Source organism: Streptomyces sp. TSRI0107, assembly GCF_001905845.1.
In the GTDB taxonomy this organism is placed as follows: Bacteria; Actinomycetota; Actinomycetes; order Streptomycetales; family Streptomycetaceae; genus Streptomyces.
In genome coordinates this window covers 226,891-284,561 of sequence record NZ_LIVZ01000012.1, presented here as the reverse complement: position 1 = coordinate 284,561, position 57,671 = coordinate 226,891, and the positions used below count along the sequence as shown (strand labels likewise).

Sequence of the window (57,671 nt, the reverse complement as noted above, 5' to 3'; positions counted from 1 at the left end):
CTGGCCGAGCGGGGCGTCTTCGCGCAGATGCCGGCGGCGGCCCGGCGCGGGGTGTCACTGCAGATGGCGATCGGTCTGCGCATCCTGCCGGAGGCGGACTTCGCGCAACTGCTGACCGTGCTGCGGCGCGTCGGGCCGATGACGAAGAAGGAGTACGACTTCGTCAACTTCGTTCTGGCGCGCGTCACTTACCGTTCGAGGCACGCGATGTGGCTGTCCATCGCCCGCAAGCGGATCGGCAGGCTGCGGAAGGGCACGTTCTATCCGCAGCTGTCGACGGCGCACGAGCCGCACGAGCTCGCGGCGATGCAGCGGCTGGCCGACGCGAGCGGTGAGACCGTGGTCGCGCTGCCCACGGTGCTGCCCGAGCACTTCGGGCTGCCCAGGCCACCGGAGATCAAGACGGTCACCTACCCCGACGCGGTCTGGGGGGACGAACTGTGCGAACTGATCCGGGTGGAGGGGAAGACCGCGGAGAACGCGCTCAAGAAGCTCGGGGACAAGGGGCTCCAGGCCAACACGGTGGTGGTCACCGTCCGTGAGGGCGTGTCCTTCACGCTGGCCGACGTCGAGAAGGAGATCCCCCGCCTGTGGGGCAAGCCCGAGCGGGCGTACCTGGACCGGGTCGTGCTGCTGAGCGACACCACGTACAAGGTCATCACCCGCCCCGACCGCTATCTGGTGCCCCTGGTCCACTCGCTCACCCGGGGCACCGTGCCGCACGGCGAGCAACTCGCCGACATCGCCGACGCGGTGTTCGCGGAGCCTGACCCGATCACCGCGCCGAGCCGCTGAGCCGGAGCGGCCTGGAACACCCCGGCTAGGACACGCCGTCGGATGGCCTATCCGGGCTGTTCACCGTCTATCGGATTCTATGGTGCGGAATATGACGAAATGCCATATCGCGTACCTGGCGTGCACCGCGGCGCTCATCGGGGCGGGGGTCGGGGCCGCACCGCCGATCGCCGTCCCCGAGACCCATCTGGTGTTTCCGGGGCAATCGATCCAGAAGGCCGTCGACAAGGCGAAGGCGGGCGACACCGTCCTGGTGACCCCCGGCGTCTACCACGAGAGCGTCACGGTGAACACGCCCCGGCTGAAGCTGCTCGGGATGGGCCGCAGCACGGTGATCAAGCCGAGCCGGGAGAAGGCGGAGGAGCGCAGCTGCGCCGGAAACGGCAACGGCATCTGCGTGGTGGGCGCGAAGGACCGCAAGCTCGAGGGCGTCACCGTCGGCCACCTGACCGTCACCGGCTTCACCAGGGCCGGGATCTTCGCCCTCTCGACGGACCGGCTGACCGTGCGCAACGTGACGTCGGTGAAGAACGGGGTGTGGGGCATCGCCCAGGAGCGCTCTGTGCGCGGCGTGTTCCTCAAAAACACGGCCCGGGAGAACGGCGACGCCGGCCTGTTCCTCGCCAACACGATCAAGGCCGAGGAAGGCGCGGCGGACACCCAGGGCGCGGTGGTCGAGCGCAACCGGCTGGAGGACAACCGGATCGGTCTCACCGTGCGGCGGCTGCGCAACCTCACCGTCGCGGACAACCAGGTGACGGGCAACTGCGCGGGCGTGTTCGTCGTCGGGGACGAGAACAAGCCGCGGGCCGGCGCCCTGACCGTGCGCGACAACCGCATCGTGGCGAACAACAAGTCCTGCCCGAAGACCGAGCGGCTGGACGCGCTGCAGGGCTCCGGCATCGTCCTGACCGGCGCCGAGGACACCCTGGTGACCCGGAACGTGATCAGGGACAACGCCGGCAGCTTCTCGATGTCGGGCGGCATCGTCCTGGTCAAGAGCATGGTGGGCGCGCCCAACGAGCGGAACCGGATCACCGGCAACACGCTGGAGAACAACTCCCCGGCGGACCTCGTCGACGCGGACACCGGCCGGAGCAACACCTTCGAGAGCAACTCCTGCGCGGCCTCCAAGCCCGCCGGACTGTGCTGACCGACCGGCCGAAACGATCCCCTAAACCCCTGTGAGGAAGGAAGGCGGCACATGACGACCGCACAGTCCGCCCCACCGCCGTCCATGCGGCTGAGGGAGCTCGCGTTCGGGGCGGCGTGTGCCGCCGCCCTCCGCGCGGCCGCCCGGCTGGGCGTCGCCGACGCGCTCGGTGACTCCCCGATGCCCGTGGAGGACATCGCGAAGGCGGTGAAGACCGAGCCGCGGCCGCTTCGCCGGCTGCTGCGGGCCCTGTCCTGCTACGGCGTCTTCACCGAGCAGCGGGACGGGACGTTCGCGCACACCGACATGTCCCGGCTGCTGCGCGAGGACGACCCGAACAGCCTGCGCTACATCACCCTGTGGTGCACCGAGCCGTGGACCTGGGACGCGTGGCCGCAGCTGGACGAGGCGGTGCGCACCGGCCGCAACGTCGTCGAGGGCCTGTACGGCAAGGAGTTCTTCACCTACCTCAACGAGGACGCCCCGGAGTCGGCGGACGTCTTCAACCGCGCGATGACGACGTCGAGCATGCAGTCCGCGCGGGACGTCGCGCAGTTCCTCGACCTGTCGGGGAGTTCCTCGGTCGCCGACATCGGAGGCGGTCAGGGGCATGTGGTGGCGAGCCTGCTGGAGAAGTACCCCTCGCTGCACGGGACCCTGCTCGACCTGCCGCGGGTGGTGGAGAACGCCGACCCCCGGCTGCGGGCGGGCGGTGCGCTCGCGGACCGGGTGCGGATCGTGCCCGGCGACTGCAGGCAGGAGGTCCCGGTCCAGGCCGATGTGTACATCATCAAGAACATCCTGGAGTGGGACGACGAGAGCACCTCGCGGACCCTGCGCAACGTCATCGAGACCGGCGGTCCCGGAACGCGGGTGGTGGTGATCGAGAACCTGGTCGACGACACACCCTCGATGCGGTTCAGCACGGCGATGGACCTGCTGCTGCTCCTCAACGTCGGCGGTGCCAAGCACACCACCGACAGCATGATCGCCCGGCTCACCGAGGCGGGCCTGGTGATCGACGACGTGCGGCCGGTCAACCCGTATCTGCACGCGTTCGACTGCACCGTCCCGGGCGGCGCCGCCCGGTGAACGGCGTCCACAGGCCGCCGGCCGCCGCGCACGCGCGTCACGCGTGCCCGGCGGCCGGCGGCGAGCCGGACGGTTCAGCCGGTGGCGTCCCGGTCCCAGCGGTAGAAGCAGTGCGCCATCGCGTCCTTCGGCGAACGCCAGGTCGCCGGGTCGTACGCGGAGACGTACGCCGACAGCCGCTCGCTGATGTCCCTGAACTCGGGGTGTCCCGCCACCTTGGCGATGGCGGGTCCGGGGTCCTGCTCCGACTCGATGAGGTGCAGGTACACATCGCCGAACTGGAACAGGCTGCGCCCCGACACCCCGATGAGGTGCGGGAGTTCGCCTCGGTCCGACTCGGTGAAGATCTTCGCGATGTCGGGGGCCGACCCCGGGGACATGCGGGCGACGATCAGGGCCTGGTGCATCGTGCGGTTCTCCGTCCCACTCAGTCGGTCAGGCTCGGCACGGGCTCGCGCTCGCCGGCGGCCTGCTCGATGCGGTCCCGGATCAGGGCCATCTGGACCTTGGAGTTCCGGTTGATGTTGTCGGTCATCCAGACGTCGTCGACCGGGGCATCCGGCTTCATCTCGAAGTCCTGGGTCCACACCATCCGGGTGCCCTCCGGAACCTCCTCGTACTGCCAGCGGATGTTCATGTACGCGAAGGGTCCGGTCTCGACGCGGCGAGCCGTGACGGACAGCGTGTCACGGTCCGTCTCCCGCTCGGAGACCCAGCTCCACACCTTGCCGTTCTCGTCGGGGTGCATGGTGAGCCGGAAGGTGGTCTTGTTCCCCTCCCGGGACAGGATGTCCGCGGACGCGTACTCGCTGAACAGGTTCGGCCAGTTCGCCACGTCGTTGGTCATGTCCCAGACGAGGTCGACGGGTGCGGCGATCGTGATCTCGTTCTGCGTGTGCCCGGCCATGTCAGGCTCCCGCCGGCAGCGCGCTGTTGACGAGGTCGAGGAACTGCCGGGGCGTCTTGGAACGCTCCGCGTCCGGCGGCATCGGCGTGCCGTAACGATTCTCCAGCTCGCCTACGATGCCCAGCAGACCGAGCGAGTCGATGCCGAAGGCGTCGAACCCGGTGTCCTGCTGCTCGCGCAGGTCATCCGGGGCGACCGTGATTCCGGCGGCCTTCTTCATGAGCTCGGCCAGCTCCTCCGCCGTGATTTCGTGACTCATGCGTATCCTCTCCTTTTGCTAAGTGACGCCTCACCGCGAGGCGTCCGTGGTGCTGTGCCGCAGCACCAGCGCCGAGTTCGACCCCATGAGTCCCCGGCTGAGGACCAGTGCCGTGCGCGGCTCGGCGGCACGCGCGCGGCCGGTCACGAGGTCGAGGTCATGGCAGATGTCGAACACGTTGGGGGTGGGTGGGATGACCCCGTGCTCCATCGCGAGCACCGCCGCCGCCGCGTCCAGCACGGGCGCGGCGCAGTAGCCGCGGCCGATACCGGTCTTCGGCGCCGTGACGGGTACGCGCCCGCCGCGCGGGCCGAGGGCGTCCACGATGGCCAGGGCCTCGGCACGGTCCGCCTCGGGCACGCCCAGGGCGTCGGCGAAGACCACGTCGATCTCCTCCGGGACGCAGCCGGCCTCGTCCATCGCGCCCTTGATCGCCTGGGCCAGCCCCTGCCGGGACCGCTCCCAGTCGGAGGCACCGGTGAACGTCGACGCGTGCCCCGCGACGAAGCCCCGCACCTCGGCGCCCCGCTCCCGGGCCGAGGTCTCGTCCTCCACGACGAGCATGGCGCCGCCCTCCGCCGGCACGAAGCCGCAGGCCCCGGTGGTGAACGGGCGGTAGGCGCGCGCGGGGTCCTCCTCCGTGCTCAGTTCGCGGTAGCCGAGCTGGCAGACCACCGAGTACGGGGCCAGCGGCGCCTCGGTCGACCCGGCCACGATCACATCGGTGCCGCGCCGCACGGCCCGCGCCGCGTGCGCGAGGGCGTCCAGGCCGCCGGCCTCGTCGGCGGCGACCACACCACACGGCCCCTTGAAGCCGCGGCGGATGGAGATCTGGCCGGTGCTGGCGGCGTAGAACCAGGCGATGGACTGGTACGGGCCGACGAAGCGGCTGCCCTTTCCCCAGAGCTGCTGGAGCTCCCGCTGCCCGAACTCGCCGCCGCCGGAACCGGCCGCGGTGACCACACCGACGGAGAACGGCGTGCCGTCGGTGTCGGACCGGGGCAGGCGGGCGTCCTCGAGGGCGAAGTCGGCCGCGGCCATGGCGAAGTGCGTGAACCGGTCGGTCTGCACGAGGAAACGCTCCTCGATCGCCGCCGACGGGTCGAACTCACGGATCTCGCCGGCCACCCGCAGCGGCAGGTTCTCGCATCCGTCGCGGGTGACCCGGTCCAGGACGCTGAGGCCCTCCTTGGTCGACTTCCAGAAGGTCTCGGTACTGGTTCCGTTGGGCGCGACCACGCCGATTCCGGTGACGGCCGCGCGCCGTCGATGTGGTTCGCTCATGGTGTCTTCTCCCTCGGCCGGGTCAGGATCACCGCGGACTGGAAGCCACCGAACCCGCTGCCCACGGAGAGCACGCTGTTCAGTCGTGCCTCGCGGGCGACACGCGGGACGTAGTCCAGGTCGCATTCGGGGTCCGGGGTCTCGTAGTTCGCCGTGGGCGGTATGACCTGGTGGGCCAGGGCCAGCACACAGGCGACGACCTCGATCGACCCGATGGCACCGAGGGAGTGACCCACCATGGACTTGATGGAGCTCATGGGGGTGTCGTACGCGTGCTGCCCGAGAGCCCGCTTTACCGCGGCCGTCTCGTGACGGTCGTTCTGCTGGGTGCCCGACCCGTGCGCGTTGACGTAGTCGATGTCCGTGCCGTCGAGCCGTGCGTGGTCGAGTGCCAGCTCGATGGCCCGGGCCATCTCCAGGCCCTCCCGGGTCAGCCCGGTCATGTGGTAGGCGTTGCCGAAGGTGGCGTAGCCGCCGATCTCGCAGTACACGCGCGCGCCGCGGGCCCGGGCGTGTTCGAGGTCCTCCAGGACCAGTACGGCACCGCCCTCCCCCATGACGAACCCGTCGCGGTCCGCGTCGAAGGGACGCGAGGCGTGGGCGGGGTCGTCGTTGTTGGAGGACGTGGCCTTGATCGCGTCGAAGCACGCCATCGTGATCGGCGAGATCGGCGAGTCGGAGGCGCCGACGATGCACACGTCGGCCCGGCCCTCCTCGATCGTGTGGAAGGCGTACCCGATCGAGTCGAGCCCGGAGGTGCAGCCCGTCGAGACGGTCTGCACGGGTCCGCACGCCCCGAACCGCTCCGCCACCGTCGACGCGAGCGTGCTGGGCGAGAAGGCCCGGTGCAGATGCGGCTCGGCCTCCCGGTGGTCCACGTCCCAGCGCCGGCCGCCATGGCTGACCAGGACGTAGTCGTGCTCCAGCCGGGTGGTGCCGCCGACCGCGGTGCCCAGGGAGACCCCGACCCGCCAGGGGTTCTCCCGGGCGAGGTCGATGCCGGCGTCCCGTACCGCCTCCTCCGCGGCCACCAGGGCGAACTGGATGTACCGGTCGCACCGGTCGACCTGGTCGGCGTCCAGCCCGTGGGCCGCCGGGTCGAAGTCGCACTCGGCGGCGATCCGCGAGCGCAGTCCGGACGGGTCGAAGAAGGTGATGCCCCGCGTCGCGGTACGCCCGTGGGACAGCAGGTCCCAGAACGCCGGTACGCCGATACCGCCCGGGGCGACGATGCCTATGCCGGTGACCGCGACACGCCTGTTCATGACCGCACCTGTCGTTCCGAGACCGGCGCCTCGCCCACGGGAACCGGCTCCGCGGCGACCGCGACCGTCTCGGTTCCCTCGGTGTCGACATGGCCGAGCGGCGGGCTCGGGGCCAGCGGGCCGAGGTGGAAGACGATGCGGGCCTCCACGTTGCCGACGTTGCGGAAGCGGTGCCGTACATAGGCGGGGATCATGAGCCCCTGCTCGGGCTGGAGCGGATGGGGATCTCCGTCGAGGTCCACCTCCAGCTGCCCGCACACCACGTAGACGAACTCCTCCGAGTAGGGGTGGTAGTGCTCGGCGATGCGGTCGCCTGGCTGCACGATGGCCACGCCCATGAAGCCACTCGTGGAGCCGACCGTGGCGGGAGTGAGCATGGCGCGCAGATCGCCGCCGCGCCGGGTGTTGGGCTCGACCTCGCTCAGGTGCACGATGCCGGGATTGGCTTTGGTCACGACTTTCCTCCGATCGGGTGCCGTATCGACACGGCGGCGTGGCCGCTACGGTCCGTGGGCTGACGATTCAGGCTTCCGGCGCGCAGCGGTCGGTGACGAGTTCCATGCGGGCGAGTGTGAGCAGGCGGGCCGCGTCGCCGTCCGCGAGCGCGGCGGCGTCGGTGCCGAGGGCCTCGACGTCGAGGAGCGATGTCAGCTCCGCCATCCGGTCACGGTCGCCGTGGCCGAGCACCGTGGTGGACTCGCCGTCGAGCCCGCCCTGGACGTCGATCAGCCGCATCACGACGTCGTCGCGCTGGAAGATGGTGCTGCACAGCACGGGGCCGCGCGGATCGTCCACCGCTGCCTCGTCCTGCTGGGCGAGCAGTTCGGCCAACCGCATGCCGCAGCCCTCGCGAGCCGGGTAGTACAACGCCTGCCGCACCGCGTCGGACATCTTCCGCGCCGCCGTCACGTGGTGTACGGCCGGCAGGGCGGCCCGGGTGAAGAACGCCCGCGCGGACGCGGGGTCGTCGAGGTCGCGCTGCTGCTCTAGATAGGGGTTGATGGCCTCCTCGACGGCCCGCACCTCGGGCTGCCGGGCGACGTGGCGCAGTGCGGCCAGCAGGTCGCCCCGCACCTCGATGGCCCGCACCACCCGGTTGCCGTGCATGAACAGGGAGGTGCGGCACAGCCGGGTGTCGTCGTCGACGCGCGGCTCCGGCGAGGTGTAGCCGGAGAGGATCCGGGCGACGGTCTCCTCGCTGCCCGGCTTCACCGTGAAGGTGAGCGCGTGCCTGATGACGCCGTCGCCGATCCTCGGTGCCGCCTGGAGCCGGCGCTGTCCGGAGTCGACGCCCGCCGCCGGGCCGCCGGTCTCCCGGACGATGTGGAAACGCAGCGACCTGGTGTCCCGGACGCAGTTGTGCAGCGGTGCCACCATGTCCACGTGCTCTTCGCTGTTCACCCAGGTGAGGAACGGCGGGGCGCTCTCCCATTCGCTGGTGATGAGCCACTGGGAGGGGTTCTCGATGGACTGGCACAGCTGGTCGCTGACATGTCCGGGAACGGACGCGACCTGGTGGCACAGGTGCTCGTAGGCCTCCAGGAACTCCTGCTGTGCTCCGTCGTAGACGTCGACCAGCAGGACGACACGAAGTCTGGAACCGTCGAACACGGACTGGGAGACACGCTGTGACACCTGTTGTGTCAGCGGTCCCGAAACTCGGTCGGACGTGGTGGTCATCCTGCGCACAGCTCCTTCGTCGGGGGGGCGGGGTGAACGTCGGTCACGGTGATCGACGTCGGCGTTCCTCGATCCTGTGCCGGTCCTGTGAAGAGCGCGACTCGTATGAACTACGTGGGTGACCGGAGGCACCTCAGATGAGGTGGGCGAAGACCACGAGGTTCTCGGTGTAGTCCCGCGCCGTACGGTCGTACTCACCCGCACAGGTGATGAGGCGGACCTCGGCCCGGTCGGCGTCTCCGTAGACGCGATCGTCCGGGAAGTGGTCCTTTTCGAACGTCTCCACGTCGTCGACCACGAAGGACGCCTTGCGCCCGTCGGCTCGCAGGACGTGGAACTTGTCGCCCTTCTCCAGTTCCCCGAGGCCCACGAACACGGCGGGGGACGTCTTGGTGTCGACGTGCCCGGCGATGATCGACGTACCGATCTCGCCCGGCGAGGGTCCCTTCGCGTGCCAGCCGACCAGGTTGATGTCGTCCGGCGGCGGGGCCTCCAACTGCCCCTTGGGGCCGATGGCGAGGTCCGTGAACGGGGCGTCGACCGAGATCTCCGGGATGCGCAGCCGCACGGGCTTCGATCGCGGCAGATGGCGGGTGCTCTTCTCCGCCGGCCGTTCGACCGGCGGCGCCGACACTCCGACCGGCGCGGCGCGCGGCGGGGCCGGGACGTCGGACGGCGGGCTCTCGGTGCCGAACAGACTCACGACGAAAAGCAGGACGGCTACAGCGCTCGTCATCAGGGCGCCCGCGCGGGAACTGTCCTCGGTGGAGGCCGGCTCGTCGGCGGCGGGCGGGGAGGGCGGAGCGGCTGCCACGGAAAGCACCTCACTGGGGAACGGCAGGAGATCGGACGGGTGGGCGGACGGGGTACCGGGAGGGACCGCCGGGGCCGCCACGCGGCGCGCGCGTGGCGGCCGCAGCGGCTATCGCATCCGGCATGGGTCAGACCGCGCTTCCGGCCGACTTCCTACGCCGGGCCGTGTACAGACCGGCGCCGGCGAGAGCCAGCACCGCCAGACCACCGGCGGTCGCGGTCGGAGCGGCGAGGGCGCCGCCACCGGTGTGCACGCCACCACTCGGCTTGTCGTAGTCGCTGCCCCACGAGTCCTTGTTCTCGTCGTCCTTGCTGTAGCCCGAGTCCTCGTGCTTGTCCTTGTAGCCGTGCGAGTCCTCGTCCTTGCTGTAGCCCGAGTCCTCGTGCTTGCTGCCCTTCTCGGAGCCCCAGCTGTCCTCGTTCAGCAGGGTCAGCGCACCGCCGCCCGTGTGAACGCCGCCGCTCGGCTTGTCCTTGTCCTCGTCCTTGTCTTCCTTCTTGTCGTAGTCGTCCTTCTTGTCGTAGTCGTCCTTGTCCTCGTGCTTGTACGAGTCCTTGTCGTGCTTGTCGTAGTCCTTGTCGTGCTTGTCGTAGTCCTTGTCGCCCTTGTCGTAGTCCTTGTCCTCGTCCTTGTACGAGTCCTTGTCCTCGTCCTTGTACGAGTCCTTGTCCTCGTCCTTGTACGAGTCCTCGTCCTTGCTGTCCTCGTTCAGCAGGGTCAGCGCGCCGCCGCCCGTGTGAACGCCGCCGTTCGGCTTGTCCTTGTCCTCGTCCTTGTCCTCGTCCTTGTCCTCCTTCTTGTCGTAGTCGTCCTTCTTGTCGTAGTCCTTGTCGTAGTCGTCCTTCTTGTCGTAGTCCTTGTCGTAGTCGTCCTTCTTGTCGTAGTCCTTGTCGTGCTTGTCGTAGTCCTTGTCGCCCTTGTCGTAGTCCTTGTCCTCGTCCTTGTACGAGTCCTTGTCCTTGTCCTCCTTGCCGTTCTCGTCCTTGCTGTACTCCTCCTTGCTGTAGGAGGAGTCCTCGTGGTCCGAGCCGACGGCCGCGTAGGCGCCGGGGACGCCGATCGCGAGGGCGGCCGAAGCCGCCGAAGCGGCCAGAAGCATACGAGCAGAGCGCATCTGACTTTCCTTTCGTCGACGCCGAGCAGCTGGCACCTAGTCAGCTGATGTACTCGGCCCCGACGTGATCCACCGTCAGTCAGCTTCGGGCGCGCCGCTACTCGGGACGGGCAGTCGGGTGAGGGGGCCGCCCCCCGCTCCCGCCCAAACGAAAGCCGCGCAGGGCGAGATGTCGCCCTGCGCGGCTGTGCGCCATACCCGGTCAGGCCACTGCCAGCACCTCGGCCAGGACCTTCCCCAGGACCGCCACGGGGTCCTGGACGGAGCCCGGCGACCGCCACGCGACGAACCCGTCCGGGCGCACCAGAACGGCGCCTCCCGGCGTCGTGCCGTGCAGGGCGGACCAGTCCGCGTCCGCGTCGGGCGCCACCTCGGCATCCGGTCCGGTACCGACCCGGTACGACGTCAGCGGCACGGACATCTCCTCGGCGAGGCGGACGGCCGCCTCGTGCCACCCGCTCGCCTCACCGGCGTCGCTGAGCAGGACGAGCGAGCGCTCGTACAGGTCGAGTGTGGAGATCCGCTCGCCCTTGCGCCGGAGCCACATGTGGGGCGCTCTGCTGCCGGGCTCACCGGTCAGCTCCAGGCGCTCCGGAACCACCGGGACCGTCGGGTCGGCGCCGACCACGGCGCCGCGCGGGTAGCGGTATCCGAGGGCCACGTTGAGGATGCCGCGCTGAGGGGCGCCCGCGGACCCCGGGGGCGGGGCGAAGCCGGGGTGGCTGTGCTCGACCGACCGGACGGCGGCCCGGGCGCTGGTCGCCTCCGCGACGGGGCGGCGCTCGGCGTCGTACGTGTCCAGCAGGCCGTCACCCGCCCAGCCGCCGAGCACCGCGGCCAGCTTCCACGCGAGGTTGTGGGCGTCCTGGATGCCGGTGTTGGAGCCGAAGGCCCCGGTGGGTGACATCTCGTGGGCCGAGTCGCCGGCGAGGAAGACCCGTCCGACCCGGTAGCTGCGGGCGACACGCTGGGCGGCGTGCCAGGGTGCCCGGCCGGTGATCTCGATGTCCAGGTCCATGTCCCCGACGGCTCGCCGGATGTGCTCGGCGCACCGCTCGTCGGTGAACTCCTCCGTGGTCTCGCCGTTCTCGGGGTGCCACGGGGCGTGGAAGACCCAGTTCTCGCGGTTGTCCACGGGCAGCAGCGCGCCGTCGGCCTCCGGGTTGGTCAGGTAGCAGACGATGAAGCGGCGGTCGCCCATGACGTCGGCGAGGCGACGGGAGCGGAAGGTGATGCTGATGTTGTGGAACAGGTCGCCGGGACCGCTCTGGCCGATGCCGAGCTGTTCGCGGACGGGGCTGCGGGGGCCGTCGGCGGCGACGAGGTAGTCCGCGCGGATGGTGGTGTGCTCGCCGGTGTCCCGGCTCTTGACCACCGCGGTGACGCCGTCGGGGTCGGGGTCGAACGACATCAGTTCGGTGGAGTAGCGCAGATCGCCGCCGATGCGGCCGGCGTGTTCGAGGAGGACCGGCTCGAGGTCGTTCTGGCTGCACAGGCACCATGAGCTGGGGCTGAACCGGGTGAGTCCGCCGCCCGGGTCGATCTCCCGGAACAGCCACTCCCCCGCGTCGCCGACGAGGGTCGGCGTCTGCAGGATGCCGTGGTTCTCGGCGAGCGTGGCGGCGGCCTGCCGGATGCCCTGCTCGACGCCGGCCACCCGGAAGACCTCCATGGTGCGTACGTTGTTGCCCCGGCCGCGGGGGTGGATGGAGGTGCCCGCGTGGCGTTCCACCAGCGTGTGCCGTACCCCCAGTCGGCCCAGGAACACCGAGGTCGACAGGCCGACCAGGGAGCCGCCGACGATGAGCACCGGGACCTTGTGGGTGGTCTGGTCGGCCTGTTCGGCCCTTGGGTTCATGACTCGCCTCCAGCGCGTAGCGTGCACAGTTCCCGGCCTGTTCCGGCCGTGACCTTCATGCATGCCCGGCCTGGCCTGCCGCGACAGGACCACGGCGCACGCTTCACCCGCTTAACCCGCCCGTTTCGCCGTGTCGGCGGGCAGGGCCCCGCGCCCGACCGGCCTCGCCCGCACGGGCGACGGCCGGACGGCGGTGCGGGCGACGGCCGTACGGCGGTGTCGGCGGCCGGGGCGGCCCGGGGTCCCGGGGTGTGCCGGTGACCGGGCCGCCTCGGCCGGACGGGGGACCGCGTCGTCAGCCGACCTGGGCCGCGCGGTCGGTGTCGCTCGGGGTGGCGCCGCCCGTCCGCGCGGACTCCTCGGCGAGGCGCTCCATGCCGCTGGTGGTCTTGAGCGGCTTCTCCTTGACGAAGAGCACGGCGACGAGGGCGAGCAGCGCGAACGGCGTGGCGACGAGGAAGAGGTCGGCGGTGGCGACCCCGTAGGCGTTCTCCACGATGGCCCGCATGGGCGCCGGCAGGGTGGCCATGTCGGGGACGCCGTGCCCGGCGGACTGTCCGCCGGCGGCGCCCGCCTCCGCGACGCTCTTGGTGATCTCCTCCGTGACACGGTTGGCGAGGATCGCGCCGAGCACGCTCGTGCCGATGGTGCCGCCCATGCTGCGGAAGAAGGACAGCACGGAGGTGGCGGCACCCAGTTCGGCGGCGGGGACGTCGTTCTGGGCGGCCAGGACCAGGTTCTGCATCAGCATGCCGACGCCGACGCCCAGGACGGCCATGTAGAGGCTGAGCAGGGCGAAGTGGGTGTCGCGGCCGATGGTGGAGAGCAGGGCGAGGCCCGCGGTCATGACGGCGGCGCCCGCGACCAGGTACACCTTCCACTTGCCGGTGGCGCTGATGATCTGCCCGGCGACCGTGGAGGACACCAGCAGACCCAGGACCATGGGCAGGCTCATCAGGCCGGCGACGGTCGCCGACTTGCCGAGGGAGACCTGGAAGTACTGCGAGAGGAAGACGGTGCCGCCGAACATCGCCACACCGACGAGCAGGCTGGCGACGGTGGTCAGCGTCACGGTGCGGTTGCGGAAGATGTCCAGCGGGATGACCGGTTCGGCGGCGCGCGACTCGACGTAGACCGCGACGGCCAGCAGGACGGCGCCGGTGCCGGTCAGCGCGGCGGTCTGCCAGGAGGCCCAGTCGAACTGGTTGCCGGCGAGCGAGACCCAGATGAGCAGTGCGCAGATCCCCGCGACGATCAGGAAGGCACCCAGGAAGTCGATCTTCACTTCCCGGCGGCGGACTGCGGGCAGCTTCAGGGTGCGCTGGAGCAGCACGATGGCCAGCAGCGCGAACGGCACGCCGATGAAGAAGCACCAGCGCCAGCCGAGCCACGAGGTGTCCACCAGGACGCCGCCGATGAGCGGGCCCGCCACGGTGCCGACGGCGAAGACGGCGCCGAAGATGCCGGAGTACTTGCCGAGCTGCCGGGGCGGGATGATGGCCGCCATCACGACCTGCGCGAGCGCGGTGAGACCGCCCGCGCCGATGCCCTGCGCCACCCGGCTGAAGATGAGCAGGCCCACCTCGTGGGAGAACCCGGCCAGCAGCGAGCCGACCACGAACATGCCCAGGGAGAGCTGGAGCAGCAGCTTCTGGTTGTAGAGGTCGGACAGCTTGCCCCACAGCGGGACCGTCGCCGTCATGGCCAGCAGTTCGGCGGTGACGACCCAGGTGTAGGAGGACTGGCTCGCGCCGAGGTCGGCGATGATCCGGGGCAGGGCGTTGGACACCACGGTGCCCGCCAGGATGGCGACGAACATGCCGGCCATCAGTCCGGACATCGCCTGCAGTATCTGCCGGTTGGACATGGCCGCGGGCGGCGCCTGTTCGGGCGCTGGTGTTGCGTTCACGAGGTCTCTCTCAGATCGGTGGCGGATCGCATACGTCGACGTCCCGGCTCGGGCCGTACCGAAGGGCACCGGGGACATACGGGAGTGGGGCCGTCACGGCGGGGCGGCGGTGGCGGCGGGCCGTGCGGGCGGTGTCAGGGGCGGGCGGCCTGCCTGGGCGGCTCGGAAAGGCCGGCGGCGAGGTGGTCGAACGTCTCGTGGAAGACGTCCAGGAAGGCCCGTTCCTCCTGCCGTACGCACCAGTGCTCGACGGCGACCCGGACCGCCGTGATCCCGACGGCGGCGAGCAGCTGCGGGTAGAGGCCGAGGGCCAGCCGCCGGCCCTCCTCGTCGGCGGGGGGTGCGGCGCGGTCGCCCGCCGGGGGCGGTGTGCCCGCGCCCAGGCGTTCGGCGAGCGCTTCCGCCAGGCCCAGTTCGTCGGCGGTGTGGACGTGGTGGCTGCGCACGAGCAGGCGCGGCGACCGGCGCAGCACCTCCGCGTGCAGCCGCCACAGCTCGTGGTGCTGCTCGACCTCCGCCAGCTCGGCGGCCATGGCCTCGCGCAGGGCTTCCAGCGGGGAGCGGCCGGACGGGGCGTCCAGCACCGCCTGCCGGATGCGGGCGCCCGCCTCGGCGCCGATCATCAGGAAGACGTCGTCACGCGAGTCGAAGTAGTTGAAGAAGGTGCGGGGGGAGACCCCCGCCGCCTCGCTGATCGCTTCGACCGTGACGTTCTCCGCCCCGTGCCGGGCCGCCAGCCGCACCGCCGCTTCCACGAGCGCGGCACGTGTGGCCCTCTTCTTGCGTTCCCGCAGCCCGCCCCGCTCGGGGGCGCTCCCCTCTCCCACGATGTGCATGTTACGCAAACATGCAGAGCCTGCAAAATATGACCACGACTCGGTGATGCGGTGATCCGGTGAGCCGTGATCCGGTGACGCAAGGTCGGGCGAGGTCAGGCGAGGGCGACCAGGTCCCGGTAGTCCTCGTTCCACAGGTCCTCGTCCGCGTCCGGCAGGAGCAGCACGCGGTCGGGCCGCAGGGCGTCGATGGCACCTTCGTCGTGGGTGACCATGACGATGGCGCCGCCGTAGGAGCCGACTGCGGCCAGGACCTCTTCACGCGAGGCGGGGTCGAGGTTGTTCGTCGGCTCGTCCAGCAGCAGCACGTTGGCGCCGGAGTGCACCAGCCCGGCCAGCGCCAGCCGGGTCTTCTCCCCACCGGAGAGCACACCCGCCGGCTTGTCGGCGTCGTCCCCGGCGAACAGGAACGCGCCGAGCACCCGCCGTACCTCGCCGTCGGTCAGATGCGGGGCCGCCGCGGCCACGTTCTCCCGGACCGTGCGCCGCACGTCGAGCGTGTCGTGCTCCTGCGCGAAGTAGCCCAGCCGGAGCCCGGGGCCGTGCACGACGCGTCCGGCGTCGGGCCGTTCCGCGCCGGCGAGGAGGCGCAACAGGGTGGTCTTCCCCGCGCCGTTGAGGCCGAGGATCACCAGGCGGCTGCCCCGGTCGACGGCCAGGTCCACACCGTCGAGGACCCGGTGGCCGCCGTAGGACTTGGCCAGGCTGACGGCGCCGAGCGGGATCCGGCCGCACGGGGCCGGCTCGGGCAGCCGGATCCGCGCGGTCCGCTCGGTGCGCCGGGCCGGCTCCAGCTCGGCCAGCATCCGGTCGGCTCGGCGGACCATGCTCCTGGCCATGACGGCGGTGGCGGAGCGGGCCTTCATCCGGTCCGCCTGGGCGTGCAGGGCGGCGGCCTTGCGTTCGGCGCCCGCCCGCTCGCGGGCCCGGCGCCGTTCGTCGGCGTCCCGCTGGGCCAGGTACGCGGCCCAGCCGGTGTTGTGGACGTCGATGGTGGCGCGCGTGGCGTCCAGGTGGAAGACCCGGTTGACGACGTCGGCGAGCAGCGCGGTGTCGTGGCTGATCACCACGAGTCCGCCCGGGTGGCCCTGGAGGAAGCCGCGCAGCCAGGCGATCGAGTCGGCGTCCAGGTGGTTGGTCGGTTCGTCGAGGAGCAGCGGGCCGTCGTGTCCGGCGAACAGGATGCGGGCCAGTTCCACCCGGCGCTTCTGCCCGCCGGACAGGTCGCCGACCGGCCGGCCCAGCACCCGGTCCGGCAGGCCCAGTCCGGCCGCCACCCGGGCGGCCTCGGCCTCCGCGGCGTAGCCGCCGCCGGCCTGGAAGGCGGCGTCGGCCCGGGCGTAGGCGTTCATCGCCCGCTCCAGTTCCGCCGGGGTGCCGGCGTCGGCCATCGCGGCCTCGGCCCCGCGCAGTGCGCGCAGCGAGCCGTCGAGGCCGCGGGCCGACAGGATGCGGTCGGTCACGGTGACGGTGGGGTCGGCGGCACGGGAGTCCTGGGCCAGGAAGCCGACCGGGCGGGTGCGGGTGATGGTTCCCGCGGCCGGCCTGGACCGTCCGGCCAGGGCGGTCAGCAGGGTGGTCTTCCCCGCGCCGTTGCGGCCGACCAGGCCGATCCGGTCGCCCGGGGAGACGGTGAAGGAGATGTCGGACAGCAGCAGGCGCGCACCGGCGCGCAGCTCGACACCACGAGCAGTGATCATTTGATGACGCTCCGAAATAGCGAGAGGACACACTTCTGGCGTGGAAGCGGGTCCTCGGCTAGGAGATTCGGGGCGTCGGCATGTGGTGCACCGTAGCGCGGACGGCGAGCGGCACGCGCGGCATTTTTTCGACCAGGAGGCCCTACGGGAGTTCCTGCTCGGCCCAGATGATCTTGCCGTCGGTCGTGTACCGGGCTCCCCAGCGGTGGGCGAGCTGGGCGACCAGGAACAGGCCGCGCCCGCCCTCGTCCGTGCTGCGGGCGTGCCGCAGCCGTGGGGCGGTGCTGCTGCCGTCGGCGACTTCGCAGGTCAGGCGGGAGTCGCGGAGCAGCCGCAGACGGATCGGTGGTTCGGCGTAGCGGATCGCGTTGGTGACCAGCTCGCTGACGATGAGTTCCGTCGTCATGGCCAGTTCCTCGAAACCCCAGGCCTGCACCTGGTGCGTCGCGCGGGCCCGGACGTCGCCGACGGCGGCGGGGTCCGCTGGTACGTCCCACGCGACGACCTGGTCGGTGTCCAGGGCCTGGGTGCGGGCCAGGAGGAGGGCGACGTCGTCGGACTGCGGGGCGGACACCAGCCGCTGCACGGCGGTCGCGCAGAGCGTCCCGAGGTCGGGGGCGGACTCGGCCAGGAGCTCGCCGAGCCGGGACATCCCCCGCTCCATGTCGCGGTCGGGACCCTCGATGAGGCCGTCGGTGTAGAGGCCGAACAGGCTGTTCGCGGGCAGCTCGATCTCACCGGCCTCGAACGCCACCCCGCCCAGCCCGAGCGGTGGCCCGGCGGGCAGTTCGGGGAAGTGGGCGTGCCCGTCCGGTGTCACCACGACGGGCGGCGGATGCCCGGCCCGGGCCATCGAGCAGCGCCGGCTGACCGGGTCGTAGACCGCGTACAGGCATGTGGCGCCGAGGAACGCGGTGGTGCTGTCGGTCTCCTCGTCGGCGCACCTCTCCTCGCTGAGCCTGAGCACGAGGTCGTCGAGGTGTGCCAGCAGTTCGTCGGGGCGCATCTCCATGTCGGCGAGCGTCTGTACGGCGGTGCGCAGCCGGCCCATCGCCGCCGCCGCGGTGATGCCGTGGCCGACGACGTCGCCGATGACGAGGCCGACGCGGGCGCCGGACAGCGGGATCACGTCGAACCAGTCGCCGCCGACGCCGCCCGTCGGGTCCGCCGGCAGATAGTGGGAGGCCACCTCCAGTGCCGTTCCGCCGCTCAGGGCATGGGGCAGCAGACTGCGCTGGAGGGTGACGGCCGCGGCGTGTTCCCGGGTGTAACGGCGGGCGTTGTCGACGCACAGCGCCGCCCGTGCCACCAGTTCCTGGGCGACGAGGACGTCGTCGGGCTGGAAGGAGACGGGGTTCAGCGACCGTACGAACGTGGTGAGTCCGAGGACGGTGTCCCGCGCCAGCATCGGCACGGAGATGAGCGAGTGCAGCCCGAACTCGCGGATGCTGGTCGCTCTCTCGGGCTGCTCGGTGACCCACAGTTCGTCGGTCGGGTCGAGGACCGGGACGAGCACCGGCTCGCCGCTCATCAGCGGGTTGATGTCGCGCGGCGGGGGGATGAAGTCCACCCGGTCGCCGATCCGCGCCACGGCCTCCGGGCAGCCCTCCCGCACCGAGCTCATGCCGGCGCGGCGCATCTCCGGGCCGGCGGAGGCCGGTCCCGCGTCGGTCAGCCACGTTCCGTGCCCCGATGTGCTGAGCACGGGTTCCAGGAGGTCGACGACGACGAAGTCGGCGAAGCGGGGCACGACGAAGTCGGCGAGTTCCTGAGCGGTGCGCAGCACGTCCAGCGTCCTGCCGATCCTGGTGCCGGCCTCGCTGACCAGTGACAGCAGCTGGCGGGCGTTCCAGCGTTCGGTGACGTCCAGGACCATGTAGCAGACGCCGGTGATCGACTCGTCCGCGTCCACCAGGGGGAAGAACGAGGTGGAGTAGGCGTGTTGGCGGTGCGGATCGGCCCAGCTCCAGCCGGCGTACTCGTAGTCGGTGACCGGAACGCCGGTGTCCAGCACCTTCCGCATCAGGCCCTCGATGGTGTCCGCCTGGAGCCCGGGCAGCAGTTCGCTCAGGCGGCGTCCCAGCCGCTGTTCGCGGGGCACCCCGCCGAAGCGCTCCAGGGTGTCGTTCACCCAGACGTAGCGCAGTTGGGTGTCCATCACCGCCATGCCGACCGGCGCGCGGGTCAGGAAGCCGTCGAGGACGGAGGCGCCGACCGTCCACTGCTGCCGCTCCTCGCGCGCCGAGACGAGAAAGCACACGTGGTCACCGACCCGGAAGGAGGCCGACACGCGCAGATCGACGTCGACGCGGCTGCCGTCGCGATGGCGCAGGGAGAGGGAACCGCTCCAGCCCATCCCGGCCCGGCACCGTTCGGCGACCCTCCGCGCCCGTACGGGATCCGCGGGCATCGCCACCAGCGGCGCGGCGGAGCGGCCGACGACGTCGCGCGCGCGGCGGCCGAGGAGTTCCTCGGCGCCCCGGGTCCAGCCCAGTACGACGCCGTCCGCGGTCAGCACGGCTGCCGCGTCGGTGGACGCGTCGAAGGAGTCCCGCCGCCCGGCGGACGCGGGCGGATCGGAACCTGCTCGCATGGAATCCATCGGTCCCATCCTTTACAGGACTATGTTCCTGCTAGTCCGGCCGATGTGCACGGGCCCGGAAGGCCGGGGTCGTCCCCCCGGGTACCTCGGGTGGGGCCGGGATATCCCCGGCGGGGCGCTTCGCCGGTCCGGCCCGCGCCTCGCGTCGTCGCAGATCAGCGGTGGGTACGCCGCCCGGACGCGCGCGGGCCGATCACCGGGACTGGGCAACGCGCGGGACCGGATGCAGCATGGAAGAGCCGGTCCTGACAGCCGTACGGCGATGCCGGCACAGGCCGGCCGACCCTGCCGGCCGGTCAGGAGGATCAGGGATGACAGCCGAATCCTTCCCCCCGTCCAAAGGTGACCTGTACGGCTCCGAGTCGTCCGGCCGGACCACCCTGCTGGACGTGCTCAGTGTGGCCGCGCTGGTCCTGGACACCGAGGGGCGCATCGTGTTCTGGACCCCGCAGGCCGAGGACCTGTTCGGATACAGCGCGGAGGAGGCGCTGGGCAAGCCCGCGGCGCGCCTGATCATCCACCACGAGCATCTGCAGGCCGTGGTGAAGCTGTTCGCGGAGGTGCTGGAGACGGGGCGGAGCTGGGCCGGTGCCTTCCCCATCCGGCACAAGGACGGCAGCACCCGGCTGATGGAGTTCCGCAACATGCGGCTGCTGGACGACCTCGGGGACGTCTACGCCCTGGGCCTGGCGGCGGACCACACCCTCCTCCAGCGCGTCGAGACCGATCTGGCGCTGTGCGAGCGGCTGATCAACCAGTCCCCGATCGGTCTGGCCCTGATGGACCCCGAGCTGCGGTACCTGCTGGTCAACCCGGCGCTGGAACGCATCGACGGAATCCCCGCCGAGGACCACATCGGCCGTCACCTGAGGCAGACCCTGCCCTTCCCCGACATGGACACCGTCGAGTCGTGTCTGCGCCAGGTGCTCACCACGGGCACCCCGCTGCTCGACCAGTACCACGTGGGCCGCCCGCCCTCGGAACCCGACCACGAGCACGCCTGGTCCCTGTCCTTCTACCGCCTGGAGGATCCCAGTGGGCGGGTGCTCGGCGCGGCCATGTCCGTCGTCGACGTCACCGAACGGCATCGTTCGGCGATCGAGGCGGACCGGGCCCGGCGGCGCCTGGCCCTCATCGCGGAGGCCTCGACGCGGGTCGGCACCACCCTGGAGGTGCAGCACACCGCCCGGGAACTGGCCGAGGTCGCCAGCCCCGAACTCGCCGACATCGTCGCCGTGGACGTGCTGGACTCCGCCCTGGCCTGCCGCCGCACGCGCAACGCGGACAACGGCCCGGAGCTGTTCCGCGCCCTCGCCATCAAGGCGGCCCACCCCAGTGTGGCGCTGCGCGCCGCCGACCCGCCCGGGGACCTGGCCTCCTACGAGGGCGACCGCCTGGTCACGCTGTGCGTCCACACCGGCCGGCCGGTTCTGGTCCGGCACGCCGACGAGAACGATCTGCGGCGTATCGCCCGGGACGCCGAGGCCACCGCGTTGCTGGCCCGCGCCGGGGTCCACTCGTATCTCGCCGTGCCGCTGATCGCGCACGGCGAGGTGCTGGGCGCCCTCGACCTCAAACGCACCCGGAACCCGGCCCCGTTCGACGACGACGACGTCGTCCTCGCCACCGAGCTGGCCAGCCGGGCCGCCGTGGCCATCGACAACGCCCGCTGGTTCCAGAGCGTGCGCAACACCGCCCTGACCCTCCAGCGCAGCCTGCTGCCCGACCATCCGCCGCACCACACGGGTCTCGAACTGGCCTCCCGCTACCAGCCCGCCCAGGCCACCAGCGAGGTCGGCGGCGACTGGTACGACGTCATCCCGCTCACCGGCGACAAGACCGCCCTGGTCGTCGGCGACGTCATGGGCAACGGCATCGACGCCGCCGCCACCATGGGCCGGCTGCGCACCGCCACCTGCGCGTACGCGGACCTGGACCTCGATCCGGGCGAGGTGCTCCAGCACCTGGACAAGATCACCTGCGACCTGGAGCACTACATCGTCACCTGCCTCTACGCCGTGTTCGACCCCCACACGGGCAAGTGCCGCATGGCCAACGCGGGCCACATGCCGCCCGCGCTCGCCCGCCCCGGCCGCGACCCGGCCCTGCTCGACCTGCCCACCGGGGCCCCGCTCGGGGTCGGCGGCGTCACGTTCGAGACCACCATGACCGAGCTGGGCGCCGGCGATCTGCTGATCCTCTACACCGACGGCCTCGTCGAGACCCGCCAACACCCCATCGACGAGCGTCTGAACGCCCTCCTCAGCTTCCTCGACGAGCCCGAGCGGCCGCTGGAGGAGACCTGCGACCTCCTGCTGTACGGCCTGCGCCACCCCGACGACCACGACGACGTCGCGCTCCTCGTCGCCCGCGCGCTGTGAGCCGGCACGCGCGAGACGGCCGGGGTGCCGCCGTCGGGCACGCGATCAGTGCCCGGACCCGGCCGCCAGTTCCCCGAGGAGTGCCCAGGTGCGCCGCCGGTCGGCCTCCCCCGCGATGTCCGTCCCGGCGAACACCACCTCGGTGGCCCCGGCGTCCCGGTACCGCCGCACTTCGGCCGCGATCGTCTTCTCGTCGCCGATCACCGCCACGTCCGCGGCCCGCCGGCCGCCGGAGAGTTCGATGACGCGCGCGTAGGACGGGATCTGCTCGTAGAACGCGAGCTGCCCGGCGGCCTTCTCCCGTACGGCGTCGACGTCGTCGGTGACCACGCCGTGCACCAGTGCGACGATCCGGGGCGCGGGCCGGCCGGCCGCGCGCGCCGCCTCCGTCACGGCGGGGACGATGTGCTCGCCCAGCGCGCGCGGCCCGGCGAGATAGGGCAGGATCCCGTCCGCCAGCTCACCGCTGACGCGCAGTGCCTGCGGGCCCATCGCGGCGACCAGCAACGGCACTCCGCCCTCGGCGCCCGGCACGCGCGCGGGGATCGGGGTGGCCGCGGTGAGCAGTTCGCCGTGGAAGTCGGCGGACCCGTTCTCGGTGAGCTGCCGCAGCGCGGTGAGGAACTCGCGCAGCAGCGCGACGGGCCGGGTGAAGGGGATGCCGAAGCCCGCCTCGGTCAGCAGCTTGGTGCCGAGGGCGAGTCCGAGGTGGTAGCGGCCGTGCGTGGCCGCCTGGGCCGTCTGGGCCTGGCTGGAGACCAGCAGGGGGTGGCGGCCGAACACGGGGATCGCGGACGTGCCCACGTGCAGGCCGGGCACCTCACGTCCCACGATCGCCGCCAGCAGGGGTGAGTCCGCGCCGAAGGTCTGCCCGAACCAAGCCGATCCGAGTCCTGCCTCCGCGGCTTGGCGCGCGAGCCGCACACTGGCGTCGATCTGGTTGTCGGAACCGGTCGCGTCGAGTGTTACTCCTATAGCCATGTCTATGCCAACCAGCGGCGTTCACGGGTCCATTCCGGTTCCCGTGTGACGTCTGCGTGTCAGTCGTGTGATCCCGGTTCGCCCATCGTCCGTACCGTCGTTCCCTTGACCCTCACACCGTGTCAGGCAGTCAGCTCGGAGACATCATGTTCACCATCGGAGACTTCGCCCGGCACGGCCGCGTGTCGGTCCGGATGCTGCGTCACTACGACGCGACCGGGCTGCTGCGCCCGGCCCATGTCGACCCGGCCAGCGGCTACCGCTACTACACGGCGGCCCAACTCGCCCGCCTCAACCGCGTCATCGCCCTGAAGGACCTGGGCTTCACGCTTCAGCAGGTCAAGGACATCGTGGACGAGAAGGTCGGCGCCGAGGAGCTGCGCGGCATGCTCCGGCTGCGGCGGGCCGAGCTGGAGACGGCGGTCGCCGCCGCGCGGGCGCGGCTGGTCCAGGTCGAGGCGAGGCTCCGAGCGATCGAGAGTGAGGGACACATGTCCACGAACGACGTCGTCCTCAAGAGCGTCCCCGCGGTCCGGGTGGCGGAACTCACCGCGACCGCCGAGAGTTTCGGGCCCGAGGACATCAGCCCCGTCATCGGTCCGCTCTACGACGAGCTGTTCCGGCGTCTGGAGGCCGCGGCGGTCGCCCCCTCGGGCCCGGGGGTCGCCTACTACGAGGACGCCCCGGAGGGCGCCGGCCGGATCACGGTCCATGCCGCCGTCCAGGTCTCCGCCTCGCTCCAGGACGGCGCCTTCCGCGTGCTCGACCTGCCGTCGCTCGACCAGGCGGCGACCATCGTGCACCGAGGCTCGATGGACGGCGTGCTGCCCACGGTCCAGAGCCTGGCTCACTGGATCGACGCCAACGGCTACCGGTCGACCGGGTACCCGCGCGAGATCAACCTGGAGTGCCCCGAGAGCCGCGACGACTGGGTGACGGAACTCCAGAGCCCGGTCACCCCGGCCTGACCCGTCACAACGCGCAGTCGGCCGCCGGGTACCGGCTGATGCCCGGCGGCCGACTACGCGGCAGGCTCAGCCGGTTGAGGCGACGCAGGCATATCGGGTCCCGCGCCCACTTGCCGCCCGGCCGGTGATTCGAGCCTTGCCCGAAACCTTGCCACTGCCACCGCCTCCCCCTATCCTCGCGGAGCGGAAAGCGCTTTCCCACTGCACAAGGGTCGCTTCGACAGAAGCGACCATCGCGGCATTCGCCGCCCCCGCGCACCAGAGCCGCCACCGATCCACGCGTGGGCTCCACCCGGCAGCCGACGCGCCCACGGAACGAAGGGTGCACGCCACGACGACGCCGCACCGCACTGCCCGACGCTGCCCCGACAGCGACGGCATCCAGGCGACAAACCGCTGATCAGGACACTGATCACAGCGGCGGTCGGCTACGCGGTGACAGCACCGCTGGCGCCCTTCGGCCGGAGCGGTCCGAAGCACACGGCCACGGTGACCTCGTGGCCGACGCCGACGACCCCGAGCCTCCCGGCCACGGCGGCGGAGCCGCCGACTCGCGAGCACTTCGGCGAGTCGAGAACAGAACGCGCTTGCCGTCAGCCCTGCCGTCGGCGGCGCGCAGCAGGAAACAGAAACGCTCAGTGGGAAACAGCAACGCTCAGCATTCAGGGACGAATGGGGAGACGACGATGAGACGACCAGTCGCAGTGCGACTCTACGCGGCGCTGGCCACGATGGCCCTCGCGGTCGGGACCGGCGCGGCGCTGTCGGCACCGCAGGCCTCGGCGGCGACCGCCGGCGCCACCGGCTACGCGACCCAGAACGGCGGCACCACCGGCGGCGCCGGCGGTCAGACGGTACGCGCCACCACGGGCACCGCGATCCACCAGGCCCTGTGCGGCCGGGCAAGCAGCAGCACCCCGATCACCATCCAGGTCGAGGGGACCATCAATCACGGCAACACCAGCAAGGTGTCCGGCGACAGCTGCAGCACCGCCGACGGCGTGATCGAGCTCAAGCAGATCAGCAACGTCACCATCGTCGGGGTCGGCGGCGGTGCCGTCTTCGACCAGCTGGGCATCCACATCCGCGAGTCCAGCAACATCATCCTCCAGAACGTGACCGTGCGGAACGTCAAGAAGTCGGGCTCGCCCACGTCCAACGGCGGTGACGCCATCGGCATGGAGAGCGACGTCCGCAACGTCTGGGTCGACCACGTCACCCTGGAGGCGTCGGGCGGGGAGTCGGAGGGCTACGACGGTCTCTTCGACATGAAGGACAACACCCAGTACGTCACCCTGTCGTACAGCGTTCTGCGCAACTCCGGCCGCGGCGGGCTCGTCGGGTCCAGCGAGAGCGACGTCTCGAACGGCTTCATCACCTACCACCACAACCTGTACGAGAACATCGACTCCCGCGCTCCCCTGCTGCGCGGCGGCGTCGCCCACATGTACAACAACCACTACGTGAGCCTCAACGAGTCCGGCATCAACTCCCGGGCCGGCGCCCGCGCCAAGGTGGACAGCAACTACTTCGAGGACTCCAAGGACGTCCTGGGCACCTTCTACACCGACGCGGCCGGCTACTGGCAGGTCAGCGGCAACATCTTCGACAACGTGACGTGGTCCAGCCCGGGCGAGGACAACAACCCGGCGGGCCCGGACCCGCAGTCCAACACCACCGTCGGCATCCCGTACTCGTACAGCCTCGACGGGGCGAGCTGCGTGCCGGCCATCGTGAGCCAGACGGCCGGCGCCAACAAGGGCCTGAAGGTGTCGGACGGCAACTGCACCCCGCAGACCCCGACCCCGACGCCGACCCCCACCGACCCCACCCCGACCCCGACCGACCCCACGCCCACGCCGACCCCGACGCAGCCCGGCGGGACCAACCTGAGCATCGGGGCGGGCTCCGACGGCTCCAGCAAGGCGAGCGGGACGAGCTACGGCTACGTGCGCGACGGTGACATGGGCACCTACTGGTCGCCGGCCGGCGCCACCGGCTCCGTGTCGATCAAGTGGGGCTCCGCCACCGCGATCTCCAAGATCAACATCCGGGAGGCGGCCGGCGCCACCGGTCGCATCGGGTCGTGGCGGGTCGTCAACGCCGACACCGGCGCCGTGCTGACCACCGGCACCGGCGCGGGGGTCATCTCCTTCCCCCGGACCTCGCTCGGCAAGGTCACCTTCGAGATCACCGGCTCCTCCGGCACCCCGCGGATCGCGGAGTTCGAGACCTACGCCGGCTAGGCTCTGTCGTTTGGATCAGCCCGGCTGTGAGGGACGGTGCGTCCCGGCCGAGTCGAGCGGGGTCTGGTGCGTGCAGCTGCAAGGCGGAGGAGGGAGTCGACGCGGCGCGTCGGCGACTGACGACTACGCGGCAGATGTGCGTGCCGGACCCCGCGACGCCGGGATGATCCAAACGACAGGGCCTAAGGCGGGTCCGCCGGGTTCCGTGTCCCCGCGTGGGCACGGAACCCGGTCGTGGGTCCGGCCCCTGTGGCACGATGCTGCGGGTGAGCAGCAGTTCCCCCACCCCCACTCCCCCGCACCTGAGCGACCTCGCGCGGCTGCGCCGGGTGCGCGACCGGATCGACCGGGAGTACGCCCGGCCGCTGAACGTCGAGGCGCTCGCGCGCGACGCGCACATGTCGGCCGGGCATCTCAGCCGCCAGTTCAAGCTCGCCTACGGGGAGTCGCCGTACGGCTACCTCATGACGCGGCGGATCGAGCGCGCGATGGCGCTGCTGCGCCGCGGCGATCTCAGTGTCACCGAGGTCTGCTTCGCGGTCGGCTGCCAGTCGCTCGGCACCTTCAGCACCCGCTTCACCGAGCTGGTCGGCGTGCCGCCCAGCACCTACCGGCGCGAGGCGGCGGACGCGACCGAGGGCATGCCGTCGTGCGTCGCGAAGCAGGTGACCAGGCCGATCAGGAATCGAGAAGCGCGGCCGTCGGGCCGCGGCTAGCGTGACGGCCATGGACATCACGATTCACGCGAGTTTCCTCCCCCACGACGACGCGGACGCCGCCCTGGCCTTCTACCGCGACACCCTCGGCTTCGAGGTCCGCAAGGACGTCGGCTACGGCGGGATGCGCTGGATCACGGTCGGCCCCGTCGACCAGCCCGGCACGTCCATCGTCCTGACGCCCCCGGCCGCCGACCCCGGCGTCACCGACGACGAACGCCGCACCATCGCCGAGATGATGGCCAAGGGCACCTACGCCGGCATCCTCCTGGCCACCCGCGACCTCGACGGCGTCTTCGATCGCGTGCAGGCCACCGGTGCGGAGGTGGTGCAGGAGCCGACCGAGCAGCCGTACGGCGTCCGCGACTGCGCCTTCCGTGACCCGGCGGGCAACATGGTCCGCATCCAGCAACTGGACTGAGCACACCCGGATCCGCCACGCGCCGCGAACGGCGCGGCCCTGACGAGGGCCGCGCGCACGGAGACCGCCCGAACGCGGTCCGCCAGACAGATGGAGAAGGATGACCATGGCCACGAGGCCCCAGCCGCAGTCCCCTGCGTCGCACGCCGCCGACAGCCACGATCTGATCCGCGTGCACGGGGCGCGCGAGAACAATCTCAAGGACGTCAGCGTCGAGATCCCGAAGCGCCGGCTGACGGTGTTCACCGGCGTGTCCGGCTCGGGCAAGAGCTCGCTGGTCTTCGACACGATCGCCGCGGAGTCGCAGCGGCTGATCAACGAGACGTACAGCGCGTTCGTGCAGGGGTTCATGCCGTCGCTGGCGCGGCCCGAGGTCGACGTGCTCGACGGGCTGACGACGGCGATCATCGTGGACCAGCAGCGGATGGGGGCGGACCCGCGCTCCACGGTCGGCACGGCCACCGACGCCAACGCGATGCTGCGCATCCTCTTCAGCCGCCTCGGCGACCCGCACATCGGCCCGCCGAGCGCGTACTCCTTCAACACCGCCTCGGTCCGGGCGAGCGGCGCGATCACGGTGGAGCGCGGCAGCAAGAAGGCGGTGAAGGCGACCTACGAGCGCACCGGCGGCATGTGCACCCGCTGCGAGGGCCGGGGCACCGTCTCCGACATCGACCTCACGCAGCTCTACGACGACTCGAAGTCGATCTCCGAGGGCGCGTTCACCATACCCGGCTGGAAGTCGGACAACGTGTGGACCGTGGGGCTCTACGCCCAGTCCGGTTTCCTCGACCCGGACAAGCCGATCAGCCGGTTCACCGAGAAGGAGATGCGGGACTTCCTCTACGGCGAGCCGACCAAGGTGAAGGTCAACGGCGTCAACCTCACCTACGAGGGCCTGATCCCGAAGATCCAGAAGTCGTTCCTGTCCAAGGACAAGGAGGCGATGCAGCCGCACATCCGGGCGTTCGTGGAGCGGGCCGTCACCTTCACCACCTGCCCCGAGTGCGACGGCACCCGGCTCAGCGAGGGCGCCCGGTCGTCGAAGATCAAGGGCGTCAGCATCGCCGACGCCTGCGCCATGGAGATCCGCGACCTCGCCGAGTGGATCCGCGGCGTCGAGGAGCCGTCGATGGCCCCGCTGCTGACCGCGCTGCAGCAGACCCTCGACTCGTTCGTGGAGATCGGTCTCGGCTACCTCGCGCTGGACCGGCCGTCGGGCACCCTGTCGGGCGGTGAGGCGCAGCGCGTCAAGATGATCCGCCACCTCGGCTCCTCCCTCACCGATGTCACGTACGTCTTCGACGAGCCGACCGTCGGTCTGCACCCGCACGACATCCAGCGGATGAACGACCTGCTGCTGCGGCTGCGGGACAAGGGCAACACGGTGCTCGTCGTGGAGCACAAGCCGGAGGTGATCGAGATCGCCGACCATGTCGTCGACCTGGGCCCCGGTGCCGGTACGGCGGGCGGCGCCGTCTGTTTCGAGGGCACCGTCGAGGGGCTGCGGGCCGGCGGCACCATCACCGGCCGGCATCTCGACGACCGGGCCCGTCTCAAGGAGTCGGTGCGCGAGCCCACCGGCGCCCTGGAGGTCCGCGGCGCGTCGGCGAACAACCTGCGGGGCGTCGACGTCGACATCCCGCTCGGGACGCTCGTCGTGGTCACGGGCGTCGCCGGTTCCGGCAAGAGCTCGCTGATCCACGGCTCGGTCGCCGGGCGGGACGGCGTGGTGGCGGTCGACCAGACGCCGATCCGCGGCTCGCGCCGCAGCAACCCGGCGACGTACACCGGGCTGCTGGACCCGATCCGCAAGGCGTTCGCGAAGGCCAACGGCGTCAAGCCGGCGCTGTTCAGCGCGAATTCGGAGGGCGCCTGCCCCACCTGCAACGGCGCCGGGGTGATCTACACCGACCTGGCGATGATGGCCGGGGTCGCCAGCCCGTGCGAGGACTGCGAGGGCAAGCGGTTCCAGGCGTCGGTGCTGGAGCACCGTCTCGGCGGGCGGGACATCAGCGAGGTGCTCGCGATGTCGGTGACCGAGGCCGAGGAGTTCTTCGGCGCGGGCGAGGCCCGCACCCCCGCGGCCCACCGGATCCTCGAGCGGATGGCCGACGTCGGGCTCGGCTACCTCACCCTCGGCCAGCCGCTCACCACGTTGTCGGGCGGCGAGCGGCAGCGGCTGAAGCTGGCCACGCACATGGGTGAGAAGGGCGGCGTCTACATCCTCGACGAACCGACCACCGGCCTCCACCTCGCCGACGTCGAGCAGTTGCTGGGCCTGCTGGACCGGCTCGTCGACTCCGGCAAGTCGGTCATCGTCATCGAGCACCACCAGGCGGTCATGGCGCACGCGGACTGGATCATCGACCTCGGTCCGGGCGCCGGCCACGACGGCGGCCGGATCGTCTTCGAGGGCACCCCGGCCGACCTCGTCGCGGCCCGCTCCACCGTCACCGGCGAGCACCTCGCGGCGTACGTCGGGGCCTGACGGGAGGGGGCTTCAGCCGGCCCGCGCGGCCGGCTGAAGCTCCGCTCATCCTTGTTCCCGCTCCACCGGCAGCCACAGCTCGGCGTCGGCCTCGCTGCCGTCCGCCGACAGGCGGGTGCGCAGGATCTCCGGGCCGGGGCGGCCGCGGTACGGGTTGGACGGGAACCACTGGGTGAACACGTCCCGCCACAGCGTCTGGATCGCCTCCGGAGCCGGTCCGGAGACGGTGAACACGGCCCAGGCGCCGGACGGAACGGCCAGGGTCGTGGTGCCGTCGGGGGCGGCGGCGGTGGTGATGACGCCCTGGTAGTAGTCGAGTTCCGTGCCCTCGGCGCGGCTCGGGTCCAGGTCGTCGCAGACGGCGACGATGCCCTGCGGCTCCTGGTCCGCGAGCTTCTCCAGACGCTCCAGGGCCTCGCGGTCGAGACCCCGCACGAAGTCGATGATCGCCTGGTTCGGCCCCGAGTGCACCAGGGGCACCCGGGTCTTGAAGCCGACGACGGTGAAGTCCGGCCGGTCCACGACGCGGTATCGCATGCTGCTGTTCCCTTCGACGGTGAGGCGGAAGGTGAGCCGTGGCTGGGCGACGAGCGCGGCGCCCGTGCGCCGGGCCTCGCCCGGGCCGACGCCGTGCATGACGCGGAACGCCCGCGCGAACGCCTCACCCGAGCCGTAGCCGTAGCGGACCGCGGTCTCCAGCAGCGACTCGTGTCCCGCGAGCACTTCGGCGCCCGCGACCGTGAGCCTGCGGCGCCGGATGTACTCCGACAGCGGCATGCCCGCGAGCGCGGAGAACATCCGGCGCAGGTGGTACTCCGAGGTGGCGGCGGTCCGCGCCAGCCCGGCCACGTCGATCGACTGGTCGAGGTGGCCCTCGATGTGCTCCATGACCTGGTTGAGCCGCTCCAGCACGCCCGGCCCCCTTCCTTTTGACGTTCACCACGCTATGAACGGCCCGCCCCGCCCGACCCGACATCCTGTGCCCGATCGGGTCGGGTGCCGGGTCGGCCTCACTTGTGGTGCCGCGCGGGGGCGGCGCGGCGCCCCCGCGCGGCGAAGGTGGTCCGGACGCGGATCAGACGCCGAACGCCGCGGCGTAGCGGACGGTTCCGCCGGGCAGCGGGTGGCCGGCGTCGAGGGTGAGGGCCATCAGCGCCTCGTCCGGGACGTCGAAGGTCACGCCGATGCCGTGCGCGGAGGCGCGGCCGAAGCCGAACCGGGGGTAGTACTCGGGATGTCCCAGGACGACGACGTGGTGTTCGCCGGCCTCCTTGGCCGCCTGGAGGGCCGCGCGTACGGCCGCGGCTCCGGCGCCGTCGCGTTGCCGCTCGGGCCGGACGGCGACCGGGCCCAGGCACAGGGCGGGGACGTCACCGATGTGACAGCGGGTCAGGAGCGCGTGGCCGACGAGGTGTCCGCGTTCGTCGGCGGCGACGAGGTTCAGCCCGTCGATCCACGCGGTCGGGTCGGCGCGCAGGGCGTCGACGAGGTCGGCCTCCAGCGCCGTCGGGAAGGCGGCGAGGTCGATCTCACGGATGGCGGGGATGTCGGCGCCGGTCTCGGCGCGCGTGATCCAGTGGTTTCCCATGATGGATGAGGATCCGTTTCGATGAGACGTTCGTGTGGACGCCTCGCGAGCTCACGCTCCCGGCGAGGGCGGAGGAGATGAGGTCAGGCCACGACCGGGGACGTGAGGGAGACCCGGACGCTGTGCGTGGTGGCCTTGAGCGCGGTCATCGACCTCACCTCCCTGATGTCTCGATCTGCGCCGCTGATGCGGCATGTACACGAACGGATGTCAGCCTACACCCGATGGCTCGGGGCGGACCCGGACGGATGCTCTCCCGGTGGCTGTGCGCTACGTGGGGGCGGAGCCGGCGAGCGGCCTGTGGGCCGTGGCCGCCGGCCGCCTCGCGACGGTGCTCCTGCTTCTGCCGGGCACGGCAGGCGCGGTGGTGCCGCTCAGCCCGGGGTGCCCTGACGGCGCGTCATGTCACCGGGGCGGGCCGGGGAAGCCCAGCTGGCCGGGAAGGCCGGAGGCGGGGCTCGGGGCGACGCGCATCACGGCCTCCAGGTCGCGGCGTATGCGGTCGGCCTCGCTGCGCACCTGAAGGGGGATGTCACCGCGTTCGGCGATGAGGCGGCTGTAGATCGGGGTCTCCTGGAACACGGTGGGTCTGCTTTCCTCTGCTTCGTTCGGCGGCGGTGGCGCGGGCTGGGTGTGTGACGGGTGTGCGGTGATCAGTATCGCCGACCCCCGGCGGGCGCACCGGCCCGGGCCGGGACCGGCCGCTCCCACGATCGTCCCTTCCGTCGGTCGTCACCCCGGCCACCGCGAGATCATCTCACTCACCGCACCCCGCCCGCGGGTGCTTCCGGCATCATGGGAGCGCTCCCGCACCGCGGCCCCGCCCGCATCGCCCAGACCCGGACGTCCGAAAGCGTGCCCTCATGCAGAGCCTGACCAAGCGCCGCGTCTCTCCCGACGAGCTCGACCGGCTGCTGCGCGCGGCCACCGGCACGGGGTGCCGGGTGCAGCGCGAGCTGACCGACGGCTGGTTCAACACGGCCTACCGCGTCCTCCTCGACGACGGCAGGCCGGCCGTCGTCAAACTCGCCCCGCCCGCCGACGCCGCGGTCCTGCGCTACGAACGCGGCATCATGGCGACGGAGGCCATGGTCTACCGGCGTATCGCGGACCTTCCGGGCGGTGGCGTGCCCTCCCCCGCGCTGCTCCACGCCGGAGAGGACTTCCTCGCCCTCTCGGTCCTGACGGGCCTGCCCTGGGACCGGGCGGCCGCCCGGCTGTCGCCCGGCACCGAGGCGGCACTGCGCCGGGAACTGGGCGCGATCACCGCCCGTCTGCACACCCTGACCCCGCCGGACGGCCGGTTCGGCTACCCGGCCGCCGAGTCGGCGCTCTCGGCCCCGCGCTGGCGAACCGCCTTCGCCGCGATGGTCGACGCGCTCCTCGACGACGCCGGGCGCTGGCGGTCCCCGCTGGACGTGCCGCCCGACCGGATACGCGCCCTGGTGGCCGAGGGCGGGGACGCGCTGGACGAGGTCACCGAGCCCCGGCTGGTCCACTTCGACCTGTGGCCGGGCAACATCTTCGTCGCCGGCGCCGACGACGGCGGGCCCGCCGGGATCACCGGGCTCATCGACCACGAGCGGGCGTTCTGGGGAGACCCGGCCGCCGAACTGGTCTCCTTGGCGTTCGGAGGCGACACCGGCCCGGACAGCGATCTGGTCGCCGGCTACACCGAGGCCGGCGGCACCCTCGACTTCACCCCGGCCTTCCGGCACCGCCTGGCCCTGTACCGCCTCTACCTGGGCCTGCTGCTCGTCGTCGAGTGCGGTCCGCGCGGGTACGGCGCCGATCATCTGGACTTCGCCCGCCGCAGCCTCACCGAGGCCGCCGCCGGGCTCCGGTCGCTCGGGTAGGGCGACGGCGAGCGGGAGGCCCGCCGCGGATCCGGCTGCATTCATCCCGGCAGATGTGGCACCTGGCTCCTGATGCAGGGATTTCGACGAGCTCTACAGGGTGTCCCGCGCGGTGTGCGGGCGGTCGGCGAGGCGCTTCGCCGGGCGTGGACGGAACCGGGCCGGGAACGCGACCTGGCGGTACAGGCCGGCAAGGCGGCGCTGGCCGCCTGTCTGGCCTGGGCTGTCGCGGGCTGGTGGCTGGGCGCGCCGATGGCGTTCGTCGCGCCGTGGGTGGCGATCGTGCTGGTGGAGTCGACGGTGTACCGGTCGATCGCGCACGGCCTCCAGCAGGTGGCGGCCATCGCCACCGGGACGGTCGTGGCCACCGGCACCGCCCTGCTGCTGGACTCCACGATGTTGGCGATGGGCTTGGTGCTGCCGGCGGCGGTGCTGCTGGGGAACTGGCGGCGGCTCGGCAGCCAGGGGATCTACGCGGCCACCGGCGCCCTGTTCGTGCTGACCATGCAGCCGGTCACGATCGCCGGTTCGGCGGCCCGGATCGCGGAGGCGGTCTTCGGCGCGGTCGTGGGCATCCTGGTGAACGCGCTGGTCCGGCCCCCGGTGTATCTGCGCAGCTCGCGGGCCGCGCTCGAGGACGCGGCCCGCGAGGCGCAGGAGATCCTCGACTCGGTCGCCGACGGGCTGGCCGCCGGGGACTGGGACGCGCAGGCGGCCGGTGCCGCGCACGAGCGGGCGCTGCGCCTGGGCCGGCTGGTGGAGCAGGCGCGTTCGGCGGTCGGCTGGAGCCGGGAAAGCCTGTGGGCCAACCCCCGGCGCCGTGACCGTGGTACGGCCTCGCCCGGACCGGAGGACCACGACGACGCGGTCACCGTCCTCGACCACGTCGCCGTCCACACCGCGGGCGTCACCCGGGCGGTGCTGGAGTCCTGTGACGGCGAGCGGGGAGCGCCCCGGCCGGGCCCGCATGTCACCGAGCCGTACGCCGAATTCCTGCGCCGCAGCGCCCGGGCCGTCCGGCTCTACACCACCAGCCGGTTCGCGCCGGGCGGGGCGGACCGGCGGGCGGACCGGGAGCTGCGCGAGGTGGTCGAGGAGCTGGACCGCACCCTGGCCGGCCTGCGGCAGCGGCTGCTCGGCGCGGTGCCCGACGACCCGGACGCGCTGGCGACGTACGGCACGCTGCTGACCCAGGCGCGCCGGCTGGCCGACCAACTGGTCGGACGCTGATCGGGAGGTGGGCGGCGGACCGTCCGGGGTACTCGCGCACTCGGCGCGGGACCGAGCGCGGCGGCACGGCCGGTCCCGGACACGAGACCGATGGGAGGTGATCGCCGTGTTCAGTACGCGGTCGCATCGCACCGCACCCGGCCAGGAGGCACAGCACCCCGGCCAGGAACCGGTGAGCGAGCTGGTGCAGCGGGCGTCGCAGCAGCTGACGGAGCTGGTCCGCGGCGAGCTGCGCCTGGCGCAGGCGGAGATGAAGGAGAAGGGCCGGCGCTACGGCAAGGGAGGCGGACTGTTCGGCGGCGCCGGCGTCGTCGGCTTCCTGACGCTCCAGGCGCTGGTCGCCACGGTGATCGCGGCTCTGGCGATCCCGCTGCCCGTGTGGGCGGCGGCGCTGATCGTGACCGTGGTGCTGGGTGTGATCGCCGCGGTCATGGCGATGAGCGGCAGGAAGCAGGTGGGCCGGGCCGCGCCGCCCGTGCCGGAGCAGACGATCGAGAACGTGAAGGCCGATGTGGCCGAGATCAAGGAGAGCGCGCACCGATGAGCGAGCCGTCCCACGGCAAGAAGACAGCCCCGAGCCCCGAGGAGCTGCGCGAGCAGGTGGCGCGGACCCGGAGCGAGCTCGGGGACACGGTCGAGGCGATCGCGGCGAAGAGCGACGTGAAGAGCCGCGCGCAGGAGAAGGCCGCGGAGGTCAGGGAGCAGGCCGCGGCGAAGGCCGGTGAGCTCCGGGCCAAGGCCGCCGAAGTGGCCCACCAGGTTCAGGACAAGCTGCCCGAACCGGTCAAGGACAAGGCCTCCCAGGCAGCCGGGCAGGCCCGGGAGACGGCCGCCCGGGCCGGTCGGGTGTGGGAGGAGAAGGCACCCGAGCAGGTGCGGCACACGACCGCCGAGGGGACCCGGCTGGCCCGGGACCACCGCACGCTGCTGCTGGCGGTCGCGGGCGCGGCCATGGCGGTCTGGCTGGTCTGCCGCCGGAGCGGCGGCGGGCGGGGCTGACAGCGCGTACCGACCCGGGCGGGCACCTTCCGTGGGCCCTCCCGGGTCGGCGTGCTGTCAGGAGCGCAGCCAGACGGCGGTGTCCTGGGGCAGCCGTGCGTCGCCGTCGAGCGGTCCGCTGGCGAGCAGGAGGGCGCTGTGGGCGGGCAGGTCGACGGGGGCCGCCGAGAGGTTGACCACGCAGGTCAGGCCGTGCGGGCGGGCGAAGGCGAGGACCCCGTCGGGGGCGGGGAGCCAGGTGAGGGGGCCGTCGCCGAGGCCTTCGGTGGCGCGCCGCAGGCGGATGGCCCGCCGGTAGAGGGTGAGCATCGAGTCGGGGTCCGCGGCCTGGCGGTCGGCCGCGTAGTTAGGCCAGGTGTCCGGCTGGGGCAGCCAGGGCGGTGTCTGCGCGCCGAAGCCGCAGTGCGGTTCACCGGCGGCCCAGGGCAGGGGTACCCGGCAGCCGTCGCGGCCCGGGTCCGTGCCGCCGGAACGGAAGTGCATCGGGTCCTGGACGCGGTCCAGGGGGATGTCGGCCTCGGGCAGGCCGAGTTCCTCGCCCTGGTAGACGTAGACCGATCCGGGCAGGGCCAGGGTCAGCAGGGCGGCGGCGCGGGCGCGGCGGGTGCCGAGGGTGAGGTCGGTCGGGGTGCCGAAGGCCTTGGTGGCGAAGTCGAAGGCGGTGTCCGCGCGGCCGTAGCGGGTCACCGTGCGGGTCACGTCGTGGTTGCACAGGACCCAGGTGGCGGGGGCGCCGACCGGGGCGTGTTCGGCGAGGGTGTCGTCGATGGCGCGGCGCAGCCGGTCCGCGTCCCAGGGGCAGGTGAGGAAGTTGAAGTTGAACGCGGTGTGCAGTTCGTCGGGCCGGAGGTAGCGGGCGAAGCGTTCGGCGTCGGGCAGCCACACCTCCCCCACGAACACGCCGCCGAACTCGTCGGCGACGGCCCGCCAGGAGCGGTAGATGTCGTGGAGTTCGTCCCGGTCGATGAACGGGTGGGGGCCGGTGCCCTCCTGGAAGTCGGGCAGCGCGGGGTCCTTCGCGAGGAGGGCGGCGGAGTCGATGCGGACGCCGGCGACGCCGCGTTCGAACCAGAAGCGCAGCACGTCCTCGTGTTCCTGCCGGACGGTGGGGTGGGCCCAGTTGAGGTCGGGCTGTTCGGGGGTGAACAGGTGCAGGTACCACTCGCCGTCGGGGACGCGGGTCCAGGTGGGTCCGGCGAACTGGGACGGCCAGTCGTTGGGCGGCAGTTCGCCGTTCTCGCCGCGTCCGGGCCGGAAGTGGAACAGTTCGCGTTCTGGGCTGCCGGGGCCGGCGGCGAGCGCGGCCCGGAACCAGGGGTGCTGGTCGGAGACGTGGTTGGGGACGATGTCGACGATGGTGCGGATGCCCAGTTCGCGGGCTTCGGCGATCAGTTTCTCGGCCTCGGCGAGGGTGCCGAAGGCGGGGTCGATGGCGCGGTAGTCGGCGACGTCGTAGCCGCCGTCGACCAGCGGTGAGTGGTACCAGGGGGTGAACCAGACGGCGTCCACACCGAGTTCCGCGAGGTAGGGCAGTCGTGCCCGGACGCCCGCGAGGTCCCCGGTGCCGTCGCCGTCGCCGTCGGCGAAACTGCGTGGGTACACCTGGTAGATGACGGCGTCGCGCCACCAGTCGTCGGTGCGGTGCGGGTTGGGGGCTGCCACGTGACGGTCCTTTCGGGCAGGGTGGATCTTCGCCGCCGGCCCGGAGGCGGGGCGTCGGACGGGCCGGCGGCGAAGGCTTCGGGTGAGGGGTGGGGCGGCGGGGCGTCAGCCCTTCAGGCCACCCGCGGTGAGGCCGCTCATGATGTTGCGCTGGAAGAGCAGGAAGATCAGCAGCGTGGGCAGCGAGGCGATCGTCAGCGCCGCGATCAGCACGTTGACGGGGACGCCGTTGGAGAGCGAGTAGATACCGACGTTGAGGGTCTGCTTGCCCGGGTCGGGCAGGGTGAGCATCGGCCAGAGGAAGTCCTTCCAGACGCCCACGACCGCGAAGATGGACACGACGCCGAGGATCGGCCGGGAGACCGGCAGCACGATCGACCACAGGGTGCGCATCGGGCTCGCGCCGTCCATCGACGCGGCGTCCAGGAGTTCCTTGGGGATCGAGTCGAAGAAGCGCTTCAGCAGGAAGATGTTGAAGGCGTTGGTCACCGAGGGCAGCCAGATCGCCCAGGGCGTGTTCAGCAGGTTGCGTTCGAAGATCGGCACGTCGAGCACGGTCAGGTACTGCGGTACGACGAGCACCGTCGCCGGGATCATCAGGGTCGCCAGCATCAGGCCGAGGATCGCCTTGCCGAGGACCGGGCGGAGCTTGGAGAGCGAGTAGGCGGCGGCCACGTCCAGGACGAGCTGGAAGGCCAGGGCGCCGAACGCGTAGTAGAGGGTGTTGCCCAGCAGCTTGGCCAGGTCCATGACCTCCCAGGCCCGGCTGTAGTTGTCGGGCTCGAAGGAGCCGGGGACCAAGGTCGGCGGAGTTTGGATGACCTCCTGGGAGTCCTTGAATCCGCTGGAGATCATCCAGTACAGGGGGCCGAGGAACACCAGGGTGAAGAGCGCGACGACGACGGTGAACGTCACCCAGTACAGGACCTTGCCGCGGGGCCGGGCGAGCTGCGCCGGTGAGATGAGGGTGCGTGTGGACATGCTGGTCTCCCGGTCCTACTCGTCCTCGGCGCGGCTGAGCTTGACGTACGCCGCCGAGAACCCGGCGAGGAGTACGAGCAGGAGCAGGCCGAGGGCCGCCGCGGCACCGTAGTTGTTGAAGTTGAAGGCGTACTGGTAGATGAGGTACACGACCGTCGTCGTGGAGCCCTCGGGGCCGGCGCCGCCGGTGAGCAGGAAGGGTTCGACGAAGACCTGCATGGTGGCGATGATCTGCATCAGCAGCATCAGGGACAGCACGAGCCGGGTCTGCGGGATCGTCACGTGCCAGAGCTTGCGGAACAGTCCGGCTCCGTCCAGTTCGGCGGCCTCGTACAGCTCGCCGGGGATGCCCTGGAGGGCGGCGAGGTAGATGAGGGCGGCGCCTCCCATGTTCATCCAGGTCGCGGCGATGACGACGGAGAGCATCGAGGTGTCGGGGTCCTGGAGCCACTGCTGCTCGGGCAGTCCGAAGAAGCCGAACAGCTCGTTGAGGAGCCCGTAGCCGGGGTCGTAGAGGTACTTGAACAGCAGCACCGAGGCGACCGGGGGCAGCATCACCGGGAGGTAGACGAGCAGCCGCAGATAGCCCTTGCCGTGCCGGAACTCGTTGATCACCACGGCGACGACGAACGGTACGACGAAGCCGAGGAGCAGGGCGAGGACCGTGTACAGCAGGGTGTTGCGCCAGGCCTGCCAGAACGCCGGGTCGTTGTAGACGGTGGTGAGGTTGTCCAGGCCGACCCAGGTGGTCCGCCCGCCCTCGGTCTGCTGGAAGGCGAGGAGGAACTCCCGGACCATCGGGTACCAGGAGAAGAACCCGAAGCACAGGACCGCGCCGATGAGGAAGGCGTGGGCGGTGAGGTTGCGTCGCACGCTCCGGGCGAGGCGGCTGCCACCGCCGGGCGGCACGTCGCCTGCCGTGCGAGGCGGGGTGCGGCGGCTCCGGTCCGCCTTGCTCTGGGTCAGGCTGGGGGCCGACATGGTTGCTCCTCGGTACTGGTCTGCCGGTGTGGGTCCTGGCGGTGCCGTCCGCGGCGGGGACGGACGGGTGCGCCCGTCCCCGTCCGTGCACCGGTCACTGGTTGGCGAGGACCTGGTCGACCTGCGTCTTCGCGGTGGAGAGCAGCTTGTCGACGTCGGCGTCCTCGTTGGTGAGGATCGCGGACATCACGTTGTCCAGGACCTTGTAGACCTCCTGCGCCTTGGGCGGCTCGGCCTTGCCGGGGACGGGGTCGTCCATGAACGTCTTGAAGTTCTCGACCGGCATGGTGGCGTGCTCGGCGCGGGCGGCGTCGTCCTTCTTCTTGGACTCGTTCAGCCAGAAGTTGGGCTGCGGGACGCCGACCGGCAGTCCGTCGGCCTTGGCGCGCGCCCAGTCGAACTGGCCCTTGCCGACGGTGAGGTTCTTGAAGTTGAGCCAGGCGATCGCGGCCTTGATCTTGTCCGGGGAGATGCCCTTCTTGATCATGTAGCTGTTGCCGCCGGCCAGGGTGTTCCGCCGGCCCGGGATCGGTCCCATGCCGAAGTTCTCGTACTCGGCGCCGAGTTGCTGGACCATGTAGGCGATGTCGTCGGGTGCGGCGAGGAACATGCCCAGCTTGTCGGTGGCGATCTGCTTCTGCAGGTCGCCCCACTTCAGCAGCTGGGTCTTGCCCATGCTGTCGTCCTCCCAGCGCATGGCGTGGAGGTTCTCGGCGACCTGCCGGCCCAGCTCGTTGTCGAAGGCCGCCTTCTTGCCGCTCGCGTCGACGATCTCGCCGCCGACGCTGTACATCTGGGCGGTGAAGTGCCAGCCGCCCTGGTTGCCCGCGCTGTACTCGCCGAAGCCGGCGATGCCGTCGCCCAGGCCGGCGATCTTCTTCGCCGCGGCGCGGACCTCCTCCCAGGTGCGCGGGGGGCTGTCCGGGTCGAGACCGGCCCGCTCGAAGAGCTTGCGGTTGATCAGCAGGCCCATCGTGTAGTTGCTGGTGGGCAGGCCGTAGAGCTTGCCCTCGTGCTTGAGCGAGCCGAGGACGTCGGGGTCTATGTCCTTGAGCAGCGGCACGGTCTTGTCGTTGACGTACGCGGTGATGTCCTCGGCGCCGTCGTTGTCGAGCACCTGGGGCAGGTCGGTGAAGTACGTGTAGAAGACGTCGGGCTGGGACTTGGCCTTCAGCATGGCCGTGAAGCGCGGGGGTTCCAGACACTGGCCCGGTGTGGAGCGGCCCTCGATGGTGACGTTGGGGTAGGTCTTGTTGAACTCGGCGACGTCCTGCTTCCACTCCTTCAGCTCGGCCGCCTTGGCCGCGGGGGGCATGCAGTCGATGGTGAGGGTGACCTTCGTCTTCGGGTCCAGCGGGGCGGCGGGGTCGGAGGACCCGCCGCTGGAGGACTGTTCGCCGTCGTCGCTGCTGCTGGTGCCGCAGGCGGCCAGTGCGGTGAGCGCGAGGGCGGAGACGAGGGTCAGGGCGCCGGCCCTGCGGACACGGCTCAACCGGGCACTTCTCATGGGTGCACCCCTTCGGGCGTGAACGTGGAAGGCGCCCCACCGCCGATGCGTTGTGGGGCGCCGCACACTCAACCACCGCGAACAAGTGGACGCAATATCTCGCGCTGATTTCGTAAATATTTGACAGGCTGATGACTCGGGTCGGTCACGCCCCCTGCACCTGCGCGGTGGATCCGCGGACGACCAGCTCCGGCTCGAAGAGCAGCTCGTTGTGGGGCACGTCGCTGCCCTGGATCTGCGCGTTCAGCAGCTCGACCGCGGCCCGCCCCATCGCCTCGATCGGCTGGCGGACCGTGGTCAGCGGGGGCTCGGTGCAGGTCATGAAGGCGGAGTCGTCGTACCCCACGACGGACACGTCCTCGGGCACGCGCAGACCGCGCCGGCGGGCCGCGCGCACGGCGCCCAGGGCCAGCGGGTCGCTGGCGCAGACGATGCCCGTCACACCGCGGTCCAGCAGCCGGGAGGCGGCCGCCTGGCCGCCCTCCAGGGAGAACATCGAGCGCTCCACGAACTCGTCGGCCGGCGAGCCGCCGGCGGCCGCCCGGGCGGCCCGCAGCCGCCGCCCGGAGGGGATGTGGTCGGCGGGGCCCAGAACGAGACCGATGCGCTCGTGCCCGAGGGAGACCAGGTGCCGCCACGACTGCTCGACGGCGACCGCGTCGTCGCACGCCACGCACGGGAAGTCGAGCCCCTCCACGGCGGCGTTGATGAGCACCACCGGGATGCGGCGCTGGGCGAGCAGCTCGTAGTGGTCGTGCGGGGCGTCCGCCTGGGCGTACAGGCCGCCGGCGAACACCACGCCGGAGACCTGCTGCTGGAGCAGCAGCTCGACGTAGTCGGCCTCCGACACCCCGCCCTTGGTCTGGGTGCACAGCACCGGCGTCAGCCCCTGCTGGGCCAGCGCGCCGCCGATCACCTCGGCGAACGCGGGGAAGATCGGGTTCTGCAGCTCGGGCAGGACCAGGCCCACCAGCCGGGCCCGCTCGCCGCGCAGCTGGGTGGGCCGCTCGTAGCCCAGGACGTCCAGCGCGGTCAGCACCGACTGCCGGGTCGCCTCCGACACTCCGGGCTTGCCGTTGAGCACCCGGCTGACCGTGGCCTCGCTGACCCCCACCTTTTTCGCCACTTGAGCAAGTCGTCGCGTCATGAACGCAAGCGTAGCGCAAACGCTGCAAGGCGCTTGCGCTACGCTTGCCGATCCGATCGGCCCGGCCCGCTCCTACGGGTTCTGGACGATCTTGAAGGTGGATGTCGTGTTGCGGATGTCCACGGCGTTGTCGCCGAGCTTCAGCCCGTTGAAGACGACCTCGCCGACGGCCGGGCCCTGCCCCGGTTCCGGCATCTCGTTGGCCCACACACCGAAGCCCGACTTGGCGTCGAAGGCGTCACCGCTCTTGCGCGCCCCCGAGATGCTCACGTCCGTGAAGACGGTGTCCTTGATCGGATACTGCGGCTGACCTCCCACGTAGTTGGTCTGGAACATGATTCCGCTGTACGTCGGGTCGACGATGTCCACGTTGTTGACGCGGATGCCCTGGAACACCTTCGACGCGGAGAAGACCCAGATGCCGGGGAAGGTCTGGTTGCCCCAGAAGTGGCCGCCCGCGCGGACGATGGAGACGTTCTCGAAGGTCGTCGGGTCGGATCCGAAGCCGTTCATCGGATAGCCGAAGTCGAGCGACGAGATGGTGATCCCGGAGTACACCAGGGTGTCGGCGATGTGGATGTTGCGGAAGGTGTTGTTGTACCCGCCGTACACCGCGACGCCCGCGGCGCGCCAGGTCAGCGTCGAGGTCAGGTTCTCGTAGACGTTGTTCTTCATGTCGGCGCCGCCGGCGTCGATCGCCGAGAACAGCGCGAAGCTGTCGTCGCCGGTGGCGCGGGCGTCGTTGTTGGACACCAGGTTGTCCGTCGACCCGTTGGTCATGTTGATGCCGTCGGCGAACATGTCACGGATCCGGGAGTTCTTGATCGTCATCCGGTCGGTGTTGGCCCCCCAGTACAGGCAGACCATGTGCTCGTTCCAGATGTTGTCGATCACGATGTCCGACACGTTGGAGAAGTCGAACACCTTGCCGGGGCCGTCGATGCGCGAGGTGTAGTTGCCGAAGTAAGCGAAGTTCGCGAACGAGGAGCCCTTCGCGGACGCCTCGGCCCGGAAGCCGATGTCCGTGTTCTCCTGACCGGCCGGCGCGTGGAACTTCGTGTACCAGGGCCCGGCGCCCACGACCTTCACGGCCTTGCCGTACACCTGGAACTTGCCCGACGTCTGGTAGTCGCCGGGCGGCAGGTACACGCCGACCAGATTGCCGGTGCCGTCCATGCGGACCCGGTCCAGGGCGTTCTGCACGTCCTGGTGGGTGAACCCGGCGGGCACGGCGTACGCGGCGGGGTCCGGGTTGCCTACCGGCGCGACCTGCTCCAGGTTGACGAAGTCGATGGCGTACGTGGAGGTGTTCGCCGCGTCCTTCTGCAACCTGATCTTCGAGCCGGCGGGGACGGTCTCGCCCAGCATGATGTGCGCCTCGTCGTAGATGTGGCGCGGCGCGCCCGAGCCGGGCGAGTTGCCGGGCGATGCCTCCGCCCCGTACAGCCAGGCGTAGCGGGAGGTCAGCGGCAGGGCCTTCTTGAAGACGCCGTCGACGTAGACGTTGATGGTGGAGTCGATTCCTCCGCCGCCCGGCGCGTCCGGGATGGAGAACCGGGTGACCAGGGTGTTCGTGCCGGCTCTGGTCGTGAACTCGACGTACTCGCCGGTGGCGTCCAGCTGGACGGCCTTGCGGCCGGACGCCTCGCCCGCGAGGTCGCCGACGGTCCGGTTGGGTCCGAGGACCTTGGCGCCGCCGCCGGTCGCGGCGTCCTCGGCCTCGTACATGTCGTACGGCATGTCGGCGCCGCGTCCGACGAACAGCCGCTGGGTGGAGGTGTTGTTCTCCCGCTTGGCCGGCGGCTCGTCGGCGTCGGGCGCGACCGTGACCTTGGCGGTGTAGGAGCCGTTGGCCGCCGTCCAGGTGCCGAGGGTGACGGCCGGTGTGGTGGCACCGGCGGCGATGCTGCCGGTGTGCGTGCCCTTGAGCGTCTTGACGGTGCCGCCCTTGGCGTCGGTCAGGGTGAGGGTGACCTCGTGGCCGCCCGCCGACGACGCGGTGGTGCCCTGGTTCCTGAGGGCGGCCTTGAAGGTGACGTCGTCGCCGGCGGCCGGGGAGGACGGGGAGGTGGTCACGGCGCCGGCGACCAGGTCCGGGCCCGGCACCGGCTTCACCACCAGGGGGTCCGGGCTGGTGAGGGTGTTGTTGGTCTCGTTCTGCTCGATGACCGCGTTCGCCTCGTCGGCCACCGCGCTCAGCTGGTACGAACCGGCCTCGCGGGTCCCGAGGGAGGCGCTTACGGTGGTCCGCTCGCCCGCGCCGAGGGCCGGGACGGAGGCGGTCGCGACGGTGCTGCCGCCGAGCCGCACCGCCACCTTGCTCGCCGGGGCGCCGGCCGCACCGCTGTTGCGGACCGTGGCGGCGACGGTGATGTCGTCGGACTCGACGGGCGCGGCGGGTGACGTGGTCAGCTTCGTCACCTCCAGGTCGGGGTTGGGCGCGGGCACGCCCATCACCTGGAACTCCGCGACCTGGCCCGCGCCCGCGCCACTGTTGGCGGTGAAGCGCAGCTGCACGTCGGCGACCCGCTCGCCGACCGGGATCGACACGCTGTTCGATCCGTTCGCCGGGTCGAAGACGTACTCCTCGGCCTGGACCAGCGAGGTGAACCCGGACGCGCCCTGTTCCCGGCCGAGGACCTGGACGGTCTGCGTACGGCGGCCCCAGTCGGGGTTCAGGCGCAGCACCACCCGGTCGACGTCGGCGTTGGCGCCCAGTCTGACGGTGAGCGTGTTCGGATAGGTCCCGGCGCCGCCCTCCCAGTAGGTCGACGTGCTGTTGTCGTTGGCGTTCTCGGCGACGTAGGTGTGGACGACCGAGGACGCGGAGATCGGCTTGCCGACGGCGAGGTTGGAGTCGGCGCCGGTGCCGTTGCGGGTGACGGTGTTGCTGTCCGGGGACTGGTTGCCGGCCGCGTCCCTCGCCCGTACGTGGTAGCTGACGGTCGCGGACGCGGGCTGACTGTCGGTCCAGGTGGTCACGTCGCCCGCGACGGACGCCCGCTTGGTGTTGTTGGCGTAGATGTCGTAGCCGGTGACGCCCTTGTTGTCGACGGACGCCGTCCAGGTCAGCTTGATCCGCCCGCCCTCGGGCTCGGTGAGGGCCAGGTTCGCGGGGGCGGTGGGCGCCTGGGTGTCCCCGGTGTCGCCCTCGCGGGTCACCGTGTTGCTGTTCGGGGACTGGTTGCCCGCGGCGTCGCGGGCCCGCACGTGGTAGCTGACGCGGGTGCCGGCCGGGCGGGTGTCGGTGTAGGCGGTGACGTCGCCGCCGACGCTGGTCAGCAGGTCGCCGTCGGCGTAGATGTCGTAGCCGGTGACGCCGGTGTCGTCCGTGGCCGCGTCCCAGGTCAGCCGGATCTGTCCGGTGGCGGGTTCGGTGAGGGCGAGGTTCGCCGGGGCGGTGGGGGCCTGGGTGTCGCCGCTCGTGGGGCCGTAGACCTCCAGCTCGGATATCTGGGCGGCGGGCTGAACGGTGTTGGCGGAGACCCGGACCCGCAGGTGGCGGGTGGTGGCCGCGTCGAAGGTGATCGTCGCGGAGTGCTCGCCGGCCGCGTCGAAGCTGTACGCCTTCTCGGCGGTGAGGTCGGTGAAGTCCGTGCCGTTGGTGCTGCCCTGCAGCTTGAGGGTCTGGCTGCGCGCGGGCCAGCCGTCGGGCAGCCTGAGGACGACCCGGTTGACGCGGACGGCGGAGCCGAGGTCGGTCTGGAGCCACTGCGGGAGGTCGTTGTTACGGCTCTCCCAGTAGCTGGCCCTGTTGCCGTCGCCCGCGTTGCCCGCGGTGTAGACCTCGGTGTGGCTGCCGGCGGTGAAGGCGCGTCCCCGGGCGAGGTTGACGGACGACTCCCCCGCGGCGTGCACCTCCAGCTCGGACAGCTGGGCGGCCTGCCAGCCGGTGTTGGCGGTGATCGCGATCCGCACGAACCTGGTCTGGGTCGCGGGGAAGCCGACGGTGACGGTGTTGCCGCTGCCCGGGTCGAAGGAGTAGGCGGCGGAGGCCTTGAGGGTGGTGAAGCCGGTGCCGTCGGCGCTGCCCTGCACGGACAGGGTCTGGCTGCGGCGCTCCCAGGAGGCGGGCAGTCTGAGGACCACCTCGTCCACGCGGTGGGTGCCGCCGAGGTCGGCCTGGACCCACTGGGGCAGGTCGCCGCCGGCGCTCTGCCAGTAGGTCGCCTGCTGTCCGTCGGTGATGTTCGCGGCGCGGTACTCGCTGTGCGAACTGCTCGCCGCGGCCGGGTCGCCCGCGGCGATGTCGGGCCCGCCGGCCGCCGACGCGATGGTCGGCCACGGCCCGGACAGGGCCAGGAGGCCGGCGGCCAGCGCGGCGCCGAGGCCTCGTGAGAGGCGTCTTGGGGTGCTCATACGTCCCCGATCTCGTGCCCCGCCGACGGGGCGGCGGGGCACGGCTGATGTCGGATGAAGGGGGTGGGTGCGAAGGAGGTCAGTCCCGCTGCGCGGCCGAGCCGGAGTTCGCTGAGCCGTTGAAGACGAACTGGGAGCCGGGCTCCTTCACGACGTCGCCCTCGGCGGAGCCGGTGATGGTGACGTCCGTCAGGGTCGCGCTGCCGCGGGCACCGCCCATCGCGAGGATGCCGGAGCCGTTGTTCGACTTGTCGATGGTGACGTTCCTGATCTGGACGCCCGGCATGGCGCCGCCGCCCGTCTTGAACTGGATGCCGTCGTAGGTCGAGTCGTGGATGTCGGTGTCGCGGATGGTGACACCGGGGATGTCGGGCCCCTGGGCGAACAGGGTGATCGCGCCGAACTCCTGGGCCTCGCCCCAGAAGGCGCCGCCCGTGCGGTACAGGCCGTTGCCCGCGATGAGGGTCTGTCCGGAGAAGGGCAGCGGGTCGTGGTCGGTGGCGAGCATGATCCCCGGGTAGTTCATCGTGTCGGAGATCAGGTTGTTCTCGACGGTGTTGCCGTAACCGCCGTAGACCGCGACGCCGTTGGCGCGCCAGGGCAGCTGGATGGTGTTGTTGCGGAAGTGGTTGTCGTGGCCGATGTCGACCGAGGTGTCCTTCACGTACTTGCTGGCCCACACCGCGAGGGCGTCGTCGCCGGTGTTGCGGAAGGAGGAGTTGAACACGGTCGAGTTGCGGGTGCCGTTGGCGAAGTTGACGCCGTCGGCGTAGGTGTTGCGGATGCGTACGCCGTCGAACTCGACGCGGTCGCCGGGGCCCCACAGTTCGGGGATGTTGGAGTAGTCGCGGCCGACCCAGGCGCCGACGTTGGCGTGCTCGATCCACACGTCGGTGATCTTGGTGTCCTTGCCGAAGCGGCCGTTGAGCGCGACTCCGCCCTCGGCGCCTCCGTCGCCGCCCCGGATGGTGCCGGAGCCGAAGATGGCGATGCCGGAGATCCTGGTGTTGTCGTCGATGTCGAAGCCGAAGTTGCCCTCGTGCGGGTGGTTGATACCGCCGGCCTGGTGGGGCGGGGTCAGCGAGTAGAGCTGTGAGTGCCACATGCCGGCGCCGCGGATGGTGACGTCGCGGATGCCGACCTGGTTGTATTGCCCGCGGTTCTGCGGGTCGTCGGTCAGGATCTTCTTCTCCTGCCGCCACTGGCCCGCGGGGATCCAGACGCAGGGGATCTCGCCCTTCTGGTCGGCGGTGACGGCGCGCTGGATGGCGTCCGCGTCGTCGATGCCGTCGTTGGGGACGGCACCGTAGGCGGTGATGGAGGCGCACTCGGCGGGCTTGGCGGCCGGTGCGGCGACCTGCTCGAGGTCGATCAGGTCGATGACGTAGAACTCGGCGTCGTCACCGGCGTCGCGCTGCAGCCGGAACTCGGTGCCCGCCGGGTAGGTCTCGGTGAGGAGGGCGTGGGACTCGTCGAACAGGCGCCGGGCGTCGCCGCCGGGCCGGTTCGTCAGACCCTCCGGGTCGTCGGTCGTGCCGTACAGCCAGCTGTGCTTCGAGGACAGGGTCAGCTTGCGGACGAACTCGCCGTCCGCGTAGAGGCTGATGGTCGCCTCCCGGCCGCCGCCGCCCGGCGCGTCGGGGATGGAGTTGCGGACGACGATCGAGTTGGCCGGGCTGGTGGAGGTGAACTCCACGTACTGGCCGGTCGAGTTCAGCCGCACGGACTCGCGGCCGGAGGACTCGGTCGCGAAGTTGGTGTGGCCGAAGGTGCGCTTGGCGTCCGTCTTCAGCAGGGTGCCGTCGTACCGGCCGTCCTCCGCCTCGTACTCGGCGTACGGCACGGCGGCGCCGCGGCCGACGACGAGCGAGCGGGCGAAGACGTTGTTGTCCTCGTTGGTCTCCCGGACGATCCCGGTGGCGTCGGCCGTCGCCGTGAGGGTGGCCCCGCCGCTGGTGGCGGTCCAGCTGCCGGCGACGGCCACGGTGCCGGAGCCGCCGGCCGGGATGCCGCCCGTGGTGCCGTTCAGGGTGGTGTCGCCGACCGTGAGCCGGGTGACGGAGCCGGCGGGCACCGCGCTCGTGCCGCGGTTGCGCACGGCGACGGTGAAGGTGACCTTGGCGCCGACGGCCGGGCTCGCCGGGCTGGTGGTGATGCCCGTGACCTCGAGGTCCGGTCCCGGTGCCTGCCCGACGACCAGCTTGGTCGCGGCGTTGCGGCCGTTGTTGCTGTTGTCGAGCTCGGCGACCGTGTCGGTCGGGTCGACGACCGCGGACACGGTGTAGCTGCCCATGGGCCGCTTGCCGACGGCGACGGGCACCTTCACGGACTCGCCCGCGTCGAGCGCGCGGACTTCGGCACTGCCCGCGACGGTGCCTTCCAGGCTGACGTCGACCGTGGTCGCGGGTGAGGCCGCGTTCCCGGTGTTGCGGACGGTGGCGCCGACGGTGACCGGGTCCGTCTCGGACGGTGCGGCGGGCGACCAGTCCAGTTCGGTGACGGTCAGGTCGGGGGCGGGTGCCGCCGCGCCGACGACCTGGAACTCGGCGACCTGTCCCCCGCCGGCGCCCGTGTTGCCGAAGAACTGCAGACGTACGTCCGCGTAGCGGCCGGAGACCGGGATGGTCACCGTGTTCTTGTTGCCGGACGGGCTGAAGGCGTAGTCGGCCCGGTCCTTCAGGGAGGTGAAGGCGGACTCCCCCGCCTTGCGGCCCAGCACCTGGATGCTCTGGGTGCGGGCGCTCCACACCGGGTCGGGGTTCAGCTTGAGGACGACGCCGGACAGGTCGGCGTCGGCGCCGAGCTTGACGGTGAGGGTGGCGGACTGGCCGCTCGCCTCCCAGTAGGTGCCGGTGCTGTCGTCGTTGGCGTTGGCCGCGACGTAGTTCTGGGTGGTCGAGGACGCCTCGATCGGTTTGCGCAGGGCGAGGTTGGTGCCGGCCGGCGGCGGGTCGCCGGGGTTGCCGCCGCCGGCCTCGCCGTAGATCTCCACCTCGGACAACTGGGCCGCGTTCCAGCCGGTGTTGGCGCTCACCTGCACTCGCACGTACCGCGTCTCGGCGGTGACGCCGAGGGACACGGTGTTGCCGGACGACGGGTCGAAGGTCCTGCTCGCGGACGCCGACAGGCTGCTGAAGTCCTTGCCGTCGGCGCTGCCCTGGAGGCTGACGGTCTCCTCGCGGGTCTCCCACGAGGCGGGCAGCTTGAGCACGACCTCGTCGACGTCGACCGTGCCGCCGAGGTCGATCTGCACCCATTGCGGTAAGGAGCCGGCCGGTCCCTCCCAGTACGACGCCTGGCTGCCGTCGGTCACGTTGCTCGCCGGGTAACCGCCGTGCGCCCCGCTGGTGGTGACGGGTCTGCCGAGCGCCAGGTTCGGCCCCTCGGCCGCGGCGTCGGCGGCGTGGGCGGTGGCGGGCAGTGGCCCGACCACGATCAGACCGGCTGTCACCAGTCCGGCGAACGCTCGCCGGCCGTGATGTCTCCGTCTCATGGTCCCTCTCGTTCCGTTGACGGGTGTGGGGGGCTCACCAGGCAGGGCTGGGCAAGGGTGGTGCCGGGTGGTGAGGAGTCGTCTCCTGGTGAGGCCGAAACGCTGGCAATCCAAATCTTGAGTGATTTCGTCAATCTTTTGCAGCGCCGAGGTGACAGGTTTCTACCAGGTATGGACTTTGTCAACGGCTGAGGCACGGGCGCATGAGAACGGCCCGGCGGCGTCGAGGTGTTCTCGACGCCGCCGGGCCGTGGCGGGGCGGGGTGTGCGGTCAGTCGTCGGAGCGGGCCGCGCGGACCGAGGGCGAGCGGCGCATCAGGGCGGCGTACGTCAGTGCGGAGACCACGACACCCGCGGGGAGGGCGATGTCGACGCCGTGCAGGGCGGTGGCGATCGGGCCGGTGTAGAGGGTGTTGACGGAGAGCGCGGAGACGGTGACGCCGGCCGCGAGGGCGAGGGCGCCCGGCCAGTTGACGCCGGCGGTGTACCAGAAGGGGCCGGCCGGGGTCTCGTCGGTGAGCGCGTGGCCGTCGTAGCGGTTGCGGCGAAGCAGGATGTCGGCGGCGTAGACCGCCATGGCGGGGCCGAGCAGGACGACGGTCAGCTGGAGGACGTCGGAGACGGTGTCCAGGAAGTCGGAGACGAGCAGCGCGTAGAGCGTGAGGGCGACGGCGACGGCTCCGTCGGCGAGCACGCTGACCGTGCGGCGGACGCGGAGGCCGACGGCCTGGAGGGCGAGTCCGGCGCTGTACGCGGTCAGCGCGTTGATGGCGACGGTGCCCAGCACCAGGGCGAGCAGGAAGACCGGTTCGAACCAGCCCGGCAGGATCCCGGCCAGCGCGGACTGCGGGTCGGTCATGTCCACCGCCGTCGCGGCGAGCGCGCCGAGCGAGCAGACGACGACGCTCGGCAGGAACGCGCCGCACGCGGTCCAGCCGGCGATCGCCTTCGCGGAGGCGGTGCGCGGCAGATAGCGGGAGAAGTCGGCGCTGGTGGTGTACGACAGCGGGCCGGACGCGGTGAGCGTGACGCCGGCGAGGACGGTGGCCCACAGGTCGGTGCCGGTGAGGGGCGCGGCGGGGGCGTACCCGAAGTCGGCGTGGTCGACGACCGCAACGCCGACGACCGCGAAGACGGCCGTGAGCGCCAGGGTGATCGGCAGGTACAGCCGGACGATCAGGGCGTGGCCGTAGACACTGATGGTCAGGGTGAGGGCGGCGACGACCACGACGACGGCCGCCTTGACGCCGGTGTTCGCGGTGATGCCGGCCTTCTCGACGAGCGCGAAGGCGGCGGTCGCGGCGGCGGCCAGGTTGAGCGCGAAGTAGCACACCGAGATCAGCCAGCCGGTGACCGCGTTGTTGACCCGGTTGCCGCGGATGCCGTAGACGGCCCGCGTGATCACTTCGCTGGGCGCGCCGGCGGCCGGTCCGGAGATCGCGAGGAGGCCGGTGAGCAGCCAGAACAGGTTGCCGACGACGATGACGGCGACGGCCTGCCACAGGCTCAGGCCCATGAGGACGAGCGCCCCGCCGATCACCAGGCTGAGGTAGTTGACGTTGGCCGCGGCCCATACGGAGAACAGTTCCCGCGGCCGTCCGCGGCGCTCGGTGTCGGGGACCAGGTCGATGCCGTGGGCCTCGATGCGGACCGGCCCGTCAGGGCGTGCGGCCGGACGGCCGTCGACAGCCTGGTGCGGGTCGGGGGTCGTGGACACCATGCGTCCTCCGGGGCTGGTTCGTGCCGACCTACTGCTATTGGCCGTACACCCAATAGTTGCTTATTGGCCGCACACTCAATAGCATCCGGGGTATGTCGTCAAGCGTTCCGCGCAAACGAATCCGCAAAGACCCGGCCGCCCGGCGTGCCGAGATCGTCGACGCGGCGGCCGCCGTGGCCCTGAGCGAGGGACTGGAGTGCGTCACCCTGCGGCGGATCGCCGAGGAACTCGACGTGCGTCCGGGCCTGATCAGCCACTACTTCCCGTCCGTCGAGGACCTGGTAGCCGAGGCGTTCGGCAGCGCCGCGAGCACCGAGATCGACGCCCTTCTCCCCGAGGAGCGGCCGGAGGGCACTCCCACCGAGCACCTGGCCCGGTTCCTCGCCCACACCACCGGCGAGGCGTACGACGCCATCAGCCGCCTGTGGATCAACGCGCGGCACCTCAGCCGCTACCGGGAGGTGCTGCGCGACCGCGTCTCCCGGCAGGAGGCCGCCTGGCGCGCACGGCTGGAAGGGCTGATCCGGCAGGGCGTCGAGAGCGGTGAGTTCCGCACGCCGGACCCCCTGGTGACCACCCTTCAGATCCTCGTCGTCCTCGACGGCCTCGGCGTCGACGCGAACATCGGCGACGAGGACCTGCCGGAGGCCGTGACCCGCATGGCCTTCGTCACGGCCGAGCGTGAACTCGGCCTGGAGGCAGGCACGTTGAGCCGTCCCGCTGACGCCTAGTCGTCGGCGCCTCCGGCGTCCTGTCGCCCCTCATGCCGCACCACCGTTTCGCAGCAAGGAGCCCTTGTGACCACCGACCTCGTTCTCCTCTCCGCCCGGCTGCTCGACCCGGGCACCGGGGAGTTGCTGCCGCACACCGCGCTCGCCGCGGGCGGCGGCCGGATCACCCGTCTCGGCGACGACCGCGAGCTGCGCGCGCTGGCCGGACCGGCGACCACGGTGATCGACCTCCGGGGGGCGGTGGTCACCGCCGGGTTCACCGACGGGCATCTGCACCCGGTGTCCGGCGCCGAACGCACCATGGGCGTCGACCTGTCCGGCTGCCGGGACCTCCCGGCCGTGCGGGCCGCCCTCGCGAAGGCCGTCGCGGCGCTGGAACCCGGTGCCTGGCTGCGCGGCTGGGGCCTGGACCCGAACGCCTTCGGTGACCAGCCGGTCGGCTCGGCCGCTCTCGGCCCGGTCCTCGACGGCGTCCCCGCCCTGCTGGACCTCTTCGACGCCCACTCCCTGGTGGCCAGCCCGCGCGCTCTGGAGCTGGCCGGTGTGACCGGCCCGCGCCGGTTCGAGCAGGCCGCCGAGATCGTGTGCGACGCCGACGGCCGGCCCAGCGGTCTGCTGCTGGAGGACGCCGCCTGCGAGCTGGTCGAGGCCGTCGCCCCGCGCCCCACCGAGGCCGCGCTGCGGGCCCGTACCGCCGAGGTGCTGCACGGCATGGCGGCGGCCGGGCTGACCGGCGGCCACGCCATGGACGCGAACGGCACGAGCCTGGCGACCCTGGCCGCGCTGGAGGACGAGGACGCGCTGCCGCTGCGGCTGCGGGTGGCACCGTGGTGCCAGCCGGGCGCCGACGCCGACGCGGTGCGGGAACTGATACGGCTTCAGGGCACCGGCGGGCGGCTGTGGCGGGTCGCCGGGGTGAAGCTCTTCATGGACGGCACGATCGACAACGGCACCGCCTGGCTGGAACGCCCCGACTGCCACGGCGAGTCCACCCACGCCTTCTGGCCCGACCCGGAGCGGTTCGCCCAGGTCGTCGCCGAGCTGCACGAGGCGGGGGTGCCCACCGCGACCCACGCCATCGGCGACGCGGCCGTACGCCATGTGCTCGACTGCGTGGAGAAGGCGCGGGCCGCGCACGAGCGGCCGGTGCGGCACCGGGTCGAGCACATCGAGACGGTCCCGGACGACACGGTGCGGCGGTTCGCGGCGCTCGGCGTGGTCGCCTCCATGCAGCCCACCCACTGCTGCGAGTTCACCCGTGCCGACCACACCGACAACTGGTCGCGGCGGCTCGGCGAGGAGCGGGCCTCGCGGGCCTTCCGCTGCCGCGACCTGTGGGAGGCCGGCGCCCGGGTCGTGCTCGGCTCCGACTGGCCCATCGCGCCGTTCCCGCCGCTGGGTGTCATGGCCGGCGCCCGGCATCGCCGCCCGAGCGACCTGTCCCTGCCGCCGCACGGCCCCGAGCAGGCGCTGACGCCGCTCCAGGCGCTCCAGGGCGTCACCGTGAACCCGGCCTGGGCCGCGGGCGAGGAGCACACGGCCGGCCGTGTGGCCGTCGGACACCGTGCGGACCTCACCGTCCTCGCCGACAGTCCGCTCGACGTGGCCGACACCGAGCTGGCCGGACTCCCCGTGCGGCTCACGGTCGTCGGCGGCCGGCCCACGTACCGGGCGCCGGAGCTGTGACGTGGGGGCCCGTCACGGCGACGGGCCCCTTACCGCATTCGCACCGCTCCCTCCATCCCCACCAGGGATGATCCGTCACGCGTTTTCCGCGCCCGGCTGTCCACCCGCGGTATGAACCTCGCGCGCACGGCCAACGCACACCGCGCACTTCGCCTCTTGCACGGCGCAACCCCCCACCACAGAAGGGAACCGCCGTGCGCTCAGGTACGCGCATACCAGTCCGGCACACGATCCTCGCCCTCGCCGCGGCGGGATCGGTGCTGGCGACACCGCTCTCACCGGCCCACGCCGCAGGCCCGTCCCCGTCACCCGACCTGCGCGCGGACGTGAACCGCGACGGCACGGTCGACGTGACGGGCGGCAGCGACAAGGCCGGTGAGGACGGCTGGACCGTCGGACGCGGCGCGGTCCACCTGCCCAACCTCGACGACGACACCAAGCGCTGCCCGACCACCGGCCCGGACGGCAGACCGCTGTCCGACGCCAAGCTGGCCGCCTGCGACGACGCCTCCGACAGCAAGGTCAACGGCACTGCCGACGCCGCCGACCTCGCCCGGGTCCGTTCCGTCCCGATGAGCGGCGTCGCCGCCGACGCCAAGGGCAGTGTGCAGGTCACGAAGCGCGCCAAGCACACCCATGTGTTCCTCAAGCGCTCCGGCAAGTGGGTCCTGGTCACGCCCGACACCCGGCTGACCGCGGCCGAACTGCGCTCCGGGGTGGAGTTCGGCGTGGAGGCCACCGATGTGATCCGGGACAGCGCGAAGTGGGACGGCCGCGCGGTGATCCGGCTGACGGTGTCGTCCGGCGGCCGCAGCAGCTCCGACTCGGTCACCCTGCGCGTCGCCCCGCTCCTCACCCACCACCACCTGCAGAACACCCAGCAGGTGATGGTCACCAAGGTGAACGGGGCGGGCGAATACGGCCGCCTGCAGCGGAAGTTCGTCAAGGACCTGGCGAAGGAGGTCGAGAACGCCGGCATCACCAAGCCGCTGGTGACGTTCGAGAAGTACGGGGACCCGTGGGCGCAGGACTTCGTCGAGCCCGCGTACGTCGGCATGACGGGACCCGGCGGGCGGCGGCACGTGATGCGGGTGATGCTGCGCTCGGCCCAGCTGGACCGCGAGGCGGGCCGGGAGCTGTTCGAGAAGGTGCGGGGCCGTGACGTCGGCGTCGTACAGGTCTCCGACCGCGCGCAGCCGGACGACTGGTCGCTGAACTCCATGGGGAACCTGGAGACGATCCCGCCGTACGCGCACGGCGGCCGTTCGTTCCCGGCCGGACGCATCATCATGGGCTGGCGCAAGGACACCGGCGAGCGGCCCTCGCCGGGGATGCGCACGCTGCTGAAGTCGCAGGGTCTCCAGGACCCGCTGCTGCTGGACACCTCGTGGCTGGGTGTCGGCCACGTCGACGAGTTCGTGCAGTTCCTGCCCGCCGACACGCCGCGCGGCTGGCGGATCGGGGTCGCCGACCCGCGGGCCGGCCTGCAGTTGCTCCGTGACGCCCAGCGGGACGGCCACGGCGCGACGAAGATGTTCTCCGTGCCGGGCCTCGACGGCGCACCGGCCCCGAAGGAGACCATCGACCAGGCCCTCGCCTCCCGGCACTTCGTCGCCGACAACACGATGGCGGCCGAGCGCATCGCGGCGAACCTGGAGATCCTCAAGCGGGAGACGGGCGTCACCGACGCCGAGATCGTCCGCGTGCCCGCCCTCTACACGCGCGAGGCCGAGACGCGGGCGGCCGACGGCGAGGAGGTGCCGATGCCGCGGCTGACGCGCCTCGGCGGCGGCTCCTCGCTCGCCGGGACGTATCAGGACCACGGCCAGCAGAAGTGGCTCGCCGAGGACGGCGCACGCTCCTCCAAGGCTCCTCGGGAGACCGTCATGACCAGCGCGTACGTCCCCGGCGCGGTCAACGGTGTGCTGCTCGCCCGCGACCGCTATCTCGCCCCGCGCCAGTGGGGTCCGGTCATCGGCGGCAAGGACGTCTTCACCGAGGCGGTCACCGCCGTGTACCGGAAGGCCGGCCTGAAGGTGTCGTACATCGACGACTGGTACACGTACCACCTCGGCATGGGAGAGGTGCACTGCGGCACCAACACCCTGCGGGACGCCTCGGCCGCCTGGTGGGCGAAGCCGGTGCGTTGACGCCCCGTCCCCTCAGGGGCCCTGGGCCGGCCCGCCGGATCAGGGCGGGGACTTGTCAGGTCAGGGACTTCCCGGAGGGGACGACGATCCCGTAGAGGTCGCCGATGGCCGCGAGGGCGCCCTGGTGGACCTGGGCGGCGGGTACTTCGGTGCCCGCCGCCGGAAGGGCCCGCGTCGCGCAGGCGTCGGCGACCACGGTGGGCCGGTTGCCGCGCAGGAAGGCGCCCTGGGCGGTGGCCAGCACGCACATGTGCGTCATGAAGCCCACGACGACGACGTCCTTGCGGCCGGCGGCGTCGACGAGGTCGCCCAGCTCGGTGTCGGCGAACGAGTTCGGGAGCTTCTTGACGACCACGGCCTCGCCGTCGGCCGGCGCCACGCTCGGGTGGATCTGACCGATCTCGGCGCGGATGTCGTAGGGGGTGCCCTCGCCGCCGTCGTTGACGACGTGGACGATCGTGGCGCCCGCTTCCCGGGCCCGGCCCAGCAGCTCGGCGGCGGAGTCGAGCGCGGCCCGCCAGCCCTCCAGCTCCATCACTCCGCCGGCATAGGTGTTCTGGTAGTCGACGAGGATCAGGGTCGAGTCGGCGAGCGACGCGGGCGTGTCGTCGAAACCGCTGAGTGCCCGCAGAGTGGTCGTGGCCATGGGAGTACCCCCAGATGTCTGCATGCCAAGTGCGCTGACTGGCTCGGTGTGTGCGGCCCGTCCGTGCGGTGAGGGGCCCCGCGCAGAAAGCTACGGCTCCGCTCGACGCGTCGGCAATGTCATCTAACATGCAGATCCGGACATCGCTGCTGCCGACCGGGCGGAGGCCCCTTGAGCACCGTCGAACGACTCGTCGTCATCGTCCTCTTCGAGGGCGTCGACCTCCTCGACGTCACCGGGCCGCCGGAGGTGTTCTCCCTGGTGCGGCGCGAGGTGCCGGAGACGGCGGGCTATCGGGTGGTGCTCGCCGCCGAGACACCGCGACCCGTGACCACCGCCGCCGGGGTGCGGGTCCTCCCCGACCTCACCTTCGACGAGGTGTCCGCGAAGAGCATCGACACCCTCCTGGTGCCCGGCTCCGTCGAGATCGACAGCCGGCGGCGCGTGCACGCCCTCACCGACCCGGCGGTGGTCGCCCGGGTGAAGGAACTCGCCGGGCGGAGCCGCAGAGTCGCCTCCGTCTGCGTCGGCGCCCACATCCTCGCCGCCGCCGGCCTCCTCGACGGCAAGCGCGCCACCACGCACTGGTCGACCGCGCAGCAGCTCGCCGCCGACCACCCGGCGGTCGAGGTCGACGCCGACCCGATCTTCATCCGCGAGGGCGACGTGTGGACCGGCGCGGGCATCAGCGCCTGCCTCGACCTGTCCCTCGCCCTCGTCGCCGACGACTTCGGCGAGGCGGTCGCGCTGCGCGTCGCCCGGCAGCTGGTGATGTACCTGAAACGGCCCAGCGGGCAGAGCCAGTTCAGCGTTCCGCTCGAACCGGTCTCCACGACCCGCCGGGTGGAGGACCTGCGTCACCACATCATGCGGAACATCGCCGAGCCGCTCACCGTCGCCGATCTCGCCGAGTACGCGCATCTCAGCGAGCGGCAGCTGACCCGGGTGTTCAAGGCCGAACTCGGCATGACCCCGAGCGCCTACGTCGAGTCCGCCCGCGTCGAGATGGCCCGCAACCAGCTCGAGTCCACCGACGCGACCCTCGAACGCGTCGTCTCGGCGTGCGGCTTCGGTACGACGGACACCCTGATCCGGGCGTTCCGCCGCAGGCTGAACACGACACCGACGGAGTACCGGCGCCGTTTCCGGGCCACGTCCGGCTGAGCGGGGGCCAGGGGCGGACCTCGGCGAGTTGACCTTCGACTTGGTCGAGACCCGAGGATGACCGGGTGCCGAATTCCGAGTTGATGCCGATCGGGGTCTTCGCCCGCCGCAGCGGTCTGACGTCGAGTGCGTTGCGGTTCTACGCCGACGCGGGGCTGCTGTCCCCCGCCGAGGTCGACCCTGCCTCGGGCTACCGCTACTACAGCGCCGACCAGGTCGCACGCGCCACGCTGCTGCGCGGGCTGCGGGAGATCGGGATGCCTTTGAGCACGGTGCGGACGGTGCTCGACGCCGCGCCT

At 71.5% G+C, this 57,671-nt stretch carries 45 protein-coding genes (2 of these 45 only partly in view); 18 read left to right on the top strand and 27 right to left on the bottom strand.

Going from position 1 to position 57,671, the window contains the following annotated elements; translation table 11 throughout:
* The 3 genes from AMK31_RS30465 to AMK31_RS30455 form a co-directional block, all read left to right on the top strand.
* Positions 1-795, top strand: partial view of a pre-toxin TG domain-containing protein gene (locus AMK31_RS30465; protein WP_073943907.1) — the 3' portion only. The gene continues 690 nt to the left of window position 1, outside the view; only the last 795 of its 1,485 coding nucleotides appear in the window; the start codon falls outside the window, past its left edge; it ends in the stop codon at positions 793-795.
* Positions 796-886: 91 nt separating this feature from the next.
* Positions 887-1,948, top strand: a complete 1,062-nt coding sequence (locus AMK31_RS30460) for a right-handed parallel beta-helix repeat-containing protein (protein WP_073943906.1) — start codon at positions 887-889, stop codon at positions 1,946-1,948.
* Positions 1,949-1,999: 51 nt separating this feature from the next.
* Positions 2,000-3,040, top strand: coding sequence for a methyltransferase (locus tag AMK31_RS30455; RefSeq protein ID WP_073943905.1), 1,041 nt, complete (start codon positions 2,000-2,002; stop codon positions 3,038-3,040).
* Positions 3,041-3,114: 74 nt separating this feature from the next.
* Here AMK31_RS30455 and AMK31_RS30450 read toward each other — a convergent pair whose 3' ends face one another.
* From AMK31_RS30450 to AMK31_RS30385, 14 genes are all read right to left on the bottom strand, one after another.
* Complete coding sequence (locus AMK31_RS30450; RefSeq protein ID WP_073943904.1) at positions 3,115-3,447, bottom strand: TcmI family type II polyketide cyclase; 333 nt, start codon at positions 3,445-3,447, stop codon at positions 3,115-3,117.
* Between the two features lie 20 nt (positions 3,448-3,467).
* On the bottom strand, positions 3,468-3,947 hold the full coding sequence (locus AMK31_RS30445; protein ID WP_073943903.1) for an SRPBCC family protein: 480 nt from the start codon (positions 3,945-3,947) through the stop codon (positions 3,468-3,470).
* Between the two features lies 1 nt (position 3,948).
* Complete coding sequence (locus AMK31_RS30440) at positions 3,949-4,206, bottom strand: acyl carrier protein (protein WP_073943902.1); 258 nt, start codon at positions 4,204-4,206, stop codon at positions 3,949-3,951.
* Between the two features lie 30 nt (positions 4,207-4,236).
* Complete coding sequence (locus tag AMK31_RS30435) at positions 4,237-5,490, bottom strand: ketosynthase chain-length factor (protein ID WP_073943901.1); 1,254 nt, start codon at positions 5,488-5,490, stop codon at positions 4,237-4,239.
* Positions 5,487-6,755: a beta-ketoacyl-[acyl-carrier-protein] synthase family protein gene (locus AMK31_RS30430; RefSeq protein WP_073943900.1), complete on the bottom strand. Its 1,269-nt coding sequence runs from the start codon at positions 6,753-6,755 to the stop codon at positions 5,487-5,489. Before AMK31_RS30430 ends, AMK31_RS30435 begins: the two co-directional genes overlap by 4 nt.
* Complete coding sequence (locus AMK31_RS30425) at positions 6,752-7,210, bottom strand: cupin domain-containing protein (protein WP_107468767.1); 459 nt, start codon at positions 7,208-7,210, stop codon at positions 6,752-6,754. The genes AMK31_RS30430 and AMK31_RS30425 overlap by 4 nt, the downstream gene beginning before the upstream one ends.
* Positions 7,211-7,277: 67 nt before the next feature.
* The gene (locus AMK31_RS30420; RefSeq protein WP_073943899.1) at positions 7,278-8,435 is read right to left on the bottom strand and encodes a SchA/CurD-like domain-containing protein; all 1,158 of its coding nucleotides are present in this window, start codon (positions 8,433-8,435) and stop codon (positions 7,278-7,280) included.
* A gap of 133 nt (positions 8,436-8,568) precedes the next feature.
* Positions 8,569-9,249, bottom strand: a complete 681-nt coding sequence (locus AMK31_RS30415) for a class F sortase (protein WP_073943965.1) — start codon at positions 9,247-9,249, stop codon at positions 8,569-8,571.
* Between the two features lie 127 nt (positions 9,250-9,376).
* Positions 9,377-10,363, bottom strand: a complete 987-nt coding sequence (locus tag AMK31_RS40520; RefSeq protein ID WP_241842758.1) for a hypothetical protein — start codon at positions 10,361-10,363, stop codon at positions 9,377-9,379.
* A gap of 202 nt (positions 10,364-10,565) precedes the next feature.
* Positions 10,566-12,221 carry an FAD-dependent oxidoreductase gene (locus AMK31_RS30405; protein ID WP_073943898.1) on the bottom strand — a complete coding sequence of 552 codons (1,656 nt, stop codon included), beginning with the start codon at positions 12,219-12,221 and terminating at the stop codon, positions 10,566-10,568.
* A 295-nt stretch (positions 12,222-12,516) separates the two neighbouring features.
* The gene (locus AMK31_RS30400) at positions 12,517-14,088 is read right to left on the bottom strand and encodes an MDR family MFS transporter (RefSeq protein WP_198948602.1); all 1,572 of its coding nucleotides are present in this window, start codon (positions 14,086-14,088) and stop codon (positions 12,517-12,519) included.
* 176 nt (positions 14,089-14,264) lie between these two features.
* On the bottom strand, positions 14,265-14,966 hold the full coding sequence (locus tag AMK31_RS30395; protein ID WP_073943896.1) for a TetR/AcrR family transcriptional regulator: 702 nt from the start codon (positions 14,964-14,966) through the stop codon (positions 14,265-14,267).
* A gap of 95 nt (positions 14,967-15,061) precedes the next feature.
* On the bottom strand, positions 15,062-16,666 hold the full coding sequence (locus AMK31_RS30390) for an ABC-F family ATP-binding cassette domain-containing protein (RefSeq protein WP_198948596.1): 1,605 nt from the start codon (positions 16,664-16,666) through the stop codon (positions 15,062-15,064).
* Positions 16,667-16,808: 142 nt separating this feature from the next.
* Positions 16,809-19,268: a SpoIIE family protein phosphatase gene (locus AMK31_RS30385; protein WP_073943895.1), complete on the bottom strand. Its 2,460-nt coding sequence runs from the start codon at positions 19,266-19,268 to the stop codon at positions 16,809-16,811.
* A 311-nt stretch (positions 19,269-19,579) separates the two neighbouring features.
* Here AMK31_RS30385 and AMK31_RS30380 point away from each other — a divergent pair, with 311 nt between their 5' ends.
* Positions 19,580-21,649, top strand: a complete 2,070-nt coding sequence (locus AMK31_RS30380; protein WP_073943894.1) for a SpoIIE family protein phosphatase — start codon at positions 19,580-19,582, stop codon at positions 21,647-21,649.
* A 45-nt stretch (positions 21,650-21,694) separates the two neighbouring features.
* Here the strand turns inward: AMK31_RS30380 and AMK31_RS30375 are convergent, their stop codons facing one another.
* Positions 21,695-22,630, bottom strand: a complete 936-nt coding sequence (locus AMK31_RS30375; protein ID WP_073943893.1) for an LLM class F420-dependent oxidoreductase — start codon at positions 22,628-22,630, stop codon at positions 21,695-21,697.
* A 146-nt stretch (positions 22,631-22,776) separates the two neighbouring features.
* Between AMK31_RS30375 and AMK31_RS30370 the strand changes: the two genes are divergently transcribed.
* From AMK31_RS30370 to AMK31_RS30350, 5 genes are all read left to right on the top strand, one after another.
* Complete coding sequence (locus AMK31_RS30370; protein ID WP_073943892.1) at positions 22,777-23,598, top strand: MerR family transcriptional regulator; 822 nt, start codon at positions 22,777-22,779, stop codon at positions 23,596-23,598.
* A 686-nt stretch (positions 23,599-24,284) separates the two neighbouring features.
* Positions 24,285-25,844 (top strand): pectate lyase family protein, encoded by a 1,560-nt coding sequence (locus AMK31_RS30365; protein WP_073943891.1) that lies wholly within the window; start codon positions 24,285-24,287, stop codon positions 25,842-25,844.
* Between the two features lie 257 nt (positions 25,845-26,101).
* The gene (locus AMK31_RS30360; protein ID WP_073943890.1) at positions 26,102-26,560 is read left to right on the top strand and encodes a helix-turn-helix transcriptional regulator; all 459 of its coding nucleotides are present in this window, start codon (positions 26,102-26,104) and stop codon (positions 26,558-26,560) included.
* Between the two features lie 10 nt (positions 26,561-26,570).
* Positions 26,571-26,981, top strand: a complete 411-nt coding sequence (locus AMK31_RS30355) for a VOC family protein (protein ID WP_073943963.1) — start codon at positions 26,571-26,573, stop codon at positions 26,979-26,981.
* 100 nt (positions 26,982-27,081) lie between these two features.
* The gene (locus AMK31_RS30350) at positions 27,082-29,472 is read left to right on the top strand and encodes an ATP-binding cassette domain-containing protein (RefSeq protein ID WP_073943889.1); all 2,391 of its coding nucleotides are present in this window, start codon (positions 27,082-27,084) and stop codon (positions 29,470-29,472) included.
* Positions 29,473-29,517: 45 nt separating this feature from the next.
* Here AMK31_RS30350 and AMK31_RS30345 read toward each other — a convergent pair whose 3' ends face one another.
* From AMK31_RS30345 to AMK31_RS41115, 3 genes are all read right to left on the bottom strand, one after another.
* Positions 29,518-30,384, bottom strand: coding sequence for an AraC family transcriptional regulator (locus tag AMK31_RS30345; protein ID WP_073943888.1), 867 nt, complete (start codon positions 30,382-30,384; stop codon positions 29,518-29,520).
* Positions 30,385-30,547: 163 nt separating this feature from the next.
* Positions 30,548-31,060: a GNAT family N-acetyltransferase gene (locus tag AMK31_RS30340; protein ID WP_073943887.1), complete on the bottom strand. Its 513-nt coding sequence runs from the start codon at positions 31,058-31,060 to the stop codon at positions 30,548-30,550.
* Between the two features lie 405 nt (positions 31,061-31,465).
* The gene (locus tag AMK31_RS41115) at positions 31,466-31,642 is read right to left on the bottom strand and encodes a hypothetical protein (protein WP_198948595.1); all 177 of its coding nucleotides are present in this window, start codon (positions 31,640-31,642) and stop codon (positions 31,466-31,468) included.
* Between the two features lie 281 nt (positions 31,643-31,923).
* Between AMK31_RS41115 and AMK31_RS30335 the strand changes: the two genes are divergently transcribed.
* From AMK31_RS30335 to AMK31_RS30320, 4 genes are all read left to right on the top strand, one after another.
* Entirely contained in the window at positions 31,924-32,916 is a 993-nt protein-coding gene (locus AMK31_RS30335; protein ID WP_073943886.1) for a phosphotransferase family protein, read from the top strand.
* A 72-nt stretch (positions 32,917-32,988) separates the two neighbouring features.
* Positions 32,989-34,146 carry an FUSC family protein gene (locus AMK31_RS30330; protein ID WP_073943885.1) on the top strand — a complete coding sequence of 386 codons (1,158 nt, stop codon included), beginning with the start codon at positions 32,989-32,991 and terminating at the stop codon, positions 34,144-34,146.
* A 172-nt stretch (positions 34,147-34,318) separates the two neighbouring features.
* Positions 34,319-34,690: a phage holin family protein gene (locus AMK31_RS30325; RefSeq protein WP_073943962.1), complete on the top strand. Its 372-nt coding sequence runs from the start codon at positions 34,319-34,321 to the stop codon at positions 34,688-34,690.
* Positions 34,687-35,145 carry a DUF3618 domain-containing protein gene (locus AMK31_RS30320; protein ID WP_073943884.1) on the top strand — a complete coding sequence of 153 codons (459 nt, stop codon included), beginning with the start codon at positions 34,687-34,689 and terminating at the stop codon, positions 35,143-35,145. Before AMK31_RS30325 ends, AMK31_RS30320 begins: the two co-directional genes overlap by 4 nt.
* A gap of 57 nt (positions 35,146-35,202) precedes the next feature.
* Here the strand turns inward: AMK31_RS30320 and AMK31_RS30315 are convergent, their stop codons facing one another.
* From AMK31_RS30315 to AMK31_RS30280, 8 genes are all read right to left on the bottom strand, one after another.
* The gene (locus AMK31_RS30315) at positions 35,203-36,807 is read right to left on the bottom strand and encodes a glycoside hydrolase family 13 protein (RefSeq protein WP_073943883.1); all 1,605 of its coding nucleotides are present in this window, start codon (positions 36,805-36,807) and stop codon (positions 35,203-35,205) included.
* Positions 36,808-36,912: 105 nt separating this feature from the next.
* Complete coding sequence (locus tag AMK31_RS30310; protein ID WP_073943882.1) at positions 36,913-37,788, bottom strand: carbohydrate ABC transporter permease; 876 nt, start codon at positions 37,786-37,788, stop codon at positions 36,913-36,915.
* 15 nt (positions 37,789-37,803) lie between these two features.
* A complete protein-coding gene (locus AMK31_RS30305; protein WP_073943881.1) occupies positions 37,804-38,769 on the bottom strand; it encodes a carbohydrate ABC transporter permease in 966 nt (321 codons plus the stop codon).
* Positions 38,770-38,863: 94 nt separating this feature from the next.
* A complete protein-coding gene (locus AMK31_RS30300; RefSeq protein ID WP_073943880.1) occupies positions 38,864-40,276 on the bottom strand; it encodes an extracellular solute-binding protein in 1,413 nt (470 codons plus the stop codon).
* 145 nt (positions 40,277-40,421) lie between these two features.
* Positions 40,422-41,423, bottom strand: coding sequence for a LacI family DNA-binding transcriptional regulator (locus AMK31_RS30295; protein WP_073943879.1), 1,002 nt, complete (start codon positions 41,421-41,423; stop codon positions 40,422-40,424).
* Positions 41,424-41,495: 72 nt separating this feature from the next.
* Positions 41,496-45,782 (bottom strand): discoidin domain-containing protein, encoded by a 4,287-nt coding sequence (locus AMK31_RS30290; RefSeq protein ID WP_073943878.1) that lies wholly within the window; start codon positions 45,780-45,782, stop codon positions 41,496-41,498.
* A 79-nt stretch (positions 45,783-45,861) separates the two neighbouring features.
* The gene (locus AMK31_RS30285) at positions 45,862-49,275 is read right to left on the bottom strand and encodes a CARDB domain-containing protein (protein WP_073943877.1); all 3,414 of its coding nucleotides are present in this window, start codon (positions 49,273-49,275) and stop codon (positions 45,862-45,864) included.
* 271 nt (positions 49,276-49,546) lie between these two features.
* The gene (locus AMK31_RS30280; RefSeq protein WP_073943876.1) at positions 49,547-50,995 is read right to left on the bottom strand and encodes a purine-cytosine permease family protein; all 1,449 of its coding nucleotides are present in this window, start codon (positions 50,993-50,995) and stop codon (positions 49,547-49,549) included.
* Between the two features lie 92 nt (positions 50,996-51,087).
* On the opposite strand from AMK31_RS30280, the gene AMK31_RS30275 reads away from it, so the two are divergent.
* The 3 genes from AMK31_RS30275 (at position 51,088) to AMK31_RS30265 (ending at position 55,562) form a co-directional block, all read left to right on the top strand.
* Positions 51,088-51,726, top strand: a complete 639-nt coding sequence (locus tag AMK31_RS30275) for a TetR/AcrR family transcriptional regulator (RefSeq protein WP_073943875.1) — start codon at positions 51,088-51,090, stop codon at positions 51,724-51,726.
* Positions 51,727-51,792: 66 nt separating this feature from the next.
* Positions 51,793-53,412, top strand: coding sequence for an amidohydrolase (locus tag AMK31_RS30270; RefSeq protein ID WP_073943874.1), 1,620 nt, complete (start codon positions 51,793-51,795; stop codon positions 53,410-53,412).
* A gap of 194 nt (positions 53,413-53,606) precedes the next feature.
* The gene (locus AMK31_RS30265) at positions 53,607-55,562 is read left to right on the top strand and encodes a protein-arginine deiminase family protein (protein ID WP_073943873.1); all 1,956 of its coding nucleotides are present in this window, start codon (positions 53,607-53,609) and stop codon (positions 55,560-55,562) included.
* A gap of 55 nt (positions 55,563-55,617) precedes the next feature.
* Here AMK31_RS30265 and AMK31_RS30260 read toward each other — a convergent pair whose 3' ends face one another.
* Positions 55,618-56,208 carry a cysteine hydrolase family protein gene (locus AMK31_RS30260; protein WP_073943872.1) on the bottom strand — a complete coding sequence of 197 codons (591 nt, stop codon included), beginning with the start codon at positions 56,206-56,208 and terminating at the stop codon, positions 55,618-55,620.
* A gap of 171 nt (positions 56,209-56,379) precedes the next feature.
* Between AMK31_RS30260 and AMK31_RS30255 the strand changes: the two genes are divergently transcribed.
* Positions 56,380-57,372: a GlxA family transcriptional regulator gene (locus AMK31_RS30255; protein ID WP_073943871.1), complete on the top strand. Its 993-nt coding sequence runs from the start codon at positions 56,380-56,382 to the stop codon at positions 57,370-57,372.
* Positions 57,373-57,437: 65 nt separating this feature from the next.
* On the top strand, positions 57,438-57,671 hold the beginning of the coding sequence (locus tag AMK31_RS30250; protein ID WP_073943870.1) for a DNA polymerase III subunit beta family protein. It continues 837 nt past the right edge of the window; the window shows 234 of its 1,071 coding nt (coding positions 1-234); its start codon is at positions 57,438-57,440; the stop codon falls past the right edge of the window.

Coding starts and splice junctions, on each gene's coding strand:
- AMK31_RS30350 (WP_073943889.1), top strand. CDS start 27,082: ATGACCATGGCCACGAGGCCCCAGCCGCAGTCCCCTGCGTCGCACGCC.
- AMK31_RS30335 (WP_073943886.1), top strand. CDS start 31,924: ATGCAGAGCCTGACCAAGCGCCGCGTCTCTCCCGACGAGCTCGACCGG.
- AMK31_RS30365 (WP_073943891.1), top strand. CDS start 24,285: ATGAGACGACCAGTCGCAGTGCGACTCTACGCGGCGCTGGCCACGATG.
- AMK31_RS30390 (WP_198948596.1), bottom strand. CDS start 16,666: ATGATCACTGCTCGTGGTGTCGAGCTGCGCGCCGGTGCGCGCCTGCTG.
- AMK31_RS30455 (WP_073943905.1), top strand. CDS start 2,000: ATGACGACCGCACAGTCCGCCCCACCGCCGTCCATGCGGCTGAGGGAG.
- AMK31_RS30275 (WP_073943875.1), top strand. CDS start 51,088: ATGTCGTCAAGCGTTCCGCGCAAACGAATCCGCAAAGACCCGGCCGCC.
- AMK31_RS30430 (WP_073943900.1), bottom strand. CDS start 6,755: ATGAACAGGCGTGTCGCGGTCACCGGCATAGGCATCGTCGCCCCGGGC.
- AMK31_RS30290 (WP_073943878.1), bottom strand. CDS start 45,782: ATGAGCACCCCAAGACGCCTCTCACGAGGCCTCGGCGCCGCGCTGGCC.
- AMK31_RS30450 (WP_073943904.1), bottom strand. CDS start 3,447: ATGCACCAGGCCCTGATCGTCGCCCGCATGTCCCCGGGGTCGGCCCCC.
- AMK31_RS30375 (WP_073943893.1), bottom strand. CDS start 22,630: ATGGCTATAGGAGTAACACTCGACGCGACCGGTTCCGACAACCAGATC.
- AMK31_RS30405 (WP_073943898.1), bottom strand. CDS start 12,221: ATGAACCCAAGGGCCGAACAGGCCGACCAGACCACCCACAAGGTCCCG.
- AMK31_RS30305 (WP_073943881.1), bottom strand. CDS start 38,769: ATGTCGGCCCCCAGCCTGACCCAGAGCAAGGCGGACCGGAGCCGCCGC.
- AMK31_RS30260 (WP_073943872.1), bottom strand. CDS start 56,208: ATGGCCACGACCACTCTGCGGGCACTCAGCGGTTTCGACGACACGCCC.
- AMK31_RS30360 (WP_073943890.1), top strand. CDS start 26,102: ATGCTGCGGGTGAGCAGCAGTTCCCCCACCCCCACTCCCCCGCACCTG.
- AMK31_RS30400 (WP_198948602.1), bottom strand. CDS start 14,088: ATGTCCAACCGGCAGATACTGCAGGCGATGTCCGGACTGATGGCCGGC.
- AMK31_RS30370 (WP_073943892.1), top strand. CDS start 22,777: ATGTTCACCATCGGAGACTTCGCCCGGCACGGCCGCGTGTCGGTCCGG.
- AMK31_RS30295 (WP_073943879.1), bottom strand. CDS start 41,423: ATGACGCGACGACTTGCTCAAGTGGCGAAAAAGGTGGGGGTCAGCGAG.
- AMK31_RS30435 (WP_073943901.1), bottom strand. CDS start 5,490: ATGAGCGAACCACATCGACGGCGCGCGGCCGTCACCGGAATCGGCGTG.
- AMK31_RS30445 (WP_073943903.1), bottom strand. CDS start 3,947: ATGGCCGGGCACACGCAGAACGAGATCACGATCGCCGCACCCGTCGAC.
- AMK31_RS30300 (WP_073943880.1), bottom strand. CDS start 40,276: ATGAGAAGTGCCCGGTTGAGCCGTGTCCGCAGGGCCGGCGCCCTGACC.
- AMK31_RS30385 (WP_073943895.1), bottom strand. CDS start 19,268: ATGGATTCCATGCGAGCAGGTTCCGATCCGCCCGCGTCCGCCGGGCGG.
- AMK31_RS30460 (WP_073943906.1), top strand. CDS start 887: ATGACGAAATGCCATATCGCGTACCTGGCGTGCACCGCGGCGCTCATC.
- AMK31_RS30310 (WP_073943882.1), bottom strand. CDS start 37,788: ATGTCCACACGCACCCTCATCTCACCGGCGCAGCTCGCCCGGCCCCGC.
- AMK31_RS40520 (WP_241842758.1), bottom strand. CDS start 10,363: ATGCGCTCTGCTCGTATGCTTCTGGCCGCTTCGGCGGCTTCGGCCGCC.
- AMK31_RS30380 (WP_073943894.1), top strand. CDS start 19,580: ATGACAGCCGAATCCTTCCCCCCGTCCAAAGGTGACCTGTACGGCTCC.
- AMK31_RS30440 (WP_073943902.1), bottom strand. CDS start 4,206: ATGAGTCACGAAATCACGGCGGAGGAGCTGGCCGAGCTCATGAAGAAG.
- AMK31_RS30395 (WP_073943896.1), bottom strand. CDS start 14,966: ATGCACATCGTGGGAGAGGGGAGCGCCCCCGAGCGGGGCGGGCTGCGG.
- AMK31_RS30355 (WP_073943963.1), top strand. CDS start 26,571: ATGGACATCACGATTCACGCGAGTTTCCTCCCCCACGACGACGCGGAC.
- AMK31_RS30340 (WP_073943887.1), bottom strand. CDS start 31,060: ATGGGAAACCACTGGATCACGCGCGCCGAGACCGGCGCCGACATCCCC.
- AMK31_RS30330 (WP_073943885.1), top strand. CDS start 32,989: ATGCAGGGATTTCGACGAGCTCTACAGGGTGTCCCGCGCGGTGTGCGG.
- AMK31_RS30420 (WP_073943899.1), bottom strand. CDS start 8,435: ATGACCACCACGTCCGACCGAGTTTCGGGACCGCTGACACAACAGGTG.
- AMK31_RS30285 (WP_073943877.1), bottom strand. CDS start 49,275: ATGAGACGGAGACATCACGGCCGGCGAGCGTTCGCCGGACTGGTGACA.
- AMK31_RS30320 (WP_073943884.1), top strand. CDS start 34,687: ATGAGCGAGCCGTCCCACGGCAAGAAGACAGCCCCGAGCCCCGAGGAG.
- AMK31_RS30280 (WP_073943876.1), bottom strand. CDS start 50,995: ATGGTGTCCACGACCCCCGACCCGCACCAGGCTGTCGACGGCCGTCCG.